Source organism: Spirochaeta isovalerica (assembly GCF_014207565.1).
GTDB lineage: Bacteria > Spirochaetota > Spirochaetia > DSM-2461 > DSM-2461 > Spirochaeta_F > Spirochaeta_F isovalerica.
This window is the reverse complement of record NZ_JACHGJ010000012.1, coordinates 1-57,671: the sequence shown is the minus strand read 5'-3', so window position 1 is coordinate 57,671 and position 57,671 is coordinate 1. Positions and strand designations below refer to the sequence as shown.

Below are 57,671 nucleotides of genomic sequence, written 5' to 3'. Positions count from 1 at the left end.
GGCTGCGCCGCTCTTTCCATCTATCCTCCAGTCGAAGTTATAGATCGTTTTTACACCGTATTCCTTTGCCACATCGTTGATCTGCCCGATGACAGCCTGTGTATTGCCGCACCACGATCCGCCGAAGAGAACCATATAGGTGCCTTCGCTTTCAAAGAGTTTGATCATCTGGTCATAAGTCATTGTCTTGTAGACCGGGTTTGGATCGTTGAGGTGGGCATACTCATTGCTGTTGAAAAACTCATAAGTATCGTTGATTCCACCCTTATCGACCGGCGCTTCCATTTTCATTTCCGATCCGGCTTCAGCCTGAGATTCTTCCGCCTGCTGTCCACCGGCCCACAGAGCCCCTCCTGAAATCAAGAGCCCGAGAAAAAGAACAAGAACCCTGACGAACCGTTTTTGCATTTTCATAAACTGTCTCCTTTTATACTTGGCAAAAATTAAAAACTAATTATTGTGATTTCATGTCATATCAATCACATGAGCTGTCGCTGCCCGATGGTTTTTCCGCAGCCGGAACGAACTCCGAATTGGAAATCGATGAGGATTGCTCCGTTGCCGGGGCTCCGAAAATGATACCACCCTCCCTGTCGGATCCCATCGGCGGCGGCGGGGCATTGGCAATCTGGTATATAATTACGAATGACATTGAGATGATTACAACTATCATGCCTATTAAAAGCAGTAGCGGATTTCTTTTCATTTTTCCCTCCTGGCTTATGCTGTCTCAACAGCAGATTTTTCACTGAAGTCCTGAGAATTGAAAGCGTCTCTGTCAAATTCTCCCAGCTTGTTGGCGACGACGACAGAAGTCATCATGTCTCCGGTCACATTGGTAGCCGTCCGGAACATATCAACGATAAAGTCGACTCCGGCAACCAGACCGATGGCTTCAACCGGCAGACCGACAGTCGTGAGCGTTATGACTGTAAAAGCTGTCGCTCCCATGGGAACGCCGGCGCTGCCGATGCTGGCCACAATAGAGACGATTATTATCGTCAGATACTGAATGACCGTCAGCTCTATGCCAAAGGCGTTGGCTGCGAATATGGAAACCATGGCCGGGTAAATACCCCCGCAGGCATCCATATTCATAACAGCCCCGATTGGACCGACGAAGTTGGCTACTTTGGAATTCACTTTCAGCCGGTTGATCATCGTGCTGACTGTCAGGGTAAGAGTTCCCATACTTGACCGGGATGTGAAGGCCAGAATCATGGCCGGAGAAGCGGCCTTGATGAATTTGACTACATTGACCCTGGACGTGGCATATAGAATTCCTCCGTAAACGATGACGATATGAATAACGCAGGCCAGAGCGATTCCGATTACAAAAAGACCCAGATGGGAGATCGCGGCTATGCCCGTATAAGACATCCAGTAAGCCATAAGACCGATTACACCGTAGGGTGTCAGCCGGATTACCAGATGAGCGACATTAATGACAATGGTCAGAAGGGAATTCATGAAATTCTTAAAGGGCTCGACAGATTCCGGTTTCTCGCCGATGGCTATGACGGCGGCGATTCCGATGAACAGGGAAAAGACCACCAGCGGAATCATGTCCGTATTGGCGGCGGAACTGACCGGGTTGGAAGGAATGAATCCTCTCAGCTGGGTAATGACGTCAACGATTCTTTCGGGTTCGCGAGCTTGAAGCCCCTCCGTGGAGATGCCCTTTCCGATTTTCATTACTGAAGCGAGAACCAGGCCGAGAATACTGGCGATTGTCGCCGTTGTCAGAAACATCCCGATGGTTCGTCCGCCCATCTGCTTCAGCTCATTCTGGCTTTTCAGGTTCATCAGGCCGACGATAATGCTTGTCGGAACAAGCGGGATGATCAGCATCCGCAATAGATCCACATAACCGTAACCGATAAGTGAAAACCATTTTCTCACTTCGGCTGTGTTTTCTTCGTGACCCCAGAAGTGAAGGGCCAGTCCCAGTATCATGCCGAGTATCATGGCTATGAAAACCCTTGTAGAGAATGTCAGGTTCGTACCTTTTTCCAGGATCCCTGTAATTACGAGCAAGGCTGCAAAAATTACAAGCCAGGGAATAATTGTTACCCAATTCATATTGTCCTCCGATATTTAGTTACTTGAATAATATGACCGACTGCAGCTGAGCCACTTTTGTCAGTGTGTTGTAGATCGAACAGTATTTTTCTGCCAGTTGAAGTGATTTTTCAAATCTGGCTTTGATTTTTTCATCATTTTGTGCAGCCCCCGTAACAGTAAAAACGATTTCGGCCTTTTTTAAAAAAGCCGGGATTTCTTCTCTTTTTTCTCCGTCGATCGTTATGGACACTTCTTCGTATTCAAGTTTCTTTTTTTCGATTACATCGAGAAAAGTAGAATACATGCATGAAGCGAGTGCAGTAAAAAGGAGTTCATAGGGGAGCCACTTGTCCTCTGCCACTTCTAGTTTGTTTCCGGTTCCATTTCTGGATATGCCGTTAAATCCATTTTTGAAATCAATGGTTATTTTGTTTGCCATTTATATAAATCTCCTTTGCCATTTTTAGAATTAGTACGGGAAACCTTTACCATCAGACGGCTGATTCCTCTGACTCTTTTCCGCACAACGTGCAGATTCTGCTCAGGGTTCGAACTGACAGAAGTTCTATTTCCGTGGATATATATCCCTTTTTGACAGGCTCAACCCGCGAAAGATCTGTCGTAAGATACTTCTTGTTGTCGTCGGAGAATACAGTCACGACCGTACTGTCCCCGCCCAGCCTGTCCTGGGCGATGACCGAGCCGATGAAGTTCGCACCCGATGAAATCCCGATGCCCAGGCCGAGGTGCGCGAGTTTCTGGGCCATAATAATGGCGTCGCCATCGTCGACGGAAAGGATTTCGTCGAGCGAGGCCAGATCGACTATGGAGGGAATGAACTCATCAGATATGCCCTGAATCCTGTGTGCGCCGGTTTTGTATCCTGTGGACAGAGTCGGTGAATTGGCAGGTTCCAGTGGATGTATTCTAATCGAGGGATTCCTCTCTCTCAGGAACTTTCCAGTGCCCATAACAGTTCCGCCGGTACCGACTCCGGCAATAAACGCATCGGGGAGAAGGCCTGAATCTTCAAGCTGCATCTGGATCTCCGGACCTGTTCCAATGTAATGGGCTTCTGTGTTGTCACTGTTATCAAACTGCTGGGGCCTGAAAGAACCGCCTTCTTTTTCCGCCAGTTCGTCAGCCATTCTTATGCTTCCGAGGAATCCTCCCTGCTCTTTTGAAACCAGGATGATATCGGCTCCGAAGCTCTTTATCAGATTGATTCTTTCCCTGCTCATCCAATCGGGCATGAAAATCGTAACAGGATGGCCAAGATACCGACCGATCGCCGAAAAAGCGATTCCCGTATTGCCGCTTGTCGCTTCGATGATTCTGTCTCCCGGTTTTATGGAACCGTTCTCATAGGCTTTTCTCAGAATATGAAGAGCCATACGGTCCTTGATACTTCCTGTAAGGTTGTAGTTTTCCGCTTTAGCGTAAAGTCTTCTTTTCCCGCCTCTGTAGAGAAAAGAGATTTCAAGAAGAGGGGTGTTGCCGATGAGGTTTCTGATCCCCTTGATTTGTTCTGTCATAAGAATTTCCTACCATTTCCCGGTATATGAATTAATGCTAATATCCTATTGTCGAGAAAGAAAGCCCCAGAAGTTTATAAAGTTCATGGGCACAGTGCACAATAAGTTGTTCTGTGTCCTTTAAAAATGAAAAAACTGTACCCAAAAGGACTCAAAACTGTGCTATTCTGTCTATAATGAGTTCACATGATGAGAAAAAGAAGCAGCCTCTATATCAGAAAGTAGCCGATGATATTGAATCTCTCATTCTTCAGGGAATGTATGAAACCGGTTCGAGAATTCCCTCCATACGAAAAATGAGCGAGAATTTAAAGGTCAGTATCAATACGATAAAAGAAGCCTATGCCATACTTGAGAGCAGGCAGCTTGTGGAGGGGCGTCCCCATCGAGGGTATTTTGTCAAAGACATAGATGTCAGGAAGCTGCAGATCCCCGATCCGGCACATTCCTTCAGACCCAATACGCTGGAAATCACCGGCAACTTCATGTTTCAGAGGATCCTGGAAGAAGTCATGGACAGCCGGTATGTCCCTCTGGGAATGGCGACTGCCTCTCCTTCGCTCCTTCCTCTTCAGGATTTCAGTTCGCTTATATCCTCCATGACGGAAAATCAGAAGAAGCAGAGTCTCATGTATGCTCCTCCGGAAGGCATGCCGGAATTGAGGAATGTCATAGCCAAAAAGCTGCTGGACAGCGGTCTGACGCTGACAGCTAATGACATTCTGATCACCTCCGGATGTGAAGAAGCTCTGTTTCTCGCGCTCAGTGCAATAACAAGTCCCGGAGATACCATCGCGGTACAGTCTCCCATATATTCCAATCTGGTCCTTACTTTTAAAAATCTGGGACTGAAAATACTGGAGATCCCTTCAGATCCCGATGACGGAATCTCTCTTGACATTCTCGAATACGGAATTGAACACAATGAAGTAAAGGCATGTCTGGTGATAAGCAATTTCAATAATCCCACAGGGAGCGTGATTCCGGACAAAAACAAACGGAGGCTGACAGATATATTGAAGACTGCGGGAATTCCGCTTCTCGAAGATGATGTCTACGGCGATCTCTATTTCGAGGGGACCCGCCCCTCCACCTGCCGCACTTATGATAAAAGCGGCAATACGGTTCTCTGCTCGTCTTTTTCCAAAACAGTCTCTCCCGGATTGAGAGTGGGATATATCGTTCCCGGAAAATTCAAGGATGCTATCATTCAGCATAAAATAGGATCCAACATATGCACTTCGACCATATCCCAGCTTCTTTTGTCGAACTATTTGCAATCAGGAGGCTATTACAAACAGCTCAGAAAGCTCCGGAGCGAAGTCGGAGAAAGAATGAAGATGCTGAGAGAGGATGTCAGAAAATTTTTCCCGCAGGGTACGAAGATGACCGATCCCAAAGGCGGTTATACTCTCTGGGTGGAATTGCCCGGTAATGTGTCGGGACTCGATTTATATGAAAAAGCCATTAATGAGAACATCGCCATCGTTCCCGGAGGTCTGTTTTCCCAGAATAATCTTTTCAGAAGATTCATTCGCCTTGACGCCGGTTGCTACAGCAGGAGCATCAGCTATGCCGTTGCCAGACTCGGTGAACTGACGATGGAACTCATGTTTAAATAAAAAAGAGGCTGTCCGTAAACAGCCTCCTGGAAGAAGGAGATTCAAAGTGAAATTAAATTATGGCTTTCATTGCCGTCATGTAGGAGCGGAGAGTTTTTCCGATCTTTTCGACGCCGTGATTCTGAATGCTTTCGTTCACTTTTATCAGTTCGACGTTGTCGACTGAAGAGTCTTCAGGCGAGTAGGGCTTTCCGATAACATCGGTTTTAACCCCTTTCATGAAGTCGGTCAGCATGGGAATCGCCTGATTGGCAAAGAGATAACAGCCGTACTCCGCTGTGTCGGAAATGACTTTGTTCATCTCATAGAGTTTCTTCCGGCTGATCAGGTTGGCAATGAGGGGCACTTCGTGAAGCGACTCGTAGTACGCTGACTCTTCTTTTATTCCCGAATCTGTCATGGCATCGAAAGCCAGTTCGACACCGCATTTGATCATGGCAATCATAAGGACGCCGTTGTCGAAGTATTCCTGTTCTTTTATTTCCATGGTACCGGCATCCTGCTTTTCGAAAGCTGTTTCTCCGGTTTCTTCACGCCATGTCAGAAGGTTTTTATCGTCATTGGCCCAGTCTTCCATCATAACGCGGGAGAATTCGCCGCTTATGATATCGTCCATATGTTTGTAGTAGAGGGGTCTGAGAATATCTTTCAGCTCATCTGCCAGTTGATTGGCCTTTATCTTGGCCGGGTTGGAAAGCCTGTTCATCATGTTGGTGATTCCGCCGTGTTTCAGGGCTTCCGTAACGGTTTCCCAGCCGAACTGTATCAGTTTGGCCGCATAAGCTGTATCGATTCCTTCGGCGGCCATTTTATCGAAACAGAGAAGCGAGCCCGCCTGCAGCATTCCGCAGAGGATGGTCTGCTCACCCATCAGGTCTGATTTTACTTCTGCCGTAAAGGATGACTGAAGCACTCCGGCTCTGTCGCCTCCCGTTGCTGATGCATAGGCTTTGGCCATTTCGAGACCTTCTCCCCGGGGGTCATTTTCAGGGTGGACCGCTATGAGGGTCGGGACACCGAATCCTCTTTTGTATTCTTCACGGACCTCGGATCCGGGAGACTTGGGGGCGACCATGATCACAGTGATATCTTCACGGACCTGCATACCCTCCTCAATAATATTGAAACCGTGGGAGTAGGCAAGGGCGGAATTTTTCTTCATTAAAGGCATGACGGCGCTGACGACAGCGCTGTGCTGTTTGTCGGGAGTCAGGTTCAGGACGAGGTCCGCATCGGGAATAAGTTGATCATATGTCCCGACTGTAAAACCGTTTTCCGTCGCGTTTTTCCAGGACTGTCTCTTTTCCCTGATAGCCCCTTCTCTGAGCGCATAGGAAATATCCAGTCCGCTGTCCCGCATGTTCAGTCCCTGGTTCAGACCCTGGGCTCCGCATCCGATTATAACGATTTTCTTTCCTTTGAGCTTGTCCGCTCCGTTGAACTCGTCCCGGCTCATAAACCGGCAGGTTCCGAGCTGGCTGATTTTTTCACGCAGTGAAAGGGTATTGAAGTAATTCATATACAATCCTGTCTCTTTCTACAAAATTTCCCGGTGTTTTTCAGAGGGTTGTGTTTTTTTCGCTCTATTTTCTTTCTATTGGAAGAAACAAAGCCGATATTTGGACAAAAATCCGTCTAAAAACCTTCCGGAATTGAAAAACATTATGATTTATTGAAAAAAAATGGTCAACAATAGCAATCCAAAAATCTGAAATAATACTTAAATATCTTTATTGTTGCTAAAGTGCCGGGTGCTAATCCCCCATATTTGGAAGGATAATTCATTGCTCATTGAGCTATTGTATAGTATCTTATTGTGGACTGCGGAGCAGTACCGATCGGATTACTTGGGATTTATTATTTATGGAATTTCACTTTGATGTTTGCGGTGAGGATTACTCCATGGCCGGCAGCGCTTCGGGGGCGATCAAGAAGAAGCTGAACCAGCTGGGGCTTCCCGCTTTAATAGTTAGAAAAACTGCCATCGTTATGTACGAGGCGGAAATCAATATGGTTATCCACGCCGGCGGGGGAGTTGTCGACGTTACCATTACTCCGGAAGTCATCACCATCATTCTGAAGGATGAAGGTCCCGGTATTCCCGATATTGATAAAGCTATGGAAGCCGGTTATTCAACGGCTTCCGACAAAGCGAGAGAATTGGGCTTCGGTGCCGGAATGGGGCTGCCCAATATTCAGAAAAACTCCGATGGTTTGACGATCGAAAGTGAAGTGGGAAAAGGCACAACTGTTACGATCGTCGTCAAATTGAAATAACAGGAAATGTGATATGTATAAGCAATCGGTTCAGCTCATAGTTGATAAATGCATTGGCTGTACGAATTGTATAAAGCGGTGCCCGACCGAAGCCATACGGGTTCAGAACGGCAAAGCCCAGATTATCTCGGATCGCTGTCTCGACTGCGGAGAGTGCATCAGGGTCTGTCAGTCAAATGCCAAAATCGCCATCTCTGATCCTCTATCGGTCATAGATGATTACGATTATAAAATAGCCATCCCCGCGCCTTCTCTTTACGGGATTGCCGACAGCCATATCAGCACGGACAGGATTCTTACGGGATTGAAGTATCTCGGCTTCGATGATGTCTTCGAAGTGGCCTCCGCAGCGGAAATCATAACCAAGCGAACAAATGAATTTCTCAGCAGGAACGAAGGGCGCGGACCTTTTATTTCTTCCTCATGCCCCGCGGTCGTCCGTCTTGTCCAGGTTCGCTTTCCCTCATTGATCGATCATATCATCCCTTTTATCTCTCCCATGGAGCTGGCTGCACAGATTGCGAGAAACCGTGCCGGTTCGGATAAGGGTAAAGTCGGTGTCTTTTTCATATCTCCCTGTGCTGCCAAATACTCGGAGATCCGCGATCCCCACAGAAAAGAGAAATCCGCAGTCGACGCTGTCATCGGAATCAAGGATATTCAGGTCAGTCTGCAGCGGCTTATTGCTTCGGATATGGAAACGGAAAAACTGGCTATGGCTTCAGGAGCGGGGATCGGATGGGGCCGTATCGACGGCGAGGCGAGAGCTCTGGCGACGGAAGGTGTCATCTCGGTAGACGGCATTTCCAATGTCATCGCCCTTCTCGAGGAACTGGAAAACGGTAAAATCGATCAGTTCCGGTTTATAGAGCTTATGGCCTGTCCCGGCGGTTGCGTCGGCGGCCCCATGACTCTGGTCAATCCCTACGTGGCCAAATCGATTATACTGGAGAGATGGGACAGGAAAGAAGGGGTGGTGTGCGAAGAATGCGGTCCCATGAAAGATATCCGATGGACCGAAGAATTGACTTCTTGCAACTTCATGAAGCTCGATGATGATTACGAGAAAGCCATGATGATGCTTCAGAGGCTTGAACTGATTGAGAAAAATCTGCCCGGTATAGACTGCGGTTCCTGCGGAGCACCCACCTGCCATGCCTTTGCCGAAGATATTGTCAGAGGAAGAAATGAAATAACCAGCTGCATATTCGTACTGAGAAAGAAGATCAGGCAGCTGACAGATGAAATGATAAAACTGGAAGATGCTCTTCCCTACAGGTTGGATAAAAATGAGTGATAAGACTTTGGAAACTATACTTTCGAATTTAAAGGATCTCGGATTTACGGAATACGAGGGAAAAGTCTATATGGCCCTTATCAATGATCACCCTCTCAGTGCCTATAATGTGTCAAAAAACTCCGGCGTTCCCCATTCCCGGGTATACGATATAACCAGAAGGCTTATTAAGAAAGGATACGTCACATCCAAAGGCACCAATCCCGAGCTGTTTTCCCCCATATCGCCGGAAGAGCTTATCTCCCGTCTCAGGCGCGATAATTCAAAACTCACATCGGAGCTGAAGCAGCAGCTCGATTCCATTAAATTCACTGCCGACTTCGATCCTGTCTGGAACCTATCGGGACGGACCGAAGCTCTGGAAATGGCGGAACAACTGATCGGCGAAGCCGAGACCAATATATTTGTCGGCCTCTGGGATCATGAGCTGGAGTATCTGGACAAAGCCTTTAAGAAAGCCGAAAAGAGGGGAGTGAAAATTCATATTCTCCTCTACGGAGAAGGCAAGCCGGATTTTGCCGATGTCTACTATCACAGTACGGAGAATCTCGAAGATATCAATGAAGTCGGGCGTTCTCTCGATCTTGTTATTGATTCATCAGTCTGTATTACGGGCAGCCTGGGCGGAGTCGTACCCTGTCAGGCCGTCTGGACCAGAAACAAAGGTTTGATCAAGTCGATCGAGGGCTTTATCATTCACGATTTCTATATTGCCGAAGTCAGCGATTATCTCGGAGACAAAGTCGATGAGATATTCGGTAAGAATTTTGAAAAGCTCCGAAAGAAGTACGGTCATTGAGCAGTTTCCTATTTTCCGTCAATGCTGTTTTACCGGTATTTCTCCTTATCCTCACAGGTCTCGTTCTCCGGAGACTGGCGCTTATTGACGAGGGGTTTATAAACGTCTCTTCCAAGCTGGTTTTCAAAGTAGCTCTGCCGGCTCTCATTTTCAGTAAAATAAGCAGAGTTGATTTTCTGAGCCTTCTGAACGGGAAGGAGATCTATACAATCTTTTTTCTGGTCAGCGGCGGTTTTTTTCTGATATTTTTTCTTTCCGGTTTCTTTATTAAAAACGGAGCGGAAAGGGGCGCTTTTGTTCAGGGAGCTTTCCGGAGCAATATCGCCATCGTCGGGCTGGCGATCATTATTAATGTATTCGGGGATTCAGGCGCCGCAAGAACGGCCATATCTCTTGTGCTGATTTTCCCTCTTTACAATATTTACGCTGTTATGGCGCTGGTCATTCCCCTTCAGAAAGAGAACGCCGGAACCATTAAGATGATTTTGAAAGCTATAGTGACCAATCCTCTTATCATAGCCGTTATTGTTTCCCTTCCTTTTTCACTCCTCTCTATCGATACAGGGAAAGTCTTCGAGACTTTTACCGGCTATCTATCCAATCTGACTCTTCCTCTGGCTCTGATAGGTGTCGGAGGATCTTTGAATTTCTCCACTTTCAGTGAGAAGTTTTCCAAAGCCTTAGCTTCAGCACTGATAAAACTGGTTTTCTATCCGGTTCTGGTGGTGATCATTCTCCTGGCAGCCGGCATCCGCGGAGAGTCTCTCGGAGTTATATTTATCATGCTCGGTTCGCCGTCGGCCGTCTCAAGCTATGTAATGGCCAAAGCGATGGGGAGTGACAGCGATCTTGCCGCAGGAATCATTGTTCTGACGACTCTCGGGTCTGTTTTGACCCTGGGGTTGGGAATCTTCCTTATGAAAAGCTACGGACTTATTTGAAACAGGATCTCTCAATAACAAGATGCATCCTTGATTTATCAAGATCATCGCTTTTCTTTTCCGGGTGATTAATTCTCATTATAAAAATCATTCTTTCGGAAAAGACCCCTTCTCAATTGCCTCTTGTCGTTTTATAGTTTAAATCTATAATTTCGGAGGCTTGTTGTATGATAGAAAAATTTGTGTGCCGTATAGATGGCAAGGAGCTTTTCAAGAAAGCGATTGTTTATCTCCTTTCTTATCTCGTGTGTATTTTCGGTCTTTTTCAGATGGCTTTTCATGAGATATGGGCAGGTTATGCCCTTATGTTCATTCTTTTGTTTATTGCATCTGTCGCATTGCAGTATCAGTATCTCTCTTCATTTATTCCCGCGGTATCCCTTGATGGAAAACCTTTTGATTTTTCCGGAACCTTCGGCGGTTATATGAAAATGAATTTGAAGGGAATATTGCTTTCAGCCATAACTCTGGGAATCTACTCTCCCTGGTATTCGGCTGAATATAACCGGTTTGTAGCCGATAACTCTTCCTATCCTGAAAAGACTATCGCTTTCAATGGTAAAGGGGGAAAGCTTTTTGTTTATATGCTGGTCGGCTTTTTTCTCCCATTAGTCGTGGTAATCGCCATCGTTACGCCTCTTTATATTTCTGCTATCAAGGGGAATTCCGGAGCTTTGGTTCTGGCGGGGGTGGTTTACTTCGTCGGAGTTTTTCTCATCTCTTCTCTTCTGGTCGTACTGGAATATAAATGGATGATGGATTACAGCTTCGGCAATGACGATATCAAGCTGACTGTATCCACCCCGCGGGCCATGTTTTTCATTTTCGGACAGATTCTTCTCGGCATGATAACAATGGGTCTTTATCTCTTTGCGGCCGAAGTTAAGATATTCGCCTACATTGCAGAACGCACGGTTCTGTCCGATACCCTTTCCGGAAAAACACGTAAAGTAAGATTCACCGGTGCAACAGTTGAAGGTTTCTCCCTGTTCCTCGGGCAGACTCTTTTATCGCTTATTACCCTCGGGCTGTATATGCCTGTCGCCTATGCAAAAACGACTAACTGGTTGATCTCTCATCTGGAGATCGCCGACGAAGCTGTTTAATTAATAATTCAGATCCCGCCGGGAAGCCACGTTCTGCTTTCCGTCGGGTTTTTTCCGGAAAATCATCTTAAATCTCCTCACATCTTCTATGCTGATTGGATAGATTGACTGAAGGGGTTTAAATTATAGGTACTAGCATTATCTGAAGGGAGTCTTTATGAAAAAGCTGAGTTTACTGATTCTGGGTCTGACAATCCTTGTTCTTATCGGATCCTGTGCTTCCGCAGAGGTCCGAGCGGTCAGAAAAGGAGATATAGAGGAGATCCGCAAATTCCTCGCCGACGGCGGTGATCCCGATACAATCGATAAAGATGGCAATGCCCTGATTCATATAGCGGTGCAATACGGAAGGGCGGATAGTCTGGACGTGCTGCTGCAAGCGGGGGCTGATGCCAATATGAAAAACGCAGACGGCAATACGGCGGCGATTCTGGCGGCCGGCTCCGATCGGCGCGATATGATAGACATTCTTATCAGATACGGTGGCGATATGCGGACACGGGGGCGCAGGAGCGTTTCCACGTTGATGCTGGCAGCTTCAAAGGGGAATGTGTCTCTCATGGATATTCTCCTTAAGCTGGGCGTCCCGATCGAAGGAACCGATGACGATGGACGGTCGGCATTGTTTTACAGCATTTCAGCTGCCGGGCCGGAAGCCCTGTCTTTTCTTCTGGATAAAGGGGCCGATGCCCGTGCCGTCGATAAAAATAACGGAACACCGCTCCACCTGCTGAAACAGAACAGGCAGGCGGTTCTGGCTTCCATGCTTCTGGACAAGGGAACAGATGTGGCTCTTTCTCTTCATTCCAGTAACGAAACAGCGCTTCATATAGCAGCGGGAGCCGGAGCCTGGCAGCTGGTGGAAACCTATCTGGCCGGTGGAGCGGCCTTTCTTGTCAATCAGCCCAGTTCAACTCTCGGCGCTCCCTTGTTTTACGCGTTGAATGAAAAAATAAATCCGGCTGACGGCGCGGCCACTGTAGAACTGCTTCTGGCTTCCGGAGCCGATCCCAATACCCCGTCGATTAAAAACAAGCTGCCTATTGTTCAGGCTGTCGAAAAACTGGATGTGAGACGAGCTGAACTCCTCCTCCGGTGGGGAGCCGATACAGATGTATTCCTGATATCCAGAAAATCTCTTCTTCATATAGCCGTTGAAAGGAAGAATGTGGAAATGGCAGGTCTTCTTCTCAACTATAATATCGATCCCGATATCCGGGATATGTATGGAAAAACACCGCTTTTTTATGCTGTGGAAAACGGCGATGAGCCTATGGTTCAGTTCCTGCTCTCCAATGGCTCCAATCCCGATATTAATAGTCATGACGGAACAAACATGCTCTATCTTGTACTGAAAAAAGATTCTGCGAGATCCTCGGGTTTCTCCTCTATGGGAAATCTGCTTCTCCGGTACGGAGCTTCGGTCCGCTCTTCGAGAGATCCGCTGCATCCCCTCCTTCTACAGGCTGCACAGAGCGGCAATGAAGCCGTTCTGAGCTTACTTCTCGATAGCGGCGCCAATCCCAATGCAACAGAAGCTGACGGTGTAACGGCTCTGATGCTGACTTCTTCAAAAAATTACTCAGATTTATCAGCCCTGCTCATTCGTTCCGGGGCGGTTGTGAATGCTGTAGATAAGAAAGGAAACACGGCTCTGCATATCGCTTCCCGGACCGGATCGGTTGCGACCGTGGAGATCCTCCTCCGCTACGGCGCGGCGCCTGATCCCGTGAATTATGATAATCTCAGACCAATAGAACTGGCTCCCGATAATGCCCAGGGGGACCGGATTGTGGAACTTCTCCTGGCTGCCGGTGCGGCTCCTCTTCCTGTGGAAGCCCCTGTCCCGGAAGAGCCGGTTGTCGTTGTGCCTCCTTCCGGCGATCAGCCGGAGAATCCGGAAGCTGCCGATGGTACCGTGACGGTAGTTGATAACGGTTCGCCGGAAGAGCCGACACCTGCTGATCCCTCCGGTGAAAACGGCTCTGACTCTGAGCTCTGGAATAAGGCGAAAGTCCTTGTGCTGGGCACTGATGAACCCCGCAACGTGTCGCGGGACAGAACGAGTTTCCAAGGATACAGCGCTTCCGTGCCAGTCTCATTTCCCCGTAATATGTATTCGAAGTTCAATAATCGGAATGTGAATCTGTTTATCCGTAACGAGACCGGACAATCCGCGGAAATCTACATTGTAAATGCAAATGGCGTAACCGAAGCTGTGTCCCTTCTTCAGGCGGGCCGCTTCCTCGAGCTCGGTTCAAAAGAAGGAAATATTTATCCGGTCTACAGTTCCTCAAGCATTTATTTCGGGGATATTAAGGCTACAGGTCAGCAGACACAGTATTTTCGTCTTGTTCAGAGGTGACCCTTATACGTAGTCTCTGGGAACTCTTTTGTTGATTGCGCAGGTGACCTCATAGGGGATGGTTCCGGTCATGCCGCCGATTTCAGCGGCATCGGGGCTTCCCTGACCGGGGCCGAATAAAATGACCTCAACGTTTACCGTGATATCTGTTTCGGGGCCAAGATCGATCATGAACTGATCCATGCAAACTCTCCCTGCAACGGGGAAACGTTTCCCTCCGATAGAGACTTCCGCCTTTGATGAGAGCAGGCGGTTATAACCGTCGGCATATCCGGCGGGCAGGGAGGCAATCCATGTATCTGCGGGAGCTTTCCATGTTCTCCCGTAAGAGATCGATGTTCCCCTTTTCACTTTTTTGATAAAAGCGGGCCGGGAGATGAGTTCCATGACAGGTTTGAAGTCAGCCGGGCTTTTATCCATTCTCTGATCGGGATAGTACCCGTATAAACATATGCCCGGACGCACCATATCGAAATGGGCATCGGGGTGGGCAATAATAGCTCCCGAGTTGGCTGCATGGACAATGCCGGGGTCTATGCCTCTCTTTCTTATTGATTCAACGGCCTGGTTGAAAATGCGGATCTGTTCTCTGGTGAAATCGATATCTTCCCGTTCGGGGCTGTCTGAAACGGGAAAATGGGTGCAGACTCCTTCGAGACGCATTCCTGCCGACCTGACGATAGTGCCGGCCAGATCAACGGCTTCATCGGGCTGAACTCCTATGCGCCCCATTCCCGTATCTATTTTTAAGTGTACATTTATTGTTTTTTTCTGACGGACCGCTTCTTCATGAATTCTGTTCGTATAGACCGGGTCGGCAACAAAGGGAGTCAGATTGTAGCTGACGATCTGTTCGATTTCTCTATCCATTGCTATGCTGAAAAGGATAATCGGAGCTTCTATTCCCGCTTCTCTGAGAATTATCGCCTCGGAAACGGTGGCTACAGCCAGAAAATCCACACCCCATTCCAGGGCCCGCTTCGATACTTCGACCGCACCGTGCCCGTAGGCATCGGCTTTGACAGCGGTACAGATCTTTCTCTCCGGACCGATCAGTTTTCTGATACAGTCGAGATTGTGGTCAATGTTCTTTAGATATATTCTGGCTCTGGTCGCCCGTCTGTTTTCATTCATCCTTCTATTCCTTGAGGCGCATTCAGTATGCTGCTGTAAAGTCTGTCTGCGGCTTCCATCTTTTCAATTATATCCCGTTCCTTTTCTTCGCTTATGAATCCTTCGAGAGTCCAGCTGCAAGAGAGCATCTGTTCGATATAGGCTCCTTTAAGCACAAGTTCCTCTGTCGTTTTCAGGGCTTCGGCGAAAACCCGGGACATTTCCGTCAGAAGTTCGCTTCTATTCTCATTATCGGTTCTGCCGAGCTGATTCAGAATAAAGCGGCCGCAGTCCGCTGTTTGATACCCTATAACGCCTTGTGGATCGATCACTGTCCACTCTCTGTTCTCATTTCTGAGAATATTCATATGGTGGAAATCGCCATGGTTCAATGTCTCCGGCAATCGATTAGCCTGTTCCAGCCAGTAGATTTCCGCTTTTTTAAAAAATGCATCCACAGTCGTCGTGCCGGCGCGCTTGTTTCTCGTTTTTTGAAAAGACCGTTTAAGCCAGTCTCCGTAATAAGGAAATCCCTGAGGGATTGTTTCAGTATTTTCATTATCTTTCAACAGAGAGGCTCCGGCTTTTATCTGCTCTTCCGGAGAATCGAGGCTGAAGAGATTCTCTCCCGGCGTAACTCTCTCCAGAAGCATGGCATTCCTTTCACTGTCAAAGGCGAGACCCCGGCAGAGATGCATGGATTTCAGATACCGCAGCGATCTGAATTCGTTTTCCAGTTCGCTTGATTCGACACCGATTTTCAACACAACAGGCCCGAAACGGTCTGATCGGGCTGTACAAACATAGTTGAAGGACAGATCATTTACAGGCCTGCATTCTGTCAGATTCCAGATATGGCAGATTTCATCGAGTTTTCCGGGAAGATCTTTCAGCCAGAGTCTCCCTTTTTCTCCGAATGTTTCCTTAATGTTTGTCCTGAATTTGCGGGGCAGGGGTATCATATCCGTTAATTGTAAAGCGGAATCCCCGTTTGGGAAATCCCGCTTTTTCAATCCCGATCAGTAGGCCGTTATAATCGTGCCGGCTTTACCTTCAATCGCATCTTTCAGGTTCTGAACATCAGTAATGATGGCTCTGTTCTCCGGATTAGCCTGTACGAACTCAATGGCGGCCAGTATCTTCGGTCCCATCGATCCCGCGGGAAACTGTCCTTCGCTGTGATAGTATTTCGCTTCGGCAAGAGTCATTCTGCTCAGCTCTTTTTCGTCGGGCTTTCCGAAATTGATGGCAACCGCCGGAACGCCAGTAATGATGATCAGGTCTTTGGCCTGAACGGCAAGGGCTATCTTCATGCTGGCCAGGTCTTTATCGATAACGCAGTCTATTCCCTCGAGGTGTTTCTTCTCATCGATATAAACGGGAATCCCGCCGCCGCCTCCGGTAATAACGACGTAATCGTTGTCCAGCAGAGTCCTGATCGCTTCTTTTTCAACAATATCCAGCGGGTAGGGAGAGGGAACATAACGTCTGTATCCGCGGCCCGCATCCTCTTTTATTATCCAGCCTTTTTCCTCTCTCAATGCGTTGGCTTCTTCTTCCGTGTAGAAAGGGCCGATCGGCTTTGTCGGATTGGCCAGTGCGGGATCCCGGCGGTCGACCATGATCTGGGATGGTATCGTTACGGTGTTTTTCAGATTTCCGTTGTCGATCATGATATTCTGAAGGCTCTGCTCCAGCATGTAACCCATGGAACCGGCTGTCATGGCATCGGCAACGCCAAGGGGAGTCTCGGGAAGAATATCCCTCGCCTTATCCCCCATGAGCATGAGGTTTCCGACCTGCGGTCCGTTCCCGTGGGTCAGGATAACCCGGTACCCCTTGTCTATGAGTTTATATACTTCTTTCATGGAGCTGCGGGTATTGGCGAACTGCTGATGGATATCGCCTTTTTCCCCTTTTTGTATGATGGCGTTCCCGCCCAGTGCCACAACGACAATGCTTTTTTCTTCCATTACGTATCTCCTGTTTTAGAGAAAATATATAATTACTACTACAAGAGTAATTATTGAGATAAGTATTATGTCACTTCTGTCGGGCGGTCAAGAGAAATGTTAAAAAAATGGTTCCAGATCGACGGCGAGTTCGGAAATGCAGGTGTCGCTGTACAGGTCTCCCCTGTAAACATCGGCGATCGTCAGCTTCAGCGCGTAAAATCCGAATATTTCCATGATGAGGGAATAATCCGCATCAGAGAGTTCGCTATTGCTTTCAAAATCCAGGTCAAGGGAAATCATGTTGAAGAAGTCGGGAAAGTCTTCGCGGAATTGATTGATAGCCCCGCGGTAGAGATCCATCTGTTTCAAGGAATCCATGGGGAATCCGAACTGCTGTTCTGCCATGGAATCTTTAAGGGAAATCCGTTCGTTAATGGGGAACTCTTTAATGAAATACAATACATAGTCTGTTTCCGAAACAAGTCCCGGCGCGGTTAGGCCGGCGAGAAGAGTCAATTTCAGCGTTTTAGGCCGGTTGTTTAGTTTGAAAAGTCTTTCCGAGGCTGCGAATCCATTAATGATTTTCATATTTGTTACAGCGCTTTGAAGCAGAACGATGACGTTTTCTCCCAGTCCATCTCCCTCTGCGGCCTCGACCCAGGGGGTGGAGCTGTCCCGGTCGAAGAGAGCTTCGGGACCGTAGGACACCACTTTTCCACCCAGGGTTTCTTTAAAAACGGAAGAAGCCCAGAGAGATGTCCGGGGAGCGGCATTAAAGTCAATCCACTGGGCGGAAAGAGGAGATGAAACCAACAGACAGATCAGTAAGATGTAAAATCTGGCCATCATTTTATCAGTTTCTTCAGGGTATTTCTCACAAGTCCGGAAGTTTTTCTGTTTATAGCCCGCTTTAAACCCTGTTTCGCCTCTGCTTTAAGCTGGTCTATCAGGCTTCCCGAGAATCCGCTCTGTCCTGAATGGTTTACCCTTCCGGATACCTTTTTCCAAAGTGATAGGTCGGGAATCTCTCCGTTATTTTCCAGATAATGGATAAATGTTTCCTCCATCTTCTCATATGGAGCATGTCCCGATGTCCATTCATAGTGACCGGTGCCGTCCTGGTATTCCATGTAATAGCCTTCGGTTGAAAAAGCGCACTGCAGATAATTTTCATCATGACTCAATATGGCAAAATCAACTTGGCTGTCGAGAGAGGCCAGTATCTCTTTCAGTTCAGTACTGCCGACGTTTTCACTGGTTTTCCCATCTGCTGTTTCAATGTTCATATAAATCCTCCATTCTTCAAAAAACTGAAGCGGTTATATTTTAACAATCTGATTTGTATTGAAAATTTCTGAGATAGGAAACCTGGAAGAGTGACGGGCACAAACATCATAATTACCGAATTTCATTATAATACGGTTTTATAAATTTTAAGAGGGCAAAAAACTGACCTGTCCCGGCACTATTCGCTTGACAGGTCACAATGGTCGATTATACTGAGTTTACTATCGTAGTAGTAACACTATTCGGACTTAATATATGGAGAATCAATATGGAAAACATTAAAGTATTATTGTGGGGCTTCGGAGCCATGGGAAGCGGCATGGCGGAAATGCTTCTGAAAAAGAAAGGCGTTGAGATTACGGGTGTCTGCGATATGCACCCCGACCGCGTGGGAAAAAGCATGTATGATGTGCTCGGTGTCGATAAAGGAAACAGATCGGACGTGATAATAAACGGCGACATCAAGGCTCTCGTTTCAGAAGGCTGCGTCGATATCGCCCTGCTCGCGACCGATTCCTTTACAGCCAAAGCTTTCGATAAAATCAAATTCCTCCTGGAGAATAAACTGAATGTCATTTCCACGGCTGAAGAGATGTCCTACCCCCAGGCGCAGGAGCCCGAACTGGCACAGCAGCTCAATGAAATAGCAAGAGCCAACGGCGTTACAGTTCTTGGAACGGGAATCAATCCCGGACTGATTATGGACCTCCTGGTTGTTACTCTGACAGGCGCCTGTATCGATGTGGATGAAATCGAAGCTGAGAGAGTGAACAGCCTGTCTCCCTTCGGCCCTGCGGTTATGGAAGAGCAGGGTGTCGGTATCACTCAGAAAGAATTCGCCAACGGCGTGAAAAACGGGACGCTGGCCGGTCATGTGGGGTTCAACGAGTCGGTCAATATGATCGCCGATGCCATCGGATGGAAATTGAGCGAGCCGGTGAAGCAGTCCATGGAACCCATTGTTTCCAATGTTTACAGAAAAACGAAATATGTTGAAGTTCAGCCCGGAAACATCGCCGGATGCGCCATGAAGGGATTCGGATACGTAGACGGACAGGAAAAGATCCGTATGATCCACCCCCAGCAGGTTGAACCTCAGCTCGAAGGTACCGATACGGGAGATTATATCCGGATCAAAGGGACCCCCGATATCCATATGGCTATTAAACCCGAAGTTCCCGGCGGGATCGGAACCATCGCCATGTGCGTCAATATGATTCCCCATGTTATCAATGCGAGAGCGGGACTGAAGACGATGATAGACTTACCCGTTCCCCGGGCTATCATGGGCGATATGCGGAACCTTATCGAGAGGTAATATATGAATGCGAAAAAAGGTGACTGGGTCAGGATTCATAAAGTCATTCTGACCGCCGATGAAAGGGCGCCTCAGGTTCCCGACGATACGAAAGAAGTTCCGCTGGAGATGTGGGACAAGGGTTTTCTCCTCAACGATTTCGCCACGATCGGCGATGAGGTCGAGGTGGAGACCATTATCGGCAGGAAGCTGTCGGGAAAGATGATCGAGATCAATCCCCAGTTCGATCACGGGTGGGGCAGCTGCGTGCCGGAGATCCTCCATATCGGCAGGCAGGTGAAATCCATACTTGAGGGGGCTGAGTGATGAGCGCATCGGATTACAATGAAGTGATGTCCCGGAAGGGCGAGATCATGAAGGACGCGGTTCAGATCGATTACAGCCGTTTCGAGTCGGGGTCCATCGCCTTCGACTACGAAGCCATGATGGAGAAGGTCGGCTATTCTCTCGATCAGATCCGGGATATACAGCTATCCACAGGGGTGGGAAATACTCCCGTATATGAACTGAAAAACCTGACGGCTCTCTGCCGGAAAACAGCGGAGCCGGGAAAAGGGGCCAGGATCTTTTTGAAAGACGAAGCGGCCAATCCCTCGGGCAGTTTTAAAGCCAGACGGGCGGCGGTCAGCGTTTATCATGCGAAAAAGCTCGGTTATAAAGGTGTTATCGCCGCGACCAGCGGAAATTACGGCGCGGCCGTGGCCAGCCAGGCGGCCATGCAGGGGCTTAAGTGCATCATTGTTCAGGAATGTTATGATTCCCGATGGAAGGGCCAGCCTGAAATCGTAGAAAAAGCGAGAAAATGCGAGGCTTACGGAGCGGAAGTCGTTCAGCTTTCGGTAGGTCCGGAGCTTTTTTACACCTTCCTTCAGCTTCTGGAGGAAACGGGATATTTCAATGCCTCTCTCTACACGCCTTTCGGTATTGCCGGAGTGGAAACTCTCGGTTACGAGCTGGCGGAGCAGATGAGGGAGAAGATCGGCCGCGATCCCGATGCTGTCGTCGTAACAAACGCCGGTGGCGGGAATCTGACCGGTACGGCGCGGGGGCTGCTTAAAGCCGGGGCTGACAACGTCAGGATAATCGGCGCCAGTGTGGATCTGTCGGGGCTTCATATGGCCAGTGACGGCCAGTTCAACAGGAAATCCTTCACGACAGGCCATACGGGATTCGGAATCCCCTTTGCGACCAACCCCGACCGGTCCGATGTTCCCCGTTCGGCCGGGAGGCCCTTACGCTATATGGATCGTTATGTGACAGTCCGTCAGGGAGAGGTTTTTTACATGACCGAGGTTCTGGCTCAGATCGAGGGACTCGAAAGAGGTCCGGCGGGGAATACTTCTCTGGCCGCGGCGTTCTCCATTGCCCGTGAAATGGATGAGGACCAGGTCGTCGTCGTTCAGGAAACAGAATATACGGGAGCGGGCAAGCATATTCAGCCCCAGCTCTCCTTTGCCAGGGAAAACGGTATAGAGATCCGCTTCGGCAACCCCGAAGAGGAAGTTCCCGGAGAATCAATTATTCTTCCCGGGCATCCTTCGATGATCAGGGCCGTCGATCTGGATCTGGAAAAAATTAAATACTCTTATATAAGGAATTGCCTGGCTAAAGTCGGTAATCCCGAAGATGTCGGCGAAGAAGATCTTCAATTCTTGGCAGACGAAATCAAGTTGAATAAATACGCGGTGAAGAAAATGCTTCACCATATGCAAGGAAGGGAAAACAGTGGAACGGCAAGATGACTTTGAACAGAGAAGAAAACATCTGAAAGATCTGACGGAAAAACAGCTCGAAGAGAGATTCTGGGAGCTTTGCAGTCAGCTTATGGACCCCATCGTAGATATGGCGTCTAAACATACATCGCCTTCGATCGAGAGATCGGTGCTTCTGAGAATGGGATTTTCCAGCATCGAGAGTAAGGCAATCGTCGAAAAAGCGATTGATAAGAACCTCATCCAGCACGGAGCGGGACACCTTGTTTATAAGCTGGCCCAATCCAAAGGGATGGAAATCCGCGAGGCGGGACTGAAGCTGGCGGAAAACGAACTCTGGGAGGAAACCTCTTCCCTCTTTCAGGGAGGAGCGAAATAATGGATAAGCTGAAGAAAAACGAAAAGATAAATGTTCCGGAAATCCTGAAGGATCTGGAAAACTACCGTCCCCGACGCCGTAACTGGGTCTGGAGAAAGGGCCAGGGTGAGAAGAGACAGATCGGAAAATTCGAGTTTTACGATACATCGGAAAACCTGGAACAGTACGAAGCCCTTCCGGGAGGGCATTACTTCAATAATATCGCTCCTCAGCCCACAAGCACTATCACAACGGAAATCGCTTCCGGCCGCTTTGAAGACGATATCAGAAGAATGAGAATGGCGGCCTGGCATGGCGCTGATCACCTCATGGTTATCCGAACCGCCGGTCAGAGCCATATGGACGGCCTGATCGAAGGAACGCCCCAGGGAATCGGCGGCGTCCCCATATCGAGAAAACAGCTGAGAGCCCAGAGAAAGGCGCTCGACCTGATCGAAGATGAAGTGGGAAGACCGATCAACTACCACTCTTATGTTTCCGGAGTTGCCGGTCCCGAAATCGCCGTTCTCTTTGCCGAAGAAGGTGTGAACGGAGCCCATCAGGACCCCCAGTACAACGTTCTCTACAGAAATATCAACATGGTCCGCTCCTTTGTCGACGCGGCAGTGGCCAAGAAGGTTATGGCCTGGGCGGGGATCGCTCAGATCGACGGAGCCCACAACGCCAACGCGACGGCACGCGATGCCTGGAAGGTTATGCCCGAGCTGATGGTACAGCACGGACTGAACTCCATGTTCTCCGTGAAAGTGGGAATGAAAAAAGAGGATATCTGTCTCTCCACCGTTCCTCCCACAGCTCCTCCCGCGCCCTGTATGCGTCTGGACCTGCCCTACGCCGTGGCGCTGAGAGAGGTTTTCTCCGAATACAAGATGAGAGCCCAGCAGAACACCAAGTACATGGGATCATCGACTAGGGAAGCGACGGTCACCCATACGCTCAACCTGCTCATCTCCAAAATGACCAGAGCGGAAATCCAGTCGACCATTACCCCCGACGAAGGAAGAAACGTTCCCTGGCATATCTATAATATCGAAGGTACCGATACGGCCAATCAGGCCTTCGCCGGTATGGACGGCCTGACCGAAATGCTCGAGATCAAACGGGATAAAGGCGAACTGGCCGATAAGGTCCGCGAGTTGAAAGAGCGCGCCGTACTCTATCTGGAAGAGATGCTCGAAGCGGGCGGTTATTTCAATGCGGTGGAGCAGGGGTTCTTTGTCGACTCCGGCTACTACCCGGAGCGAAATGATGATGCCATTGTCCGCCATATCGACGGCGGTATCGGAGTGGGAACTGTCTATGACAGAGCCGATGACTACATGGCTCCCGTAACGGCTCATTTCGGATACAACAACCTGGCCCAGTACGGCCCGGAAGCTGAAAAAGATCCTTCATCGCTCATCGGCGGCGGAACTTTCGAGAAGCCCGAAAAAATTGTATTTATCGATGAACTCGATGAGGTGGATAACGTCTACACCAGAATGGAGGAGACGAAAGACTTCCGCGAAAAAAATATCGTGAAGCCTGAAATGGAATGGCTCGGCGACGGCGTCGTGCAGACCACCATGTTCCTTCCCACCGATGAGCGGACAGCCTATTATGCGGCCATTGAAGTCGGCAAGAAAATGGGTCTCGAAGAGGTTGAAGTCATCCATACGGAAGTTCTTCAGGCTGCCGAGGGTACCAGAGTCGAGATCAAAGGAAAATTCCAGCACACAATCGATCTGGATAAGCTGGTTGTTCCTCCCGCTCCGGAAGTTATGACTTTCGAAGAGCTCTGCGCTGCCGTTAAGGCGAAACCGATGAAAATCGTTGCGGCGACGGTCGGCCAGGATGAGCACTCCGTCGGGCTTCGGGAAGTAATCGACATCAAGCACGGCGGTATCGAAAAATTCGGAATTGAGGTTCACTACCTCGGTACGTCCTGCCCCATCGAAAAACTGGTCGATGCGGCCATCGAGCTCAATGCCGACGGTATCCTGGCTTCCACCATTATCTCCCACGATGATGTACACTATAAGAATATGAAGAAGATTCACGACTACGCCGTGGAAAAAGGTGTTCGGGAAAAACTGATCCTCTGCGCCGGCGGAACACAGGTCACGCCTGATATTGCCAGAGAAAACGGTGTGGACCAGGGATTCGGAAGAGGATCCAACGGTACGCAGGTCGCCACTTTCCTTGTCAAGAACAGGGAAGAAAGAGGCCTGTGATCAAAGAGGCATTGTGAAAGTTGATGTCCTGGCTGCCGAGATAGGCAGCACCACTACAGTTGTTAACGCCTTTGTCGGAATGGGAACAGCAGAGCCCCGCCTTGCCGGGCAGGGCTTCGCCCCCACTTCCGTTCTCGAGGGCGATGTCACGGTGGGGCTGGAAGGCGCCATCGATCATTTAAAAAAGAATCTCAAAACAGAAGAACTCACATGGGAGCGTTTTCTCGCCTCCAGCAGTGCCGCCGGAGGGCTGCGCATGACCGTCCACGGGCTCGTCTACGATATGACGGTCCGGGCGGCGAAGGAAGCGGCTCTCGGCGCCGGTGCCAATATCCACCAGATAACAGCCGGCCGAATGCGCCGGACTGATCTGAAAAAACTGGTTGAGCTTAAGCCCAATATCATTATGATCGCCGGAGGAGTGGATTACGGAGAACGCGATACGGCTCTGGACAATGCGGAGAAGATCGCCGAACTTAATCTGGGAATCCCCGTCATTTATGCCGGTAATATCCAGAACCACGATGAAATCAGGGAGATATTCCTCGAATCCGGAACGAAGCTCTATATAGTAGATAATGTCTACCCTTCGATTGACCGGCTTGAAGTGCTTCCGGCGCGGAGGGTCATTCAGAAAGTCTTTGAAGAGCACATCATTCATGCTCCCGGTATGGAAAAAATCCGCAGCCTCGTCGATGGCCATGTCATTCCCACGCCGGGAGCCGTTATGGAGGCGACGCGGTTCCTCAAGAATGAACTGGGCGATCTGGTGACCTTCGATGTTGGCGGAGCGACGACCGATGTCCACTCGGTGACCGACGGGTCCGAGGAAATCAGCCGGATACAGCTTTCTCCGGAGCCGGACGCGAAGAGAACCGTAGAAGGAGATCTCGGCGTTTACGTCAACCGGATGAATGTCTATGAGCTGGCTGATAAAAAGCGGCTTTCAATGAGGACGGGATTGCCGGAAGAAGCTCTGGAAGAAGCTGTTCAGGCTCTGCCGCCCGTTCCTCAGACCGACGCTGAAAAAAAACTGGTCGGTGAATTGACCTACACCGCTTTAAAGATAGGCTTGCATCGCCATGCGGGCAAGTACCGCGATTCCTTTGCGAGCGGCGGTAAGAAAACAATGGCCGAAGGGCGGGATCTCACCGCTTTGAAATATATAATCGGTACGGGAGGCGCTCTTACCCGTTTGGGAATCGGCCCCGAACTGATCCGCGAAGTCTTTTCCGACGGCCATAAGTTCGACCTTCTCCCGCCGGCTCTGCCTAAAGTTCTGATTGATCAAACTTACATTATGGCTTCTCTCGGCGTTCTTTCTACTGAATATCCCGAAGATGCCGCCAAACTTTTTGAGTACTATCTGGAGGATAGAAACTGATGCCCGGTCCGGAAATTCAGGTTGATATACAAAAAATAAGGGAAAATACAAAAACTCTCGTCGATTTCTGCCGTTCCTCGGGGATTTCTGTTACTGGAGTGACCAAGGTGACCTGCGGGATGCCCATGGTGGCGCAGGCCATGCTCGACGGAGGGGTTGCCAGCATCGGCGAATCGAGAATCGAGAACATACGCCGACTCCGTTCGAGCGGTATAAACGCGCCGGTTATGATGCTGCGGATTCCTCCTCTGTCCCGTGTAGAGGAAATCGTCACCTCGGTCGATATCAGTCTCAATTCGGAGCTTTCGGTCATCCGCTCGCTTTCCGATGCGGCTGAAAAAAAAGGAAAGATCCATAAGGTAATCCTTATGGTCGATCTCGGAGACCTCCGGGAAGGGATCTGGCCTACCGATCTACTGGATGTGGCCCGGGAAGTGATAGAACTGCCGGGCGTCGAATTGACAGGACTCGGGACAAATCTCACCTGTTTCGGAGGTGTCCTGCCTTCGAGAAAAAACATGGGCGAGCTGGTCGGCTATGCGGAGAAGATAGAAGAGGCGTTCGGAATCGAACTGAAGATTATCTCCGGAGGGAACTCTTCATCACTTCCTCTTTTAATGGAGGGGGGGATGCCCAAAAGGGTCAACCACCTCAGGTTGGGCGAGTCTATAGCTCTGGGGAGAGAAACGGTTAACGGCACGATCTGGCCCGGATGCCATCACGACGCCTTCCAGCTTTCCGCTGAAGTGATTGAACTGAAGAAAAAACCCTCGGTTCCCATCGGCGAAACGGGAATGGATGCTTTCGGGGAAAAGCCGGTCTTTTCCGACAGAGGCGACATCCTAAGAGCCATTCTCAGCGTCGGGCGGGAAGATGTGGTCATCGACAGCCTGGTCCCAGTAGACAAAAAGATCTCCATACTGGGAGCTTCCAGCGACCACCTTCTCGTCGATGTAACCGAATCAAGTCAGCCGCTGAAGCTCGGCGACAAAGTGAATTTCAATCTCAATTACGGCGCGCTTTTAGCGGCCATGACTTCAAATTACGTTAAAAAAATACCATTTACAGGAGACGATAGTCCCATGAAGCCCGGAAAAACACTGCTTCTCGGCAACTCCCCCACATTTAAAGAGGAAACTCTACTCAGCCATCTGAAGGAGATGGGGTTTGAATATGAAATCTCGGGCGAATCTATCAATGACGGCATGATCGCCCGGACCATCGGCGAAAACATCATTCCCCTTATCGGCGGAGCGGAGAATAAAACAATTGAAGGGATCAAAGGCATGGCCTCGGCTCTGAAGCAATCGGGACTTCTGGTTTTCGCACCCGAAGCGGCTCTCTTGAAAGAGGATTCCCATGGCGCCGACAGAACATTTCTGGCGGATATTCTCGGGCTTAACGGAAAGGAATTGAATCTCTCCAGCCGGATTTCACCGGAAAGCACAGTCATCATAGGTCTGCGCCATGCTGAAAAACGGGAAGTGGAGCTGATCCGGGAGCACAATATTCAGGTTTACACCATGGAAGATATCGATCTATTGGGAATGCGCGAAGTTATGATCAACTCTCTGAGGAAGGTTACAACCGGAACAGAAGGTTTCTATGTGCGCCTCAGTACCGATGTCATCGGAGCGGAGGGGGAGGGCATTACGTTTCGGGAAGCCCATCTTGCCATGGAGATGGTCGCTGACTCGGCGAGGATGAAAGCCTTTGATATTTCCGGTACGCCCGATAAAAGCTGGATCAATGACGACAGGCTCTGCAGTCTTGTCGAATCGGTTTACGGAAAGCGAATTCTCAGACGCTAGAACTTTTATTTGACAGAATCTCTAGAATAGACCTACACTGAAATTGGTCCAACCAATTTCAGTGAGGATTTAATGGTAGCTGATGATATTGCTCTGCAAATAGAGAAAGCCATATTAAGCGGTTCTTTCGGGAAGGGATCGAAACTTCCCCCCGAAAGAAAACTGGCGGAAAAGTACGGTGCCAGCCGGACGACTGTAAGACAGGCCATTAAAAATCTCGAACAGCTCGGACTTGTTGAAACTCTGCCTCAGAGCGGCACATTTGTTAGCGATTATCTACAGGATGCCTCCCTCGATTTACTGATACATATGATGAAAGATCCCGACAGCTGGGATCCCGCGACTTTGCACGCTTTACTTGAAGCCCGTAAGGTTATTGAACTCTTTGCTCTCTCCAAAGCTGTTGAATCGGCAACAGAAAAAGATCTGGCAACCCTTCGTGAATTGGCATCGGAGCTCAGTGCTGAAAACCCGCAACAATCGGCAGAAATGGACTACATGCTTCACTATCATATAATGAAAATGTCATCAAACATCGCTTTTCTTCTCATATTCAATTCTTTCAAACCGGTCTACCGCTATCTGACCGATCTGTTTTTCAGCAGTGAAGAATCTCTGAAAACGGTAATGGTACAGCATCGGAAACTGATCGGTGCCTTTGAAAAAAAGGATAAGGAAGGCGCTGAAGAAATCATGGAAGAAATTCTCGCATTCGGAGAGACAACAGTAAAGGAATATATCAATGGAAACAGGAATTAAGGAACCGAAAAATCTTTCGTCGAGGGTGAAGTGGCTGAGAGACTATTATTTTGAAGGCACAGACCGCAAATGGAATAACGAGAATACTTCCTGGACCACCGGCGAGGACTGGGACTTTCAGCATAACGAGCTGACCTATTACATTGTTCCTGAAACCTATCCCTTTCTGCAGACTTTCAGAAGCTCCTTTTCCCAGACGGCCCGCAAAATCAAGCTTTGTGATGATTTCTGGGATAAGTCTCTTCCCGAGCGGATTGCCTGGTTCAATCGCGAAGTTATGGTGCGCTACCTGCCGGTGGAGATCCTTCCGGGAGATCTCATTGCCGGGGGGCGTTTCAATATTCAGACATCATCCTGCCTGACAAAAAAGGAAACCCGTGACAGGGACCGTAGAGTATACGGAAAACAGGGCACCCGCGCTTCCATGAAATGGTTTCACGATCACGGCTACGGGAACAGCGGCGCCACCAGCGGCCATCTGATTCCCGGTCACGAGAGATTGCTGAAGATCGGATGGAAAGGTGTCCGGCAGGAGCTCGACGAATTCTACGGCAGTCTTTCCGAAGAAGAAAAAAAAGGGAGGAAGGGAGCTCAGCTGAGAGCCATGATGACCGCATCGACGACTGCCGTCGATCTGGCGGCCCGTTATGCCGATCTCTGCAGGGATTCGGGGCGAAAGGAAGCAGATACCATAAGGAAAAGAGAGCTTGAGGAGATGGAGAGAATTCTGCGGAAAGTCCCTTTTAATCCCCCGGAAACTTTTCACGAAGCGCTCCAGGCTCTCTGGATCAACCATATGCTGATCATGAGCGATGAGAATTATCCCGGACCGGGTGTCTCTTTCGGCAGGCTCGATCAGTATCTCTACCCATACTGGGAAAAATCCATTGCGGAGGGAATGGACCGGGAATATGCGAAAGAAGTTCTCGGCTGTTTCTGGGTTCATGCCAACACGGCCTATGACGCCCTTATCAAAGTGGGCGGCAACCAGGGGATTACGGCTGGGTACGGCCAGCTTCTGACTCTATCGGGAGTCGGACCTGACGGTGAGGATAAAACGAATGATCTTACTTATTTGATTCTGGAAGTGATCGATGATCTGTCGCCCATTCTGGAACCCAAGCCCAACATCAGGATTCACAGGAACAGTCCGGAAAAACTGATGAATATCATCGTCGATATGATCATGTCCAGCCAGGGCGCCCCTTTTCTGCTGAATTTCGATGAGCGATCCATGGCGGGAATGGACGAGCAGTCCCGTCGGGGCGGAATTCCCGATTTGATCAACAAATCGAATCTGGCGGACTATGCACCTGTCGGGTGTCTGGAAAACACTATGGTCGGGAACGACAGGTCCGGTACGGTGGATAACAATCTCAATCTCTACAAAGCCGTGGAACTGGTATTCGGGAACGGCCGGGATCTCTTTCCCTTTTTCGATCCCATGACAGGGAAAAGTGAAAAAGTAAAACAGGACGGGCCGCGCACCGGCGATCCATGCGGTTTTAAGACCTGGGATCAGTTCTGGAATGCCTACGTGAAACAGACCGCATATATCGTAAAGAGATGCGTAAACCTCTATGAGAAATCCGAGTCCCTCCGGGCCGATACGGCGCCGACCCCCTATCTCTCCTGTCTGGTTAAAGGATGCGCCGAACAGGGTAAAGATGTGACGGAAGGCGGAGCGGAGATCAATTTCACGACTATGGAAGCTGTCACATACGCATCAACAGTCGATTCTCTTCTGGCAGTAAAATACCTTGTATACGACAATAAAATCTGCACTATGGAAGAGCTGATTCAAGCCCTTAAAGATAACTGGAAAGGGCATGAAATCCTTCAGGCAAAGGCAAAAAACAAAGCCCCCAAATTCGGCGTGGACGATTATGAGGCCGACCGGATGGGATGGGAGGTCATGAAGGCCTGGACCGATGAAGTGTGGAAGCACAAAACGAAATCGACAAACCGCCAGTTCCGTCCCGGCATGCTCAGCTGGAATTACTGGGTAGGCGACGGCTTTATCCTTCCCGCCAGTCCCGACGGACGACCGAAGGGGACGTTTTTCTCCAATGCGATCTGTCCCGTAACGGGGATGGATGTGAACGGACCGACCTCCAACAGCAATTCGGTCGGTAAGGTTCTGGGCGGCAAAGAACTTGTCGACGGGGAGGAGCACTATGTGAACATACTTCCCAACGGAGCCAGCCATACAATCAGTTTCAATCCTTCCATATTCGGGACAGAGGCTAACAGGAATAAATTCAAAGCCTTTCTCAAGGGGTATGCCCGAAACGGGGGAACGGCTCTGCAGATCAATATGATCGATTCCAATACCTTGAAAGAAGCGCAGAAAAATCCGGCGGATTACCGGCATCTTCTCGTACGGGTTACGGGCTACAATGCCTATTTTGTCAGCATCGGGAGGGAGCTGCAGGACGAACTGATCGCCCGTCTCAGCCACGATAAAATATGAGCGAAAAGGAAATAAAAGGCCTGGTTCTGGAAATCCAGCGCATGTCCACGGAAGACGGACCCGGGCTGAGAACGACTGTCTTTCTCAAAGGCTGCCCCCTGCGCTGCAGCTGGTGTCACAATCCCGAGAGCATTTCATCCAGGCCGAGGCTCCAATGGATCGGTTCGAACTGCATCATGTGCGGTTCCTGCATCGATGTCTGTCCGTACCATTCGCTGACCATGACTGAAAGCTCTATTGAAATTGACTGGAAGAGTTGTACGGCCTGCGGTCTCTGCGTCAATGAATGCCCGACAAACGCTCTGGAAATCCTGGGAAAAAAATGGACCAGTGACCAGCTGGTTGAAGAGCTTCTCAAGGACGAAGCTTTTTTCGAGGAGTCGGGAGGGGGAATAACCATCTCCGGCGGCGAAGCCATGATGCAGGCCGAATTCGTCAAAGAGGTTTTTCAGAAGCTGAAATCGAGAGGAATCCATACGACACTCGATACATGCGGGATCTATCAGTGGAAAAAAATGGAAGAGGTTCTGCCCTTTATCGATCTGATACTTTTTGATTTCAAGGAATCGAATCCCCTATTGCACCGCGAATATACCGGGGCGGAGAGAGAGATCATTCTGGCGAATTTCAAAGCCCTGATGGAACTGAAGGAAAAGGGAGTCGGTCCGAAGGAGCTCTGGATCAGAACTCCGGCGATTCCCGGCGCGACGGCCAGAACGGCCAATATATCAGGAATAGCGGGCTTTCTTCGCGATTATCAGGATGAAATAGACCGATGGGAAATTTGCGCTTTCAATAACCTCTGTAAGGATAAATACGCACGGCTGGGACAGACTTGGAAATTCGCCGATAGCCCTTTGATGAAGAAAGAGGAGATGGACGGACTGGTCCGGACTGCCGTAGAAGCGGGATTCGACAGCGGGAAAGTTCTCTGGACAGGTATGACGGCACAGCAGGAGAAAAAATGACAGACAGCAAATTCGAAAAGGATGATCTGGTAGATTTCAAAAAAGATGAGAAGGTAGGGCTAGTTTCAACAGTCGATCGGGACGGAAATCCCCACGTCTCATTAATAACCTCCATACAGGCGACTGATGAGAAGCATCTCATTCTGGGGCAATTCTGCGAAGGGAGAAGCAAGGACAATCTGAGGGAGCGTCCCCGGAGCGGATTTCTGATTCTGACCCTCGATATGAGCTACTGGATGGGGACAATGTCCTGGACGGGAGAAGCCGACACGGGGGAGGAACTGGAAGAGTTCAACATGAAACCCATGTGGCGGTACAATACCTATTTCGGGATTCACCGGGCTCATTATCTCGATGTCCGGACCGTTCATCCCCGAAAAAAAATCTCCATTCCCGCCCTATTGCCCTCGATCATAACGGGAAGAATGACCGGACTGTTTACCGCGGGCACCAGGAAGGAAAAACCGATAAACCGGTGGACGGAAAAACTACTTAACAACCTGTCGTCTCTCAGTTTTCTTTCCTGGGTCGATAAAGAGGGATACCCCGTTATTTTCCCGGCCTTGCAGCTTTTCTGCCGTCACGGAAACCAGGTCCTTTTTGCTCCCGGTGAATACGGGAAGGAATTTGAAACGATCGAAAAAGGCTCTGTCGTTGTTGTCTATTCCCTGTCGTTACAGATGGAGAGCGTCCTGCTTCGCGGATCATTTTCCGGCTTAAGAAGAGTCGCCGGTATGAAGGTCGGGATCATTGAGATAGATTGGGTTTACAATTCCATGCCTCCGGTACCCGGGCAGATTTACCCTGAAATCCCCCTGGAAGCTGTAGTTGTTAATAAGGATTAATAAAGCCGTAAAAAATACTGGCTCGAATCAACTATTGCTGATAGTTTATAGACGATGGAACAGCACTCCCTTTCCCTTGAACTCACAACCCATTGCCAGCAGAATTGTCTTCACTGCTTTGCCCGGACCGACAGTACGGGTTTCACCCATATGCCTTATTCTCTGGCGCTCGAAGCCATGGACGAGGGCCTGGCGATGGGATTCGAGAGACTGCACCTGACGGGAGGGGAGATCTTTCTCTACCCCCGCCTTTTCGATGTCATAGATGAAGCGCAGAAGCGCGGTTACGGTTCGGTCTTTATAAACACCAACGGCCATTTGATCGACAGCGAGGCGGCGGAGAGGCTGGCTGAACGGTCGAATGTCGAAATATCCCTTTCCCTGAACGGCGGGGAAAAACACCATGATGCCATTCGGGGAGCGGGGGCTTACCGGGCTGCCCGGCGCGGACTGGAGAAGGCTCTTGAAAAAGAAATCCCCGTCCATGTCTTCACCGTGGCGGATCGTAACAATCTGGAACAGATTCCCCGTTTTGCCGACGACCTGTTTAAAAAACATCCGAAAATTTGCGATATCACTTTTATCCAGCTTCGAAGCGGACCGGAAGGAGAGGAGCGCAAACTGAGCCCCGAAGACTATGTCTCTCTTGTCAGGATGACCGCATTGATGGTTATGGGCGGATACGCCGTTAACATCCTGGAAAATCCCCTCTCCACGGCTCTGGCTTTGAAAATGGGCTTTTCCCATCTTCCTCCCTCTCTCCCCATTTCCCGCGAGGGACGGATTCTTATTTTCGCCGACGGAACCATAGGAGACAACCATTCGTCGGACCGCCGATTCGGACCATACGAGCCGGGCAATCTGGCGGGAATCTACAACTCTTCCCGGTTTGCTGCCGTCCGGACCGAAGGGCAGGAGATATGCGCCTGTTGCCCCCATATAGAAGACTGCCGGAAGGGGGGGCTTATGAAGCCCTCTGACCAGGCCCATAATACCGAACCTTACGACATTCCCTTCTGCCGGAAAACAATGGATCTTTTATGAATGATATTTTACTGATAGTCCCTCCCTTCGCCATGACCAACTTTCCCTCGCTGGCCGCCCACTCTCTTCAGGCCGTGGGCCGGAGCGCCGGATTCGATGTCGGGGTTTATTACGCGAATCTGTCCTTCGCGGCCGCTCTGGGAGATACATACGGCAACTTGTGCAACGGCGGACCGGAACTGCCCGGCGAGACCGTTTTCGCCTCCGCCGCCTGGAGCCTTCCTCCACGGGGAAAAACCGAAGAGGAGACGAGTCTCGATTTCTCTCAGGTCTTCTATCCTCCTTCCGATCCCCCTCCCGCCGATGAGATGGGCAGGCTTTCCCGGAAAGCGGAGCAGTGGATAGAATCTTTAAAAGAGCAGATTGAATCATGGGACTGCAAACTCGTCGGACTGACAAGCAGTTACGAACAGACCAACGCCTCGGTCGCCATTATGAAGGTCATGAAAGCCGTCCATCCCCATATGGTCACCTTTCTGGGCGGATACAACGCCGAAGGGGTTATGGCCGAAGGGATCGCATCGGCCGATCCGCAGGGAGAAATCATCGATTATATTTTTTCCGGCGAATCTGAACACAGCTTTCCCGCTTTTCTGGAGCAGTGGAGCCGCGGAGAGCTTCCCGATGAGCGAATCATCAGGGGGAAGGCCGTGAACGACCTGGACGATCTCCCGCTGGCCGATTACGACGAGTACTTCGATCAGCTGAAAATCCATTTCCCCGAAGAAGCCGATAATGCCCAGCTTGCCCTCGAAACGAGCCGGGGGTGCTGGTGGGGTGAGAAGAGCCACTGCCTCTTCTGCGGATATGCCGACGAGAGAATCCGCTTCCGCGAAAAATCCCGGGATAGAATCCTGGCTGAACTGGATCATATGGAAAAATATCCTTCCCGCTACGGACATATGGCCGACCTGATTATGCCGAAAGCCCATTTTGAAGGAGTCATACCGCAGCTGGAAGAGAAAAACAGCCCCTGGACGCTTTACTATGAGCAGCGGGCCGCCTGGAACCGGGATCAGTTGGAATCGATGGAAAGGGCGGGCATAAGGGACAATCAGCCGGGAATAGAAACCCTGTCCACAAATATCCTGTCCCTAATGGGCAAGGGCACCAATCTTAAAAACAACCTGACTTTTCTGCGCGAAGCGACCGGGGCGGGAAACCGCCTCTACTGGAACTTCGTCTGGGGGTTCCCCGGGGAAAAAGCCGAAGAATACCGCGCCATGACGGAGCTGATTCCGCATATCAGCCATCTTATTCCTCCCATGGGCATTTTTCGTCTGGCTCTGGCCCGCTTCAGCCCCCTCTTTAATAACCCTGACAAATGGGGCGTCACGAACATCCGGCCTCTCCCGGCTTATAAAAGAGTCTTCCCCGCCCACACGGATTTTGAAAAGCTTGCCAACTATTTTATCTGCGAATATGAGGCGGAGACATTCGACGATCCATCGGTCATGGCTGAATTCACTGCCGCGGTGGACCGGTGGAATGAAGGGTGGAGCAGCCCCCTGACCAGGCCCCGGCTGATGGCGGCGCGATCGGGCGGAGGAGAGCTGATCCTTCTGGACACGAGAAATGCCGGACAGCCGGTTAACCGGGAAATCACAGAGGCCGAATTGAAACTGCTCATTGAAAACAGCCCACTCGACGGTTCGTTCGAACAGAACCGCGCGCTGGAGCAGAATCTGGCTCTGGCGCTGAACAGGGATTTCGTTCCCCTAATAACCATAGAAACACCGCTGCGAAAGGAGCTCCTTAATGACTGATAAACAGCTCAACGACAAATCCATCTGGGATGAGATATACAGAAAAACGGAAAACAAGCCGGGCTGGGATCTCCCCGGTGCCGATCCCAACATGACGGATCTCATCGGGAAGCATGGCGGGAAAGACGATTCCATGAGGATTCTTGATGTGGGCTGCGGCAACGGGCGCAACGCACCGGTCGCAGAATCGCTGGGAGCCGCATATTGCGGCACCGATTTCTCTTCAAGCGCCGTTGCCCACTGCCGGGAACTGTATCCGGACAGGGATTTTTATATCCAGGACATATGCGCCGATCTGGAAGGAACGGAACTGGGCGAATCGGGACCTTATGACGTGGTAATGGACTGCGGATGCTTCCACGCCATCCCTCCCCAACAGCGCGGGGCCTACATAGCCAATGCCGCCCTGCTGTGCCGCCCGGGAGGACTGTTGGTTATCGGCTCCTGGCACAGAGGGGAAGGGGTGGACGGAAATGATCCCCAATACTACCCCTACCTCTACCTGAGCGAATGGTTCTTCAATGCCGGCGATATCGAATCCCTCTTCGGTAACACCTTCGAACTGATAGACAGCCGCGTGGACAGGGATGTCTATCCCGGCATGTTCGACGGTTTCGCCTATTTCGCTCTCAGACGGTGTAAATAGTCTTGAACCCCTCTATGCCTATCATCTGCGAATCGATGCCGCAATGGCCGTAAGCGATTCGGAAATATCCCTTTTCTCCCCAATGTGGGCCCCAGGAATTCTTGCAGAGCCAGGCTTCCTCTTCATCGTCGTAACCGACAACGGCGACGCAGTGTCCCCCCAGCGAGAAGTCCGTCAGGGGGTGGTATACGCCGCTTTTGTAGAAGAACAGCCCGGGATGCAGCTGTACCGCTGATATAAGCGGCCCCTTGTGGGCGATCCAGTTTTTCATGTCGTAATGGGTTTCCAGGGTCACGTCCCCGCTGATAACCGTCCTCTTCTTCCGCCATCCTGAAGGCAGCGGCTTATCATCGCAATCGTGTTCGTAGGGAAAATCCGATTCGGGAATGACGCCCGTTTCCTGCAGATAGGACAGGGCTCCGCTCAGGTTCCAGCCGGTCAGGCAATTGTGCTCTCCCGGACTCTTGAAAAAGAGCTGGGCTTCCGAAAGCTCAGGAGGGCATTTCGTCCCGCCGGGACAGACAGGTTTTTTCAATTCCAGGCGGGCCATAGATTCGACGACGGCAAGCGTTCCGAAAGCGACGCATGAATTGCAGAACTTCTGGTTCTTCACGGAAGTGACGTAACTGGCACCTCCGGCATCGAGCCAGGAGAATGAGGATGGGTAGGGTTTGGGCTCCCTCTCCCGTCCTGTCGGAGTATCTATTTTTTCCTTGTGATCCAGCCAGTTCCTCAATCCTCTTTCCAGACGCTCCTCCAGGGAGAGTTTCCCGGGATCAGGAAGAAAGCCGGCCATTCTGGACAAGTCGTCCATAAAGGAACCGTCGAAAAGGTTCAGTTCGGCGATCCATTTTGTATCTTTGAATTTGGATATCTCTTCGAGAAAGCTTTTAGTCAATTTGTTCATGGAGATCATTCTACAGGTAGAAAAAAAAGCGGTCAAACGACATTTTTTATGTATAATGAACCATATGAAGGACAGTAAGAACGATATAACTCTTTTTCATCTCGAAGAGAAGTATCTAGCACGTGCGAAGGAACTGCTCGAAAAGCGGGACCAAGAAGAGATTGACTGGCGCCAGTCGTTCGAGGAAATGACCGGCCAGTATGCCAAATTGCTCAATCATACTCACAAACTGATCAAGATTAGCGATCACGCCCAGAAGAGCCTGCAAAAAGCGAACAGTAAAATTCAGATAATGGCCGATACGGACGAGCTGACGGGACTGCCTAACCGGAGAGGATCGGAAAAACTGCTGGATAGCATAATCAGGAAGAGCCGGGCTTTCGATGTGCCCATAGCTCTCTTTCTGCTCGACGTCGATCATTTTAAAAAGATTAACGATTCGTGGGGCCATTCTGCCGGAGACAAGGTTCTTAAAGAGCTGTCGGAACTGATGAAGGTCAATCTCAGGAACAGGGACATCCTGGGACGCTGGGGAGGCGAAGAATTTCTTATGGTCCTTTCTGAAACTGATCTGGTGGGAGCGAGAATCCTTTCCGAAAAAATCCGGGACCTCATTGAAAAAAAACCCGTTGAATGGGAAGGAGAGGAGATCCGCGTGACCATGTCCATGGGCGGCGTCATGTACGACGGAAAGAACAGTCCCGACAGGAATCTCGACCATGCGGACCAGGCTCTGTACAGAAGCAAAAATACGGGGCGCAACAGGATAAGCTTTTATGAAGCCTGAAGAACTGGTTAAATTTTACAGAGACCTGAATGAAGAAGGTATCTATCTGAGCTATCAGGGGCCCCTGTGGCAGGAGCTTCTGGAAGAGCTGAACGGGTTGATCAAAAGCAAAGTTAAAAATCATATGAAACCGGGGCTGTACAGCAAATACATGACTCTTTTTGTCGAGATGGTTCAGAATATCATAAGGTATTCCACTTCCCGGTCGGCTCTTACTCCCGAAGGCGAGATAAGTTACGGAATCGTCGTGGTCGGCTCACAGGACGGACAGAATTACATTCTGACCGGCAATACGATCGATTCGTACCACAAAGAGGTTCTGAAAAAATCATTGGAGAGGCTGCAGGGGCAGGACCGGGATTCGCTGGCCGCCATGTTCAAGAAGCAGCTGAGGGGAGAAGTCCATGAGCGCGGCCGGGGCGCGGGCCTGGGGCTTATCGATATTTTCAGGCGTTCCGATAAAGTGGAATATTCCTTTGTTCCGATGGGGGATGACCGTGATTTTTTCGCCTTGAAGGTGCAGTTTTACGATCAGGCCTGACCGGCCGGTTCTATTGAAAAGGGGAGCTTTAAACCGTAGCTGAGATCTTCCCCGATCTCGCAGGCCAGCTCGTTTTCCTCATCGTAAAACCAGCGGACTCGGCTGCTCAGCCCCTTGCTATGCGCTTCTTCCAGCATATCGAACAGCATAAGCAAAGCCTTTGAACTGCTCGTGTTGATATAGAGGAGCTTTATATCCAGATCAATGCCCGTTTTGGAGTTTCCGAGATATTCTTCTATCCGACGGATGACCGGTCCGTAAAAAGCCGTGGCGTTTTCCGGATAGGATTCTCCTTCTATGAGGAGTGAGCCAGTGTCCGGAAAAAACTGGATCCGAGGGGTAGATTTCTTTTTTTCTATATCTATAGTGTCCGACATGAACCTGTGTCCCCAATTCCCTGTATTATATATCGGTTTTCACAAACCGGGCAATCATTGATTGACCCGGCCGATATAAGGGAAAATACTTTATAACTTTAGTCTACATCCAAAGTGAATCCGATTACAAGAACGTCGTCTCTCTGTTCTCTTTCGTTTCTGTAATCGTCGAAGCTTTTTTCCAGAAAGCTTCCGGTTTCGCTCATGGAACCGCGGCTTTCCAGCAATAGCTTTCTGAATCTCTCCCATCCCAGACCGAACCCCTTGGGACCTCCGCTCTGTTCGATAAATCCGTCGGTTGTCAGGAAGAACCGCGTCTCTTCGGTAAAATGGATTGTATGCTGTTCGAATTTCTGATCTTTCCTGGAACGCTTGAATCCGATGGAATATCTGCTTCCCTTGTACTCGTTTATTTCCCCTTTTTCCAATGCGAACAGCCTCAATTTGGAACCGGCGAAGTGGAGTCGACTCATTCCGTTTGTACAGGACACCAGAGCGATTTCCAGTCCGTCGTCAGCAAAGGGGTCGGTACTGCCCTGGTTGAGCTTGCCTTTCATTATATTGTTGAGATGAAAGAGCACATCGGCGGGATCAAAGATGTTCATCTGCTCGACGATATAATCCATAGCGGAGGTTACTGACATGGTGAGAAGGGCGCCGGGCACGCCGTGGCCCGTGCAGTCAATCACGGCGAAGAGAAATCCGTCTTCATGCTGATGGCGCCAGTATATGTCGCCTCCCACGATTCCCTTGGGTTTCCATAGAGTGAAATAATCTTCGAAAAGGGTGACCATCTCTTCCCGTGCAGGGAGGACGGACTGCTGGATCTGCGCTGCGTACTCCAGGCTCTCGGTAATGAGCTCGTTCTTTTCGCTCAGCTCCCGGGTCCGGCTCGCGACTTTTACTTCAAGGGAATCGTTGAGCTCCCTGATCTCGTTGGCGGCGGAGATGAGGTCTCCGTGAGCTGTTTCGAGGTTTTGATGGGTCTGGGCGAAGCGTTTGGCCAGAACGAAGGAGAAGACGACGATCATGGCGAAGAAGCCTTCTCCGATCGGGGGGTCAAATCTTAAAATAGAAGCAAATGAAAGCATACTTAAAAGAAAAGAAATACCTAAAATTAGAATTCCTATGAACATAATTTTAGAAAATTCCAACTTTTGCCTTATTGCTTTTATGCCTATAAAGAATAAGTAAGGGACAACAAGGATATAGCTTAAATTAAAAAAAATATATATATATTTAACAAAATAAAAGACTTGATTAGTTAATGAAAATTCTAAGAAAACGAATATTGATAAAGTGCAATAGAACACTGTAAAAACTTTAGCAATCATTCCTTTTTTAATATTAAAAAAGGAATGTATAAAGTGAATTGGCAGAAGATACATATTAATGCCACCTATAAAGGTGAGTAACCAATATGAGAATGCAAAATTGAATAGACTATACCAGTGACAAAAGAAACCCATTATAAATAGTGAAACGGACAATCCTGATAACGCTATATATAGTGAATATTTCTCTTTCTTCCGTAGTAAATACTGAAAGAGGAAGTAGATGAATATAAAAAGTGATATTGAAGAAACACCTACGTCTTTGATAATATGCTGTTTAAATCTCCTATTAATTTTATTAACGTAGCCTAATTCAAATAAAACTGCACCTCCCCAGCCGCTATAAGTCCCAGATTTAACTGCGATAGTATTTATCGAGTCCGTTTTTAAAAATTGGAGGGGAATTGATGCCGTAAAAGGGGATTCTCCAATTGTATGAGGGTTGTCCTTATTCCAATTTTGGGATTGATGTATCAAATGTCCGTTTATGAATAACTGTATAGAACTATAACTTCCCCATAATCTCAGACATATATCATTAGTGACATCTTTATCTAAAATGAATTCTTTTTCATATTCGACAAAACCATGATAATTCGCCATTTCCGGAATTTCGAACTGCCAGGGAGCTGCAGCGCTATATTCAAACCACAATTGTGAACTATCATTCTCAAAGCTTTCAGGAGATTTGATGGGAGATATTTTCCACCCCCCCTTCAATGTAATTATCTCATTCAGATTACTATTGGACACTTTGAGAATATTTGATTCAGCAAATATTACTGAAGTAGTCACAAAGAAAATGAAAAGAATTAATTTTGGAATGATTTTCTTTCCCACCAACATCTCCTTATTTTAGTACGGATATAGACCTAGGTTTTTGCTTGACAGACTATCTTTATTGTCAATTATTTTTTTACATTCATTCTCGTGTACGTCATAGCCTTTCTCTTTAAACCAACTTGAGATCGTTTGATGGCTAGACTCGTTTACATGAGAACTGAATTCATCCGAGAGTTTGCTGTCTTTCGCTGCATCAATAATAAAATCAATAAAATTCTTCATTTTTTCTCCTAAAGTGTGTAGAAATCTAAATCCTAGAGTATTTTGAGAACGTTTAAATGTCAAATCATTCACAAATAAAAATGTATTTATCAAACCGATGTTGAAAAATTCCTATAAAATCGTTTTTTCTTGCGGTAAGGTTTTTTAATTATGTAACCTAGCTAGGTTAGTATGCAGTTCAGGTTATTTATATAAATCCGTTGTTAGATTTATTGTTCTGAACTATGAAATAGCTCATTCCGTCAGCTCGGCCTTTTTACATTTTTACGTTTTTGCTTTCCGAACAGCCGGTAGAGGTTCCAGTCGGCTTTCCATGTTTTGACAGCCCTTTTGCTCATTCCGCAATTAAATAATATTTATCCATTTATTAACAGATGTTTTTTACTCAAAAGGATTCCGAAAACTGTTAATATTTAATCTATTTTTAAGTCCCTATGCCGATAATGATTCCGATGGAAGAAGAGAAATTCTGGAAAGTTCTCATAGTGGATGATGACGAGCAAACTCATCTCGTAACGAAAATGGCGCTCCGGGGCACTGAAGTATTGGAACGCGGCATTGAGTTTTTCGATGCCTATGATTCCAGTCAGGCCTATGAAATCCTCGAGCAGAACCGGGATATGACAGTCATACTCCTGGACGTGGTCATGGAGACTGATCATGCCGGGCTGGATTTGGTCAGGCGGATCAGGAAGGAACTCGAGCTCCTTTCCGTTCGAATCATAATCCGCACGGGACAGGCCGGCGAAGCGCCTGAGCTGGAAGTCATCCAGACCTATGATATCAACGATTATAAAATGAAATCCGAACTGACCCGGACGCGTCTCGTTTCTTCTCTCGTATCGGCTATCCGATCCTACGTGCAGTTCGAAACCCTCGACAATAACAGAAGGGGCATGGAGAGGATCATCACCAGCTCGCGGGAGCTCTTCCTCAGCAAAACAGTATCCGATTTCAGTAATCGGGTCATATCCCAGATAGAGGAGATCCTCAGTTCGACCTGCAATGTCTGCATCTGCCTGAAGAGGAAATCGGGTATGGCCTATGTTAAATCGGCCAACAGGAACTATGAGCGGTATATCGGCCTGTCCCTTGAAGAGCTTGGAGAAGAGGACAGGGCGTCGGCGGAGAAAACCTTCAGCGAGGAATCGCCGCGCTTTATCGGCGGCAAGGCTTTTCTGTATATTCCCAATGACCATATCCACAGCGGAGTCATTGTAATAAACGCCGATCACAGCATCAGCGCGGAAGAGCAGCAGCTTCTCAATGTTTTCGCCGTGCAAATATCCGTCGGTTTCGAAAACCAGTATTTGCTGGACAGGCTTCACAAATCAGCCTATTTCGATCCCCTCTGCCAGCTGCCCAACCGCACCAGTTTTCTGGACGAGATTCTGCGGCGCCAGAGCGAAGATAAAAATCAGAATATAGCCCTCATTGACGTGATCCAGTTCTCGGAAATCAACAATTCCATGGGTTATCCCGTAGGCGACAGTCTCTTGCGAACCGTAGCCGAGAGGCTGAGCCATTTCTGCAGGGATAAGAGCTTTATCGCCCGATTGGGAGGGGACACTTTCGCCATAATAGGGCCGAACGAGACCGTTGTGCCTGAGAAGCTGCTTGCACTGTTCGGCGAGCCTTTTGAAATTGGAGGAGATCTCTATCCCGTCAAGGCGACCATCGGAATGATCGAAATGGACATCCCGGACATGTCACCCCAGGATCTGGTGCAGAAAGCCGATATGGCCCTCCGTTCCGCGAAAAAAGCGGAAGGCGTCGTCTGCCATTACTACGACCGGGAAATGGACCGTTCGGCAAAATCCCGCATTCTCATTACAAAAGATCTTAAACGGGCTATCGACAGTGATGAGATGCTGCTCCATTTTCAGCCGCAGCTTGACCTCATTACCGGTAAACTGAACGGCGTCGAAAGTCTGATACGCTGGCAGAAAGGCAAAGGCGAGCTCATTCCCCCTTCCAGCTTCGTTCCCGTGGCCGAACAGTCGGGACTCATCATCAACATAGGGGAAATCGCTTTCCGTAAATCACTGGCTTTTCTGGAGCGCTGGATCAAAGAAGGGTTCTCCCCATTCCGGATCGGTGTCAATGTCTCGGTTCGACAGTTTCTCGGTGACGATTTTCAGACTTTTCTCAGCGAATCGGTCGGGCAATACGCCGTCGATCCCTCACTCATCGAGCTCGAGATTACCGAAAGCATCCTCATGCATGATCTGGATAAGGGAATCCGCATCATGAAGCACGCGAAGGACCTGGGAATGAGCATCGCCATAGACGATTTCGGAACGGGATTCTCGTCGCTCAGTTATCTGCAGAAGCTTCCCATTGACCGGTTGAAAATAGACCGGTCTTTTATCATGAATCTCGAACATGATACGAAAGCCCAGAAGCTGACGCAGATGATCGTTCAGCTGGGAAAACAGCTCAATCTGGAATTAATCGCCGAAGGGGTGGAAACGGAGGAGCAACTCGGCTTTCTCCGGGCGCTGGAATGCGATGAGGTTCAGGGGTTCCTGTTCAGCCGCCCTCTTCCTGAGTCAGATTTCAGAAGCTGGATGAACGGGAGAACCCTATAGAATCAAACGGGCTGAATGGTTACGAACTGAAAATCCCGCGTCAGAACGGAAAGGGGTTTGAAACTGGCCTTCTGCCAGTACACATCTCCGGCGTAGCGGACCGTCGTCCTTATTCTCTTTTTTTCCAGACTGGTCAGAAAAGAGAGTATGGGAGGGATGGTGGAAGAGTTGAGCGAATCCATCTCGGTGAAATCGACAACGACGTCCTTGTCGAGGAGGTTCGTGATCAGTTCCTCCAGATACCTGTCCAGAAGCGCCGAGGGGTTCAGGTCGCGGCTTCGTCCCGTCCAATGAATAATAACCGGGTCGTTATCCTTTACGTTAACCGCGAATTCTTCCGTTATCAATGATTCCATAGTATTTTCCCTCTTTCGATTTATGTATTTGCTGGCTCGAACCGTTAACTTGTTGCCCATAATTTCGTATTGAATATCGAAATTGCCTTCTCCGGCAATTCTCAGCAGCCCGAGACGGCTCTCGCCGGGGACGCGGTGCTCCATAATATCCTTCAGCCTGTACATGTACTGCAGCCTCGGATCGCCTCCGCTGTTGATCTCGTCAATGTTCCGGAGAAGCCCGGCTATTTCTTCGTGGTTTTCGAACTGATTGGTAACGCGAATTTCCACCGTCTCGGAGAAATTGACCTGCAGGAGCACATTGGCTGAGAGCTTTTTCTCCATGTGGAACTTTACGGCGTTTTCAAGCAGTTCATTCCCCGCCATCAGCACGGAACTCTTCTGCTCTTCGTTGAGCTTGGCCATTTTCCCTTCAAGCCATTTGTCCGTTTTCCGCAGTCCCTCCTCGTTCGGAGGGACTTTTCGGGTCAGCTTTGTCATTTCTCGACTCTCTTAACCACGAAGATTGTAACATCATCATCAAATACGAGATTTTTCATCTCTTTTCTGATTCCCTTGACTATATCGTCGACCGGCAGAAAGGCCAGTTCGGCGAAGAGATTCCCCAGATCCTTCTGGGTAAAATCGCCGCCCGATTTTCTCACCGACTCGGTTATCCCGTCCGTGTAGAGAAGAAGCGAATCCCCCTCTTCGAGAGAGAAGGGCTCGTTGTCGTTCATGCCGCTGATATCATCGACGATCCCTATCCAGGTTCCGTTGGTTTCCGTGACCTCCAGCATCCCCGTATCCTTTTTATAACAGATCAGGGGGAGATGGGCTCCGGAGAATAAAAATCTTCCGTGGTCGTGGCAGGCGAAAACGGTCAGCGTCATATAGCGCTGTTCTCCCAGTTTGTGGATATTATTGTGGATGGTCTTGTTTATGATAGTCAGGAGATCCGAAGGATCTATCGTGGGATTCTGGGAAAGGGCCACGTGTATCGATGTCTGAACCATCATCATGATGAGCCCCGAGTTGACTCCGTGCCCCGACACGTCGCCGATGAGGAACCAGTCACGGCCTTCGGCGTGTATGACGTCGAAATAATCCCCGCCTACGGTTTCCGTCGTCTCAACGAATGCCGCGACTTCATAACCGTCTATGGCCGGCTTCTCCGGAAGGAGAACGGTCTGGAGCTTGTGCGCCAGTTCCATTTCGGTCCATAGCGCGTCCCGGGTTCTCTGGAGCGTGGAGTTGGAGGCGTTTAATTCTTCGACGGTCTGGGCCAGCTCTTCATTGGTGCGCTGCAGTTCCATTGTCCGCTCTTCCACCGTGGCTTCCAGTTTTCTCTGATTGTCTCTCAATTCGGAAACCATTATGTTTATGGACCTGGAAAGAACGCCCACTTCCGAACTGGTCTTCAGATCTGTGGTGACTGTCCGGTCGCCTTTGGAAACTTTTTTGGCCATTTCCGTCAATTGCTCGATAGGTATGACCACCGAGTGGACGACATAGTACATGAGCACGGCTCCTGCGACCACTCCCGCGAGCATTATCAACAGATTGATAAGCACGAGTCCCGATACCCGGGCATTAATCTGCGAATAGGAATCGTAAACGCCGAGGGACCATCGGGCCGATGGAACGGGTGAAAAGGCTATGTAATTGCGGCCTTTATCGCCTTCGTAAGTTCCGAAACCTCTTTTCTGTTCCTTCATGGCACGCACAATTGGCTCCATTGCGGCATAGTCGGGCGACTGTTCGAGGCCCGAATCCAGGATGAGGCTGCTGTCGTTGTGATAGAGAAACCGGCTTTTCCCGTCTATGACGAAAATGGATCCGCTTTCTCCGATGGAAACGCCACTTATATGGGTGAAAAGCTCATCGAGAGGGAGGACCATGGCTACGATCCCCTCTACTGTCGGCTCCTGGTTCAAGACATAGGCCAGCATGGCCGGTGCGAAAAAGATGACCGCTTTCCTGCCGAAATAGACCCCGGGCTCCGATACGGCCGGAAGCTTGTTTTCATAGGCGTAACGCCAGGCGTTCATGGAACTGAGATCGAAATTCATAAACTCGGAACGATAGGGAGCCATATGGAAGACTTTCCCGTCGGCCGGGGTGTAAAAGACATTGGTGAACTGGGAATAGCGTCGTATAAAAACCTGCAGCGTCGTCTCGACGTTTATGGACGTGATGACGGCGTTGCCCAGGTCCTGGCCCACATTGAAATACTCCTCGATGGTCGAATCAAGCTGCTTGGAATAACTGTGGCTCAGTAGCTTGGCGTTCTCGCGGACCTGCTCCTCAAGAAGATTGGTTGAGAATATGCTTGTGAATATTGTCGTAACTATATAAATAACCACCAGAACCGGCACAATGGCCAGCATCAGGCGGACCTGAATTTTCAAAAATTTTCTCCTCCCACCTCATAGGCATTCCAACCATTATACAATTGAAAGGGATTTTGGCTAGATGCGGAATTAATATTATCAGGGGTGCTTGCTTATCGATAGGATATACTCTTTTTCCGGATATATCCACTTATGTCCGCCTTTTTTCAATATGACATCGGTGTGGTCGCTTCGGGGATCGGAAAAGAGCAGTTCCGGATATTTCAGATAAGGAGCAAAGGTAAAAAGGTCGCTCTCTTTTTCGAAGCGGTCGAGGAATTCCCCGACTTCCATCACGGACAGACCGAAAGAAGCGCCGAGATCCCTCATGGCAATCCGCAGGGGATTCAGAACGTGAAAGCATCGCAGAGGCGTGGTCGTCCTCATCAGCAGCCACACCGCTTCGGCGGCCTGATCGACATAGGTCATGTCGATGAACTCTTCATCAAGATCGGGAACGGCTCCGATTCTAACATAGGCGTCCAGGGATCGCAGGAAAGCGTTTCCGCTGCGATTGATCTGATTGATCCCCTTATCGGAACTCCCGACCAGATTTCCGAGCCTGTAGATCCTGACATTCATTCCGCTGGTTCGCAAAATCCGCTCGGCTTCCCATTTCGACTCAAGGTAATTGTTTTCCAGATGCGGTTCCGATGGGAAATCGCTTTCGTAGAAGAAGCCGAATCCCCCTCTTCTCTCCAGCAAATGCAGACTGATGGTGCTGATATAATGATATTCTTTGTCCCTTCCTTTCTCCATAAGAGACAGAAGAGTTTCGGTTCCGCGGATATTGGTTCCCACATAATCCTCATATTGGCCGTAATGCCGGACATTGGCGCCGGCGTGAATGATCGTATCGACCCTGTCGCCGAGGGAATCCCAAAGAGCCTTATCGAGACCCAGCTTCTCCTTAGTCAGGTCTCCGCAGAGAAAAATGAGGCGGTCCCTCCATTCCGTCAGTTCGGATCCGGCAAAATAGTAGCTCCAGAGTTCTGCAAAGCGGTTCCGGGCTTTCTCTTCTGTTTCGCCGCGAACCAGCAAAAACAAACTTGATACAGATCGCTCCAGGATCGTTTTTGCCAGATGGATGCCGAAAAAGCCCGTCCCACCTGTTAAAAGTATGGTTTCGAAGGTTTTATCCTGGACTAAGGTCGAATAATAGAGTTCGTACTGGCTTTGCTCATATTCCCGCAGTCTTTTCCGCTCCCGGGCCAGAAGGGAAACCTGATCCCAGACCCTCAGGTCTCTTATCTCCGGCGACAGGGTCAGCGTTTTGTTTTCCAGGATAAAGGAGGCCAGATCATTGATGGTGCTGTGGTCGAAAAGCTCCTGAAGCGTTACATGGAATTTTTTTTCCAGACTGGCGAAAATGGTGATGAGCCCGAATGAATCGCCTCCCAGAGAGAAAAAGTCATCGTCGTCGGAAAAGGCTTTGTCGGGAAGGACTCTCTCCCATTCCTCCCTTATGGCCGATTCTATCGTGAAGCCGCGGCGATTTCTGTCTGAGTTTTCAAATGATTCAACGGCAACAGGTTCTATGTTATTCCGGTCGATCTTTCCGCTTGAAGTCAGAGGAAGACGTTTCTCTTCCTTCCATAGCTGGGGAATCATATAAGGCGGAAGCCTGTCGGTCAGATAGTCCCTGAGGTTCCGGTCGGAGCAAGGCTGACTAGCCGTGTAATGACAGGCCAGAGACTGATTGCCCCTCTTGTCATTCTGTACCAGCACGACAGCTGCGGAGATGGCGGGATGGGATTCCAGGGCACCTTCAATCTCGCCCAGTTCGATGCGGTTCCCGCGGATTTTTACCTGATGGTCCATGCGGCCGTGAAATAATATCTCTCCGCTTTCATTCCAGCTGGCCAGGTCTCCCGTTCTGTAAATTCTTCCTCCGGCAGCCCGGGGGTGAGCGGTGAAAGCTTTCTCCGTCAGATCCGGAGCATTCAGGTATCCTCTGGCCAGGCAGGGGCCGGCGATGCATAATTCGCCGCGGATTCCCGGCGGGAGAATGTCGCCGCGGGGCGATAGGATCAGGATTTGCACATTGGATATGGGGAATCCGATAGGCAGCAGCCTGTGGAATCCGCCGGAACACTCATGGGCCGTCACTTCGACAGCAGCTTCCGTGGGGCCGTATAAATTGAGAAGGCGTACTGAAGCTCTTTCAAATAAGCCGAAGAACCGCGATGCCGCTTCTCCCGGAAGGACTTCGCCGCTGCAGGCGACCAGCCTGAGGGATTTGAGCTCATCGATCCTGTGGGCCGTTTCGACATATTCGAGAAAGGCGCGGAGCATGGACGGAACGAAGTGGACAATCGAAGCGGAGTGTTTTTTCAAGGCATCGATTATGGCCGGAGGGTTCTTTTCTTCACCCGGCAACAGCAGATGGAGACGCCCCCCGCCAAGCGGCCAGCCGAATAATTCGGGAACCGATACGTCGAAAGTGTAGGGCGTCTTCTGGATGAAGCAATCCTCCGGGCCGAGATTATAATAATCTTTCATCCAGAGAAGTCTGTTCACGACGGCCCCGTGTTCGACCATCACTCCCTTGGGCCGTCCGGTGGAGCCGGAAGTGAAAATGACATAGGCCAGCCTCTCCATTGGCAAGTCGAGGTCGAGGTTTCCCGTACGGGCTGAAGCGTCTTCCCACTCGGAAAGAACCAGGCAGCCGCCGTAGAGCTCCGCTGTTTCCCGGCAGTCTGATAAAATGAGTGATGGTTTCGCCTCTTCGAGAATCAGACGGTTCCTTTTGGCCGGATGATGGCTGTTTATCGGCACATAGGCGTAGCCCGCCTTGAGTATGCCGTATAAGACAGCAACCAGATCAAAGCTTCTGTCCATGAGAAGAGCGACCAGATGTTCCCCCTCTCCGAGAGTTTCGCGGAGCTTCCGGGCGATGCGGTTGGCCCGGATGTTCAGTTCGCCGTAGGATAGCGTTTGCCCGTTGAAAGACAGGGCGGGGGCACCGGGATCTGTCGCTTCCCGTGTCTCGAGGATCTGGTGGACGAGAACCTTCTGTTCGGGCAAGGCGACCGGTTTGTTGAATGTTTTGAGAACGCGATTGATATGGCGGGAGCTGATCCAGGGCGTTGTATGAAGCAATCGGTCGCAATCATCCAAAGCGGCTTCGAGCACAGTGAGGAAATTTTCCTGAAGTATCAATATCCTGTCTATATCGATCGAATCGGTTCTGTAATCCATGTCAATTGAAAAACGGCTTTCATCATCAATATAAGGACGTATCAGGAGAGGGAAGTTTTCGGCACCGCAATAATGAAATCGACTGTCAAATGGATATTTGACAGAGTTGTATGAATAGACGATTTCAAGAGAATTGAAGACTGTTTCCTTTCCGGACTCTTCATTGACAAAAAGGGAGCTAACGGGGAACCTCTGGCGCCTCATGCCGCCTGCAAGCTCCTGCTGAATTTTCTGAAGGTTGTCCCACAGGGATGACTGAAAGTCGCTTTTTATTTTCAGGGCGATCGTGTTGACGAACATGCCCGCAATTCTTTTTTCCTTTTTGCTTATGCGGTTATGAGTCAGCATCCCGATAAGAAATTCCCTGTTGTTCGATGCCAAAGCGATGGTCGCAGACAGTATCCATAGGAAAAACACCGACGGAGTGATCTTTTTCAGGCTGCAGAAATCATTAATTCGCCGGGATGTCCCGTCATCGATTGTAAAATTATTCCTCTCCGCGCTGTGGGAACTGGGGTGTTTGCTGAAAAAAAAGCCGACCCTGGGAGGGACGGGCAAAAGAGCCTGCTTCCAGTAGTCTTTGTCAGAAACATATCGTTCGGAATTCAAATAGCTCTCTTCTTCTTTCAGATATAGAAGGTAGCTTCCTTTCCTCTCGCGTTTCAGTTCATAAGGATAATTCCGCTTTAGATTGGCGAAAATCTCCTCCGTAACAAGCTGATAGGTCCAGGCATCGGAAATAATGTGATGCGCCCGAAAAACAAACCCGTATCGGTCGTTCCCGATGCGGAAAGGATGAAAATCGGCTAGAGGAGAATCCCAGTAGGGAATTTTTTCTTTTACAAGGGAATCGGCCCAGACTTTACACTCCTTTTCATCTGCAAAAGGGGTATAATCGCTGAATGCCAGAGGTGCGAAGGGGGTGATATACTGTCTAGCCGTAACGCTCTCGCTGCTCATGCGCATCCTTAAGGTGGGAAAGGATATGAGAGTCTGGTTGACAGCTGCTTCAAAATGCGTGATCGGAACAAAGGCCTCAAAAAAGTAGCGAACGGCAATTGTGTTAACGGGAAGGGAGCCCGAGCTGAATTCGGAGAAATGCACTCCCTTTTGCGGTCCGCTCAAATCTCTTTTTATGATCCTGTTTTTTTTCATTGCCATCATCTATCTGCTCCTTTAGAATGATCGTAACATCAGACTTCAGGATTGATAAATGATAAAAAAAATCGCCTTTGCAATACCATTCGTTTTTTTCCTTCTAAGTTGCGGATCGGAAAAAACCGAACTGGAAATCGATCAGGATTTAAACAACGAGGCTTCGGAAAGCGCTCAAAGCCAGGTCTCCGAAGCTGAAGACGTTGTAAGCAGTCCGCTCATAAGTGTCTCGCCCGATGACGAAGTCCTCATTTTCGTCCGCCAGGACGGCGCCCCCGGAATGTATCTGGGCGACGATGGCGAGGTTCATGGTTTTTATGTCGATCTGGAAAAAATGGTCATGGACGAAATGGGGCAGAAGTACAAATTCATACCCTATGGAGACGCGGGCCCCGTTATCCTCGGTTTGAAATCGGGAACGCACCACATTGCGCTGGCCGCGCCGGATCTTCCCGGATTCCGCTCATCATTCAATCTGTCCATGCCCTATGAGATTCTTCATTTTGTAACATTCGTGCAATCGGATAATAATGATATCAAAGGATCGACGAGAGAGGAATTAATCGCGAGTCTTCACGGGAAACGCGTAGGTGTACAGACGCAGGGGCATATCTGGGAGTCTCTCAGGAACGAAAGAGAAATAGAACTTATCGAATATCCTACGACGACCAAAGCTATGGAAGATCTGGATAAGGGCCTTCTCGATGCCGTTCCCGATGTGAAAAGAATCGGCTTGTACTACGCTGCGAAAGAGGGGTGGGATATAAAGCCGGTCGGAGAGCCTATCATCAGTCATACCATTACGACAGCCATTTCCCAGAGATTTGACAATACTTTGATTGACCGATACAACGCCGCTCTACAGGCCATAATCGACGACGGCCGGAGAGACGCTCTATACCAGAGCTACTTCGGTCCCATGGGCGAGGATGTCAAGCCTTAAATGATCAATCGCAAAACAGGTGGAAAAGGGGTTCTTGCGGGAGCCCTCCTCTCCGCCAACTTCCTGACACTGTTTATTACCGCATGGGCGCTGGACGTTCGCAGCATCGCTTTTTATGCCCTTCTGTTCTCGCTTATGGTTTTCGTCTTCCTCTTTGCGGTGATTCTGATGAATTCAAACAGGAGAACGGGCCTGAATTTGTCGAAAACCCGCGATGAGAACAAGTATCTCCAGGATTATATCAGCGCCAGCTGGAGTTCCAATAAAAAACTGATCCATGAGGAAAAAATCCTTGCGGTCCGCTATATGATGATGGGCTTCTCTCACGAAATCGGTACGCCTCTGGGCAATGCCCTCACATCGGTCAGCGTTCTTGACAACCTGTTGAAAGAGAGTGAAGTCGCAAACAAGGATATTTTGTACGCGCTGGACCTGAGCCGAAGCAGCATTGAGAGGACCATAGAGCTTGTTAATAAATTCAAGGACGTCGCTCAGATCTCTCTCAAAGAGGAAGAGCATGAGTTCCGGCTCCGCGAAGTTCTGAATAACATCAGCGAAGTGAAAAGGCACGAATGGAAAGGGTTGGATCTTTCCTTAAACATCGATTGCGACAGAACGTTTCATATTAATAGCTATCCCTATTCTTTGAGCATCGTTTTGGGCGTGCTGCTGGATAACGCGGGCGAATCCTATAAGGGCGGAAAAGGTTCCATTGATATAATTTGCGAAAAACGGCACCGGGATCTGGAAATCCGGATAACGGACAAAGGTGCCGGTATTAAAAGAGAGAATCTGGAGCACATCCTCGATCCCTTCTTTACGACAGGCCGCGGAGAAAAGCATATGGGACTGGGGCTTTCCATCGCCCATAATCTGATCGTTAATCTCTTCGGAGGCGATCTGAAGATAGATTCGGAATGGGGAGACGGAACAACTTCGAGACTTTTTCTTCCCGGTGTTTTCAGCCCCGCCAAAGCGAACATTTAATTGTTCCCATAAAAAAAACCCTGTCGCAGGGACAGGGCTGAATAATAATCATTTTGGCAGAATCGCCAGTGAGTCGATTCTAGAGATTGCCCATGGTGGCGACCATAACCGCCTTGATGGTGTGCATTCTGTTTTCCGCTTCGTCGAAAACTACCGAGTGTTTGCTTCTGAAGACCTCATCTGTCACTTCCATTTCATCGAGACCGTATTTCTCTTTGATGTCCTTTCCAATCTCCGTTTCCTGATCGTGGAAAGCGGGCAGACAGTGCATAAAGAGAACATTGTCGTTACCGGTTTTTCTGATCATGTCCATGTTCACCTGGAAAGGCTTGAGCTGCTTGATTCTCTGCTCGAACATGGCTTCCTCGCCCATGGACACCCATACGTCGGTGTAAATGACATCGGCGTCTTTAACGGCATTGATATCATCTGTCAGTTCGATTACCGCACCGGTTCCTTTGGCAACTTCCCGCATTTCTGCTACAAGTTCTTCCGAGGGAAAGAGCTCTTTGGGAGCCAGGGCGACAAAGTGCATACCCATCTTGGCAGCGCCGATCATAAGGGAATTCCCCATATTGTTTCTGGCGTCTCCGGCGTAAACGAATTTCACCTTGTTCAGGGGCTTGTCGCAGTGCTCCATAACTGTGAGGAAGTCCGCGAGGATCTGAGTGGGGTGGTAGAGGTCTGTCAGCCCGTTCCATACGGGAACGCCGGCGTGTTTTGCCAGCAGATCGACTGTCTCCTGTTTAAAGCCTCTGAACTCGATCCCGTCATAGTATCGGCCCAGAACTTTGGCTGTATCTTCAACCGATTCCTTTTTGCCCATCTGGCTGTTTGTCAGAAAGGTAACGCTTCCGCCTTCATCAAAAGCGGCCACTTCGAAAGCGCATCTGGTTCTTGTTGAAGTTTTTTCGAAGAGGAGAACGATGTTCTTTCTCTCGAGAAGATCACCTTTGATTCCGGCTCTCTTTTTTCTCTTCAGGTCGAGAGAAAGGTCGAGCATATATCGAATCTCTTCAGGTGTAAAATCTTTCAGTGTTAAAAAGTTTCTTCCTTTTAAGTTTACCGGCATTAATAACTCCTTTCGAAACGGAGACCCCTGGAGGCGAACCCTCTTTGCAATCTCCGGTTTCTCACTAGATTATAGTGATTTTTTATTTAATTCTAGATGATGGGCGCTCTTCTCAGAGGCATGCTCATGCATCTCGGGCCGCCCCGTCCCCTGACGAGTTCGGACCCTTCTATCTCTACAACTTCCACGCCGTTCTTTCTTAACGTTTCGTTGGAAGCCTGATTTCTCCTGTAAGTGACAACCGTACCCGGTGCGATGGCCAGAGTATTCGTGCTGTCGTTCCACTGTTCCCGGGCCGCGGTTATCTTATCTCCGCCGCCGCTCTGGATGATTTTAATATCATCTCTACCCAAAGCCTGCCCGAGAGCTTTTCTCAGATCATCTTTCGGGGTTATGTCCAGATACTCCTTCCCTTCAGGTGAAGCGGTAATGCTGAAGACCTTTAAATCGTCTTCGATACCCGGAAAAATAGTGAATTTATTGACATCAAGCATGGTAAAGACCGTATCGAGATGCATATAAGCGCGTTTAAAAGGAATCTGAATTACCAGCACCTCTTTGTATCCCGAATCGGAAGCGAAAAGATTCTCAGCCAGCTTTTCAATGGCAAGAGGCGATGTCCTGGCGCTGCACCCGACAGCGACGACTTTATCGCTGAGAGTCAGGATATCTCCCCCTTCTATGGCATCGGCATATTTATAATCGTACCACTGAGGCGGAGCCGTATCTTTTATCTCATGATGATAACGGTTGATATAGGAGAGAATCATTGTCTCTCTGTTTCTCGCACGGGTTTTCATCGAATTGATCGAGACCCCGTTTCCGATAACCGCTCCCGGGTCTCTTGTAAAGTAGAGGTTGGGGATGGGGTTAATATAAAAGGGATAATCATCGGTTATATAGTAAGAAAGACTTCTGCTTTCTCTTTTGTAGTTGATTTCATTCTTGTGAAGTCCGGCAATAAATATTTCCGCCAGGCTGTGTGTATCTCTGGATTTCAGATAATCCAGTATGGCCGCTTTTTCCTTTAACTTGGTAATGCCTGTAAACTCAGCCATTTCAGTGATAAGCTCTTCCCTGACCGATTCCTCGCGAAGAACCTCTTCCAGCATCTGGTCGTAGTAATAGACCTTGCAGCCCCTCTGGCGGAGTGCCTCGGCAAACAGGTCATGTTCCTCCCGCATTTTTCCGAGCCATGGAATATCGTCGAAAAGAAGTTCTTCGAGATATTGCGGCGTCAGTCTTTCCAGCTCTTTCCCCGGTCTGTGGAGAAGGACAGCTTCGAGTTTGCCCACTTCCGATTTCACATTATAGAATGGTTTCTGGCTCATTCATATTCCTCGTTACTATTGATGTAGTAATAGTAACTCAAGTTTTTCTATCGTGCAAGAAAATGTCTTTTTTTAATCGACATTTTCAATCAAAGCGATTATTTTCTATATTATCCTGGAGTGTAAATGAGACGATTTGTAAAAATTATCAGAAATTCCCTTTACTTCTACCTTATATACCTTGTTTTAAGCTTTACGGCAATTTCACTTTTTCCCTATTTCATTGAAGGCGGAGAATCATTCTCATTTTTATCGCGATTACTGTTCTCCTTTTTCACTTCTTTCCTGCTTCTCATTCCCTCCATTTTCTATGTGACTAGAAAAACGACCGGCGATTATATCGATGCCGTGAAAATCGAAGAGCTTGTTATAAACGAAAATGATGTAAAAGATGCGGTTACCAACTGGGTCTTCGTTAAGTACGGCAAACCTGTCATGGGCGATGTGGAAATTAATACATCATCTCCCGATGGAAAGGTTAGCTGTATTGTCAATGTGGTCCAGGACTAGCGTTTTCCCTATTCCAGTTTAAAAAAACTGATCGACTCTTTGAGCAGTTTTGCCTGACTGTTCAGTTCTTCCGCCATCGAAGCAGACTCTTCAGAAGCAGAAGCATTCTGCTGGACTACCTTATCGAGCTGGCTGATGGCTTTATTTATCTGATCGGCGCCCAGTCTCTGTTCGCTGCTCGATGCGGAAATCTCCTGTACCAGGTCTGAGGTTTCTTTGATAGCCGGTGCTATTTCATCGAGAAGGGCTCCCGCCCGCTCTGCGATTTCAACACTGCTTACAGAAAGCTCTCCGATTTCGGCTGCAGCTGTCTGACTTCTTTCCGCCAGTTTTCTCACCTCGGAAGCCACAACGGCAAAACCTTTGCCGGAATCACCCGCCCTGGCGGCTTCGATCGCCGCATTCAAGGCCAGCAAATTTGTCTGACGGGCGATTTCGCCGATAATAGAAATTTTTGAGGCGATAGTGTTCATGGCTTCAACAGTCTGGGAAACGGCTTCTCTGCCTTTTGCCGCATCATCGGCGGACTTTCGGGCTATTTTTTCTGTTTGCAGCGAATTATCAGCAGAGTGCATAATGTTTGAACCCATCTGCTCCATTGATGCAGAAACTTCTTCAGCAGAAGCAGCCTGTTCTGTTGCCCCCTGTGAAACCTGTTGTGACGAAATGCTGAGCTGTTCGGCTCCGAGAGAAACCTCTTCCGCTCCGTTGTAAATTGACAGGGCTACGGAGCGTAGAGTTTCGATTAAATCATTGAATGAGTCTCCGATCTTTCTGATTTCATCGCGGGAACGGATCCGGACTGAAGAAGTCAGATCCCCCTGAGACATTAGTTCTGAAAGCCGTACAATTTTATCGATTGGACGGGTTATGGAAATGGAAATCAGTATGAAAAGAACGACAGATATGAGGATGGAAGCGATTAGAAGTGCTGTAGAAATGATCAGGTTTTTTCTGATCAGCAGTTCTCCCGAATCCATCTTCTTTGCTATTTCGACGTTAATATCGTCAATATATATACCTGAACCTATAACCCATTGCCATGGTTCCAGCAGTTTGACAAATGATAGTTTCGGTTTGGGACCCTCGTTTTCAAAGCCGGGCTTGTCCCACATATATTCGGTAAAGCCCTCTCCGTCTTCCGATTTAAGGACGACATCCACCATATCTTTAAATATCTGGTTTCCCTCGGGATCGGTGACAGTAGATATTCCTCCGGGAACATACCATTCCGGTTTCAGTTCCTTCGGATTGTTGGGATGCATAACCATAGCCAGGTCCGTATCGTTTATCCAGAAATAATTCGTACCGTCGTATTTCATATTTTCAATAAGATCCATCGCTTCCTGCATGGCTTCTTCTTTCGAAGCCTCTACATAAACACCTGTTCCGATTATCCACTGCCAGGGAGTAAATCGTCTCATATAGGAAATCTTGGGCATCGGGTCATCGAATCCCGGCCTGGGCCAGAGGTAGTCGCTGTAAGCTTCACCGGTTTCTTCTGTGTCGTATACTATTGCCTGGACGAATTTCTTTCCTGTCGGATCTGCTACATCCTTTACCCCGTATGGCTTGTACCAGTCGGGATTGACTTCGGGTGTGACTATGGGATGCATTATCATTCGCGGCTCGTAATCCTGAATCCAGAAATAGCCGTCCTCTCCGAAACGCATGATTTCCACGGCTTTTTTGGCTCTATCTTTCGCTTCTTTTTCGGATATGAGTCCTGCTTGGTTCATTTGATAATAAAGCTCTATTTGGCTGTATGCCAGATCCGTGTAGGGTTTTATCCTGTTTCCTGTTTCCTTCTTCAACCTTTCAAGGTCGACTGTCCGGTCATAGAAATCTTTCATAGCCTGATAGGCTATAATGACATTGTCCCGCAGCATGGTTTTTTTTTGTTCCAATGTATCTGAAGAATATTCATCAATATTGTTTTTAATGATTTTCCTTACATTCAATACATTGATCAGACTGATTAAAACGATAGACAAAAACAGAATAGAGACGGAAGACATTATGATCTTATTTCTTATTCTCATTTGACGACCTCTTTTATAAGAATAGTTCTTCAGATCCCCTTTTGCAAATCCATGATTTTATCCCCGAATAGACAACTGAGAAAAAAGAATTTTTTTTATTTGAATTCAATTGACAGTATTTATTCAATTTGTTAATTTACCTCTCGTGCTTCGGGGAAACCCGGAAAAGCAAACAGCTCGAATTGCTTAAACAAATTGAGAATGAGTCTTTTTAAAGCACTGTTCTTTAACAAGTTATTGTTAATTAGGGAAGGGAAGAGAATACGAAAATGAACTTTTGAGTTTCAGATTTTCAATGATGAAATTATCTGACTTCGGTCAGATATAATAAATCATGGAGAGTTTGATCCTGGCTCAGAACGAACGCTGGCGGCGCGTTTTAAGCATGCAAGTCGAACGGTAGAGATCCTTCGGGGTCTTG

48 protein-coding genes and 1 rRNA gene (1 of these 49 running past the window's edge) are annotated in these 57,671 nt (G+C 48.9%); 29 read left to right on the top strand and 20 right to left on the bottom strand.

Annotated elements, in window-relative coordinates; genetic code table 11:
* Positions 1–414 carry the 5' portion of a hypothetical protein gene (locus HNR50_RS20555; RefSeq protein ID WP_184748689.1) on the bottom strand. 978 nt of this gene lie to the left of the window's left edge, so only the first 414 of its 1,392 coding nucleotides appear in the window; the start codon lies at positions 412–414; the stop codon falls past the left edge of the window.
* 53 nt (positions 415–467) lie between these two features.
* Between HNR50_RS20555 and HNR50_RS20550 the strand changes: the two genes are divergently transcribed.
* Positions 468–752 (top strand): hypothetical protein, encoded by a 285-nt coding sequence (locus HNR50_RS20550; protein ID WP_184748688.1) that lies wholly within the window; start codon positions 468–470, stop codon positions 750–752.
* On the opposite strand, the gene HNR50_RS20545 is transcribed toward HNR50_RS20550, so the two are convergent.
* From HNR50_RS20545 to HNR50_RS20535, 3 genes are read right to left on the bottom strand one after another with little or no spacing between them, the layout of a single operon-like run.
* Complete coding sequence (locus HNR50_RS20545) at positions 721–2,082, bottom strand: dicarboxylate/amino acid:cation symporter (protein WP_184748687.1); 1,362 nt, start codon at positions 2,080–2,082, stop codon at positions 721–723. The two genes, HNR50_RS20550 and HNR50_RS20545, sit on opposite strands and share 32 nt — an antisense overlap.
* 19 nt (positions 2,083–2,101) lie before the next feature.
* Positions 2,102–2,503 carry an OsmC family protein gene (locus HNR50_RS20540; RefSeq protein WP_184748686.1) on the bottom strand — a complete coding sequence of 134 codons (402 nt, stop codon included), beginning with the start codon at positions 2,501–2,503 and terminating at the stop codon, positions 2,102–2,104.
* 52 nt (positions 2,504–2,555) lie between these two features.
* Positions 2,556–3,599, bottom strand: coding sequence for a PLP-dependent cysteine synthase family protein (locus HNR50_RS20535; RefSeq protein WP_184748685.1), 1,044 nt, complete (start codon positions 3,597–3,599; stop codon positions 2,556–2,558).
* A 176-nt stretch (positions 3,600–3,775) separates the two neighbouring features.
* Here HNR50_RS20535 and HNR50_RS20530 point away from each other — a divergent pair, with 176 nt between their 5' ends.
* Positions 3,776–5,221 carry an aminotransferase-like domain-containing protein gene (locus HNR50_RS20530; protein ID WP_184748684.1) on the top strand — a complete coding sequence of 482 codons (1,446 nt, stop codon included), beginning with the start codon at positions 3,776–3,778 and terminating at the stop codon, positions 5,219–5,221.
* A 52-nt stretch (positions 5,222–5,273) separates the two neighbouring features.
* On the opposite strand, the gene ilvC is transcribed toward HNR50_RS20530, so the two are convergent.
* Positions 5,274–6,740 carry a ketol-acid reductoisomerase gene (ilvC, locus tag HNR50_RS20525; protein ID WP_184748683.1) on the bottom strand — a complete coding sequence of 489 codons (1,467 nt, stop codon included), beginning with the start codon at positions 6,738–6,740 and terminating at the stop codon, positions 5,274–5,276.
* 344 nt (positions 6,741–7,084) lie between these two features.
* Between ilvC and HNR50_RS20520 the strand changes: the two genes are divergently transcribed.
* The 6 genes from HNR50_RS20520 (at position 7,085) to HNR50_RS20495 (ending at position 14,006) form a co-directional block, all read left to right on the top strand.
* Positions 7,085–7,498: an ATP-binding protein gene (locus tag HNR50_RS20520; RefSeq protein WP_184748682.1), complete on the top strand. Its 414-nt coding sequence runs from the start codon at positions 7,085–7,087 to the stop codon at positions 7,496–7,498.
* Between the two features lie 13 nt (positions 7,499–7,511).
* Positions 7,512–8,795 (top strand): [Fe-Fe] hydrogenase large subunit C-terminal domain-containing protein, encoded by a 1,284-nt coding sequence (locus tag HNR50_RS20515; RefSeq protein WP_184748681.1) that lies wholly within the window; start codon positions 7,512–7,514, stop codon positions 8,793–8,795.
* A complete protein-coding gene (locus HNR50_RS20510; protein ID WP_184748680.1) occupies positions 8,788–9,594 on the top strand; it encodes a TrmB family transcriptional regulator in 807 nt (268 codons plus the stop codon). The genes HNR50_RS20515 and HNR50_RS20510 overlap by 8 nt, the downstream gene beginning before the upstream one ends.
* The gene (locus HNR50_RS20505; protein ID WP_184748679.1) at positions 9,591–10,535 is read left to right on the top strand and encodes an AEC family transporter; all 945 of its coding nucleotides are present in this window, start codon (positions 9,591–9,593) and stop codon (positions 10,533–10,535) included. Before HNR50_RS20510 ends, HNR50_RS20505 begins: the two co-directional genes overlap by 4 nt.
* Before the next feature lie 167 nt (positions 10,536–10,702).
* Positions 10,703–11,641, top strand: coding sequence for a DUF898 family protein (locus HNR50_RS20500; protein ID WP_184748678.1), 939 nt, complete (start codon positions 10,703–10,705; stop codon positions 11,639–11,641).
* A gap of 157 nt (positions 11,642–11,798) precedes the next feature.
* Positions 11,799–14,006: an ankyrin repeat domain-containing protein gene (locus HNR50_RS20495; RefSeq protein ID WP_184748677.1), complete on the top strand. Its 2,208-nt coding sequence runs from the start codon at positions 11,799–11,801 to the stop codon at positions 14,004–14,006.
* Positions 14,007–14,009: 3 nt separating this feature from the next.
* Here the strand turns inward: HNR50_RS20495 and alr are convergent, their stop codons facing one another.
* The 5 genes from alr to HNR50_RS20470 form a co-directional block, all read right to left on the bottom strand.
* Entirely contained in the window at positions 14,010–15,140 is a 1,131-nt protein-coding gene (gene alr, locus HNR50_RS20490; RefSeq protein ID WP_184748676.1) for an alanine racemase, read from the bottom strand.
* Positions 15,137–16,081, bottom strand: a complete 945-nt coding sequence (locus tag HNR50_RS20485; RefSeq protein WP_184748675.1) for an aminoglycoside phosphotransferase family protein — start codon at positions 16,079–16,081, stop codon at positions 15,137–15,139. Before HNR50_RS20485 ends, alr begins: the two co-directional genes overlap by 4 nt.
* 57 nt (positions 16,082–16,138) lie before the next feature.
* Entirely contained in the window at positions 16,139–17,092 is a 954-nt protein-coding gene (arcC, locus tag HNR50_RS20480; protein ID WP_184748674.1) for a carbamate kinase, read from the bottom strand.
* Positions 17,093–17,191: 99 nt separating this feature from the next.
* Positions 17,192–17,923 carry an NADase-type glycan-binding domain-containing protein gene (locus tag HNR50_RS20475; RefSeq protein ID WP_184748673.1) on the bottom strand — a complete coding sequence of 244 codons (732 nt, stop codon included), beginning with the start codon at positions 17,921–17,923 and terminating at the stop codon, positions 17,192–17,194.
* Positions 17,920–18,360: a hypothetical protein gene (locus HNR50_RS20470; RefSeq protein ID WP_184748672.1), complete on the bottom strand. Its 441-nt coding sequence runs from the start codon at positions 18,358–18,360 to the stop codon at positions 17,920–17,922. The genes HNR50_RS20475 and HNR50_RS20470 overlap by 4 nt, the downstream gene beginning before the upstream one ends.
* 269 nt (positions 18,361–18,629) lie before the next feature.
* On the opposite strand from HNR50_RS20470, the gene ord reads away from it, so the two are divergent.
* From ord to HNR50_RS20400, 14 genes are all read left to right on the top strand, one after another.
* Positions 18,630–19,679: a 2,4-diaminopentanoate dehydrogenase gene (gene ord, locus HNR50_RS20465; protein WP_184748671.1), complete on the top strand. Its 1,050-nt coding sequence runs from the start codon at positions 18,630–18,632 to the stop codon at positions 19,677–19,679.
* A gap of 3 nt (positions 19,680–19,682) precedes the next feature.
* Positions 19,683–19,985 (top strand): 2-amino-4-oxopentanoate thiolase subunit OrtA, encoded by a 303-nt coding sequence (gene ortA / locus HNR50_RS20460; RefSeq protein WP_184748670.1) that lies wholly within the window; start codon positions 19,683–19,685, stop codon positions 19,983–19,985.
* Positions 19,985–21,421, top strand: coding sequence for a 2-amino-4-oxopentanoate thiolase subunit OrtB (gene ortB, locus HNR50_RS20455; RefSeq protein ID WP_184748669.1), 1,437 nt, complete (start codon positions 19,985–19,987; stop codon positions 21,419–21,421). Before ortA ends, ortB begins: the two co-directional genes overlap by 1 nt.
* On the top strand, positions 21,405–21,770 hold the full coding sequence (locus HNR50_RS20450; RefSeq protein ID WP_184748668.1) for a D-ornithine 4,5-aminomutase subunit OraS: 366 nt from the start codon (positions 21,405–21,407) through the stop codon (positions 21,768–21,770). The genes ortB and HNR50_RS20450 overlap by 17 nt, the downstream gene beginning before the upstream one ends.
* Positions 21,770–23,983, top strand: coding sequence for a D-ornithine 4,5-aminomutase subunit OraE (gene oraE, locus HNR50_RS20445; RefSeq protein WP_184748667.1), 2,214 nt, complete (start codon positions 21,770–21,772; stop codon positions 23,981–23,983). The genes HNR50_RS20450 and oraE overlap by 1 nt, the downstream gene beginning before the upstream one ends.
* Before the next feature lie 13 nt (positions 23,984–23,996).
* Positions 23,997–25,367, top strand: a complete 1,371-nt coding sequence (locus HNR50_RS20440; RefSeq protein ID WP_184748666.1) for a GlmL-related ornithine degradation protein — start codon at positions 23,997–23,999, stop codon at positions 25,365–25,367.
* Positions 25,367–27,178 carry an alanine racemase gene (locus HNR50_RS20435; RefSeq protein WP_184748665.1) on the top strand — a complete coding sequence of 604 codons (1,812 nt, stop codon included), beginning with the start codon at positions 25,367–25,369 and terminating at the stop codon, positions 27,176–27,178. The genes HNR50_RS20440 and HNR50_RS20435 overlap by 1 nt, the downstream gene beginning before the upstream one ends.
* Before the next feature lie 72 nt (positions 27,179–27,250).
* The gene (locus HNR50_RS20430) at positions 27,251–27,937 is read left to right on the top strand and encodes a FadR/GntR family transcriptional regulator (RefSeq protein ID WP_184748664.1); all 687 of its coding nucleotides are present in this window, start codon (positions 27,251–27,253) and stop codon (positions 27,935–27,937) included.
* Positions 27,921–30,410, top strand: a complete 2,490-nt coding sequence (locus tag HNR50_RS20425) for a pyruvate formate lyase family protein (protein ID WP_184748663.1) — start codon at positions 27,921–27,923, stop codon at positions 30,408–30,410. Before HNR50_RS20430 ends, HNR50_RS20425 begins: the two co-directional genes overlap by 17 nt.
* Positions 30,407–31,378 (top strand): glycyl-radical enzyme activating protein, encoded by a 972-nt coding sequence (locus HNR50_RS20420; protein ID WP_184748662.1) that lies wholly within the window; start codon positions 30,407–30,409, stop codon positions 31,376–31,378. The genes HNR50_RS20425 and HNR50_RS20420 overlap by 4 nt, the downstream gene beginning before the upstream one ends.
* Positions 31,375–32,223 (top strand): pyridoxamine 5'-phosphate oxidase family protein, encoded by an 849-nt coding sequence (locus tag HNR50_RS20415; RefSeq protein WP_184748661.1) that lies wholly within the window; start codon positions 31,375–31,377, stop codon positions 32,221–32,223. The genes HNR50_RS20420 and HNR50_RS20415 overlap by 4 nt, the downstream gene beginning before the upstream one ends.
* Before the next feature lie 54 nt (positions 32,224–32,277).
* Entirely contained in the window at positions 32,278–33,267 is a 990-nt protein-coding gene (locus HNR50_RS20410; RefSeq protein ID WP_184748660.1) for a radical SAM protein, read from the top strand.
* Positions 33,264–35,033: a RiPP maturation radical SAM C-methyltransferase gene (locus HNR50_RS20405; protein WP_184748659.1), complete on the top strand. Its 1,770-nt coding sequence runs from the start codon at positions 33,264–33,266 to the stop codon at positions 35,031–35,033. The genes HNR50_RS20410 and HNR50_RS20405 overlap by 4 nt, the downstream gene beginning before the upstream one ends.
* Positions 35,026–35,679, top strand: a complete 654-nt coding sequence (locus HNR50_RS20400; RefSeq protein ID WP_184748658.1) for a class I SAM-dependent methyltransferase — start codon at positions 35,026–35,028, stop codon at positions 35,677–35,679. The genes HNR50_RS20405 and HNR50_RS20400 overlap by 8 nt, the downstream gene beginning before the upstream one ends.
* Here the strand turns inward: HNR50_RS20400 and HNR50_RS20395 are convergent.
* Positions 35,663–36,586, bottom strand: coding sequence for a C1 family peptidase (locus tag HNR50_RS20395; protein WP_184748657.1), 924 nt, complete (start codon positions 36,584–36,586; stop codon positions 35,663–35,665). The two genes, HNR50_RS20400 and HNR50_RS20395, sit on opposite strands and share 17 nt — an antisense overlap.
* Before the next feature lie 64 nt (positions 36,587–36,650).
* Here HNR50_RS20395 and HNR50_RS20390 point away from each other — a divergent pair, with 64 nt between their 5' ends.
* Positions 36,651–37,373, top strand: a complete 723-nt coding sequence (locus tag HNR50_RS20390; protein WP_184748656.1) for a GGDEF domain-containing protein — start codon at positions 36,651–36,653, stop codon at positions 37,371–37,373.
* Positions 37,363–37,914: a SiaB family protein kinase gene (locus HNR50_RS20385; protein ID WP_184748655.1), complete on the top strand. Its 552-nt coding sequence runs from the start codon at positions 37,363–37,365 to the stop codon at positions 37,912–37,914. The genes HNR50_RS20390 and HNR50_RS20385 overlap by 11 nt, the downstream gene beginning before the upstream one ends.
* Here HNR50_RS20385 and HNR50_RS20380 read toward each other — a convergent pair.
* The 3 genes from HNR50_RS20380 to HNR50_RS22210 form a co-directional block, all read right to left on the bottom strand.
* The gene (locus HNR50_RS20380) at positions 37,905–38,291 is read right to left on the bottom strand and encodes a DUF1987 domain-containing protein (RefSeq protein ID WP_184748654.1); all 387 of its coding nucleotides are present in this window, start codon (positions 38,289–38,291) and stop codon (positions 37,905–37,907) included. The genes HNR50_RS20385 and HNR50_RS20380 overlap by 10 nt on opposite strands.
* Before the next feature lie 98 nt (positions 38,292–38,389).
* Positions 38,390–40,228 carry a SpoIIE family protein phosphatase gene (locus tag HNR50_RS20375; RefSeq protein ID WP_246434151.1) on the bottom strand — a complete coding sequence of 613 codons (1,839 nt, stop codon included), beginning with the start codon at positions 40,226–40,228 and terminating at the stop codon, positions 38,390–38,392.
* A gap of 252 nt (positions 40,229–40,480) precedes the next feature.
* Positions 40,481–40,762 carry a hypothetical protein gene (locus tag HNR50_RS22210; protein WP_221439946.1) on the bottom strand — a complete coding sequence of 94 codons (282 nt, stop codon included), beginning with the start codon at positions 40,760–40,762 and terminating at the stop codon, positions 40,481–40,483.
* Positions 40,763–41,142: 380 nt separating this feature from the next.
* On the opposite strand from HNR50_RS22210, the gene HNR50_RS20370 reads away from it, so the two are divergent.
* Positions 41,143–43,281, top strand: a complete 2,139-nt coding sequence (locus tag HNR50_RS20370) for a GGDEF/EAL domain-containing response regulator (protein ID WP_184748652.1) — start codon at positions 41,143–41,145, stop codon at positions 43,279–43,281.
* A 2-nt stretch (positions 43,282–43,283) separates the two neighbouring features.
* Here HNR50_RS20370 and HNR50_RS20365 read toward each other — a convergent pair whose 3' ends face one another.
* The 3 genes from HNR50_RS20365 to HNR50_RS20355 form a co-directional block, all read right to left on the bottom strand.
* A complete protein-coding gene (locus HNR50_RS20365; protein ID WP_184748651.1) occupies positions 43,284–44,117 on the bottom strand; it encodes a hypothetical protein in 834 nt (277 codons plus the stop codon).
* Complete coding sequence (locus HNR50_RS20360; RefSeq protein WP_184748650.1) at positions 44,114–46,027, bottom strand: SpoIIE family protein phosphatase; 1,914 nt, start codon at positions 46,025–46,027, stop codon at positions 44,114–44,116. Before HNR50_RS20360 ends, HNR50_RS20365 begins: the two co-directional genes overlap by 4 nt.
* Positions 46,028–46,108: 81 nt before the next feature.
* Positions 46,109–50,374, bottom strand: coding sequence for a non-ribosomal peptide synthetase (locus HNR50_RS20355; RefSeq protein WP_184748649.1), 4,266 nt, complete (start codon positions 50,372–50,374; stop codon positions 46,109–46,111).
* 49 nt (positions 50,375–50,423) lie between these two features.
* Between HNR50_RS20355 and HNR50_RS20350 the strand changes: the two genes are divergently transcribed.
* Positions 50,424–51,308, top strand: a complete 885-nt coding sequence (locus HNR50_RS20350) for a substrate-binding periplasmic protein (RefSeq protein ID WP_184748648.1) — start codon at positions 50,424–50,426, stop codon at positions 51,306–51,308.
* Positions 51,309–52,295 carry a sensor histidine kinase gene (locus HNR50_RS20345; protein WP_184748647.1) on the top strand — a complete coding sequence of 329 codons (987 nt, stop codon included), beginning with the start codon at positions 51,309–51,311 and terminating at the stop codon, positions 52,293–52,295.
* A 79-nt stretch (positions 52,296–52,374) separates the two neighbouring features.
* Here the strand turns inward: HNR50_RS20345 and argF are convergent, their stop codons facing one another.
* Positions 52,375–53,367: an ornithine carbamoyltransferase gene (argF, locus tag HNR50_RS20340; protein ID WP_184748646.1), complete on the bottom strand. Its 993-nt coding sequence runs from the start codon at positions 53,365–53,367 to the stop codon at positions 52,375–52,377.
* A 92-nt stretch (positions 53,368–53,459) separates the two neighbouring features.
* Positions 53,460–54,698: an arginine deiminase gene (locus HNR50_RS20335; protein WP_184748645.1), complete on the bottom strand. Its 1,239-nt coding sequence runs from the start codon at positions 54,696–54,698 to the stop codon at positions 53,460–53,462.
* A 126-nt stretch (positions 54,699–54,824) separates the two neighbouring features.
* Between HNR50_RS20335 and HNR50_RS20330 the strand changes: the two genes are divergently transcribed.
* Positions 54,825–55,208, top strand: coding sequence for a hypothetical protein (locus HNR50_RS20330; protein ID WP_184748644.1), 384 nt, complete (start codon positions 54,825–54,827; stop codon positions 55,206–55,208).
* An 8-nt stretch (positions 55,209–55,216) separates the two neighbouring features.
* Here the strand turns inward: HNR50_RS20330 and HNR50_RS20325 are convergent, their stop codons facing one another.
* Positions 55,217–57,226 (bottom strand): methyl-accepting chemotaxis protein, encoded by a 2,010-nt coding sequence (locus tag HNR50_RS20325; RefSeq protein WP_281389157.1) that lies wholly within the window; start codon positions 57,224–57,226, stop codon positions 55,217–55,219.
* A gap of 355 nt (positions 57,227–57,581) precedes the next feature.
* On the opposite strand from HNR50_RS20325, the gene HNR50_RS20320 reads away from it, so the two are divergent.
* Positions 57,582–57,671, top strand: a 16S ribosomal RNA gene (locus HNR50_RS20320); the annotation flags it as partial.

Coding starts and splice junctions, on each gene's coding strand:
- HNR50_RS20550 (WP_184748688.1), top strand. CDS start 468: ATGTCATATCAATCACATGAGCTGTCGCTGCCCGATGGTTTTTCCGCA.
- HNR50_RS20545 (WP_184748687.1), bottom strand. CDS start 2,082: ATGAATTGGGTAACAATTATTCCCTGGCTTGTAATTTTTGCAGCCTTG.
- HNR50_RS20540 (WP_184748686.1), bottom strand. CDS start 2,503: ATGGCAAACAAAATAACCATTGATTTCAAAAATGGATTTAACGGCATA.
- HNR50_RS20535 (WP_184748685.1), bottom strand. CDS start 3,599: ATGACAGAACAAATCAAGGGGATCAGAAACCTCATCGGCAACACCCCT.
- HNR50_RS20530 (WP_184748684.1), top strand. CDS start 3,776: ATGAGTTCACATGATGAGAAAAAGAAGCAGCCTCTATATCAGAAAGTA.
- ilvC (WP_184748683.1), bottom strand. CDS start 6,740: ATGAATTACTTCAATACCCTTTCACTGCGTGAAAAAATCAGCCAGCTC.
- HNR50_RS20520 (WP_184748682.1), top strand. CDS start 7,085: ATGGAATTTCACTTTGATGTTTGCGGTGAGGATTACTCCATGGCCGGC.
- HNR50_RS20515 (WP_184748681.1), top strand. CDS start 7,512: ATGTATAAGCAATCGGTTCAGCTCATAGTTGATAAATGCATTGGCTGT.
- HNR50_RS20510 (WP_184748680.1), top strand. CDS start 8,788: ATGAGTGATAAGACTTTGGAAACTATACTTTCGAATTTAAAGGATCTC.
- HNR50_RS20500 (WP_184748678.1), top strand. CDS start 10,703: ATGATAGAAAAATTTGTGTGCCGTATAGATGGCAAGGAGCTTTTCAAG.
- HNR50_RS20495 (WP_184748677.1), top strand. CDS start 11,799: ATGAAAAAGCTGAGTTTACTGATTCTGGGTCTGACAATCCTTGTTCTT.
- alr (WP_184748676.1), bottom strand. CDS start 15,140: ATGAATGAAAACAGACGGGCGACCAGAGCCAGAATATATCTAAAGAAC.
- HNR50_RS20485 (WP_184748675.1), bottom strand. CDS start 16,081: ATGATACCCCTGCCCCGCAAATTCAGGACAAACATTAAGGAAACATTC.
- arcC (WP_184748674.1), bottom strand. CDS start 17,092: ATGGAAGAAAAAAGCATTGTCGTTGTGGCACTGGGCGGGAACGCCATC.
- HNR50_RS20475 (WP_184748673.1), bottom strand. CDS start 17,923: ATGATGGCCAGATTTTACATCTTACTGATCTGTCTGTTGGTTTCATCT.
- HNR50_RS20470 (WP_184748672.1), bottom strand. CDS start 18,360: ATGAACATTGAAACAGCAGATGGGAAAACCAGTGAAAACGTCGGCAGT.
- ord (WP_184748671.1), top strand. CDS start 18,630: ATGGAAAACATTAAAGTATTATTGTGGGGCTTCGGAGCCATGGGAAGC.
- ortA (WP_184748670.1), top strand. CDS start 19,683: ATGAATGCGAAAAAAGGTGACTGGGTCAGGATTCATAAAGTCATTCTG.
- ortB (WP_184748669.1), top strand. CDS start 19,985: ATGAGCGCATCGGATTACAATGAAGTGATGTCCCGGAAGGGCGAGATC.
- oraE (WP_184748667.1), top strand. CDS start 21,770: ATGGATAAGCTGAAGAAAAACGAAAAGATAAATGTTCCGGAAATCCTG.
- HNR50_RS20435 (WP_184748665.1), top strand. CDS start 25,367: ATGCCCGGTCCGGAAATTCAGGTTGATATACAAAAAATAAGGGAAAAT.
- HNR50_RS20430 (WP_184748664.1), top strand. CDS start 27,251: ATGGTAGCTGATGATATTGCTCTGCAAATAGAGAAAGCCATATTAAGC.
- HNR50_RS20425 (WP_184748663.1), top strand. CDS start 27,921: ATGGAAACAGGAATTAAGGAACCGAAAAATCTTTCGTCGAGGGTGAAG.
- HNR50_RS20420 (WP_184748662.1), top strand. CDS start 30,407: ATGAGCGAAAAGGAAATAAAAGGCCTGGTTCTGGAAATCCAGCGCATG.
- HNR50_RS20415 (WP_184748661.1), top strand. CDS start 31,375: ATGACAGACAGCAAATTCGAAAAGGATGATCTGGTAGATTTCAAAAAA.
- HNR50_RS20410 (WP_184748660.1), top strand. CDS start 32,278: ATGGAACAGCACTCCCTTTCCCTTGAACTCACAACCCATTGCCAGCAG.
- HNR50_RS20405 (WP_184748659.1), top strand. CDS start 33,264: ATGAATGATATTTTACTGATAGTCCCTCCCTTCGCCATGACCAACTTT.
- HNR50_RS20400 (WP_184748658.1), top strand. CDS start 35,026: ATGACTGATAAACAGCTCAACGACAAATCCATCTGGGATGAGATATAC.
- HNR50_RS20395 (WP_184748657.1), bottom strand. CDS start 36,586: ATGAACAAATTGACTAAAAGCTTTCTCGAAGAGATATCCAAATTCAAA.
- HNR50_RS20390 (WP_184748656.1), top strand. CDS start 36,651: ATGAAGGACAGTAAGAACGATATAACTCTTTTTCATCTCGAAGAGAAG.
- HNR50_RS20385 (WP_184748655.1), top strand. CDS start 37,363: ATGAAGCCTGAAGAACTGGTTAAATTTTACAGAGACCTGAATGAAGAA.
- HNR50_RS20380 (WP_184748654.1), bottom strand. CDS start 38,291: ATGTCGGACACTATAGATATAGAAAAAAAGAAATCTACCCCTCGGATC.
- HNR50_RS20375 (WP_246434151.1), bottom strand. CDS start 40,228: ATGGCGAATTATCATGGTTTTGTCGAATATGAAAAAGAATTCATTTTA.
- HNR50_RS20370 (WP_184748652.1), top strand. CDS start 41,143: ATGGAAGAAGAGAAATTCTGGAAAGTTCTCATAGTGGATGATGACGAG.
- HNR50_RS20365 (WP_184748651.1), bottom strand. CDS start 44,117: ATGACAAAGCTGACCCGAAAAGTCCCTCCGAACGAGGAGGGACTGCGG.
- HNR50_RS20355 (WP_184748649.1), bottom strand. CDS start 50,374: ATGATGGCAATGAAAAAAAACAGGATCATAAAAAGAGATTTGAGCGGA.
- HNR50_RS20350 (WP_184748648.1), top strand. CDS start 50,424: ATGATAAAAAAAATCGCCTTTGCAATACCATTCGTTTTTTTCCTTCTA.
- HNR50_RS20345 (WP_184748647.1), top strand. CDS start 51,309: ATGATCAATCGCAAAACAGGTGGAAAAGGGGTTCTTGCGGGAGCCCTC.
- argF (WP_184748646.1), bottom strand. CDS start 53,367: ATGCCGGTAAACTTAAAAGGAAGAAACTTTTTAACACTGAAAGATTTT.
- HNR50_RS20335 (WP_184748645.1), bottom strand. CDS start 54,698: ATGAGCCAGAAACCATTCTATAATGTGAAATCGGAAGTGGGCAAACTC.
- HNR50_RS20330 (WP_184748644.1), top strand. CDS start 54,825: ATGAGACGATTTGTAAAAATTATCAGAAATTCCCTTTACTTCTACCTT.
- HNR50_RS20325 (WP_281389157.1), bottom strand. CDS start 57,226: ATGTCTTCCGTCTCTATTCTGTTTTTGTCTATCGTTTTAATCAGTCTG.